55 protein-coding genes (1 of these 55 only partly in view) are annotated in these 56,526 nt (G+C 66.9%); 30 read left to right on the top strand and 25 right to left on the bottom strand.

Annotated features, from left to right (window positions below; translation table 11 throughout):
• Positions 1 to 835 carry the 3' portion of an O-antigen ligase family protein gene (locus tag HLH34_RS16790; protein WP_240162168.1) on the top strand. Its footprint begins 437 nt before the window's first position, so 835 of the gene's 1,272 nt are visible here — the last part of the coding sequence; its start codon lies beyond the left edge, outside the window; the stop codon is at positions 833 to 835.
• Between the two features lie 36 nt (positions 836 to 871).
• Here HLH34_RS16790 and HLH34_RS16785 read toward each other — a convergent pair whose 3' ends face one another.
• Complete coding sequence (locus HLH34_RS16785) at positions 872 to 1,270, bottom strand: cytidine deaminase (RefSeq protein WP_183120713.1); 399 nt, start codon at positions 1,268 to 1,270, stop codon at positions 872 to 874.
• Between the two features lie 305 nt (positions 1,271 to 1,575).
• Between HLH34_RS16785 and HLH34_RS16780 the strand changes: the two genes are divergently transcribed.
• From HLH34_RS16780 to HLH34_RS16765, 4 genes are all read left to right on the top strand, one after another.
• Positions 1,576 to 2,268: a class I SAM-dependent methyltransferase gene (locus tag HLH34_RS16780; RefSeq protein WP_220792227.1), complete on the top strand. Its 693-nt coding sequence runs from the start codon at positions 1,576 to 1,578 to the stop codon at positions 2,266 to 2,268.
• A 17-nt stretch (positions 2,269 to 2,285) separates the two neighbouring features.
• Positions 2,286 to 2,705: a GtrA family protein gene (locus HLH34_RS16775; RefSeq protein WP_183120711.1), complete on the top strand. Its 420-nt coding sequence runs from the start codon at positions 2,286 to 2,288 to the stop codon at positions 2,703 to 2,705.
• Positions 2,706 to 2,938: 233 nt separating this feature from the next.
• Positions 2,939 to 4,297, top strand: coding sequence for a diaminopimelate decarboxylase (gene lysA / locus HLH34_RS16770; RefSeq protein ID WP_183120710.1), 1,359 nt, complete (start codon positions 2,939 to 2,941; stop codon positions 4,295 to 4,297).
• A 7-nt stretch (positions 4,298 to 4,304) separates the two neighbouring features.
• Entirely contained in the window at positions 4,305 to 7,082 is a 2,778-nt protein-coding gene (locus HLH34_RS16765; protein WP_183120709.1) for a DUF4175 domain-containing protein, read from the top strand.
• Between the two features lie 92 nt (positions 7,083 to 7,174).
• Here the strand turns inward: HLH34_RS16765 and HLH34_RS16760 are convergent, their stop codons facing one another.
• Together HLH34_RS16760 and argH are read right to left on the bottom strand one after the other, a co-directional pair.
• The gene (locus HLH34_RS16760) at positions 7,175 to 7,330 is read right to left on the bottom strand and encodes a lipoprotein (protein WP_183120708.1); all 156 of its coding nucleotides are present in this window, start codon (positions 7,328 to 7,330) and stop codon (positions 7,175 to 7,177) included.
• Positions 7,327 to 8,778 (bottom strand): argininosuccinate lyase, encoded by a 1,452-nt coding sequence (argH, locus tag HLH34_RS16755; RefSeq protein ID WP_183120707.1) that lies wholly within the window; start codon positions 8,776 to 8,778, stop codon positions 7,327 to 7,329. Before argH ends, HLH34_RS16760 begins: the two co-directional genes overlap by 4 nt.
• 3 nt (positions 8,779 to 8,781) lie before the next feature.
• Here argH and HLH34_RS16750 point away from each other — a divergent pair, with 3 nt between their 5' ends.
• The 10 genes from HLH34_RS16750 to HLH34_RS16705 all read left to right on the top strand — a co-directional run bounded on the left by HLH34_RS16750 (position 8,782) and on the right by HLH34_RS16705 (position 18,274).
• Positions 8,782 to 9,378 (top strand): TlpA family protein disulfide reductase, encoded by a 597-nt coding sequence (locus HLH34_RS16750; RefSeq protein WP_183120706.1) that lies wholly within the window; start codon positions 8,782 to 8,784, stop codon positions 9,376 to 9,378.
• A 93-nt stretch (positions 9,379 to 9,471) separates the two neighbouring features.
• Complete coding sequence (locus HLH34_RS16745) at positions 9,472 to 10,272, top strand: N-formylglutamate amidohydrolase (RefSeq protein ID WP_240162169.1); 801 nt, start codon at positions 9,472 to 9,474, stop codon at positions 10,270 to 10,272.
• On the top strand, positions 10,269 to 11,123 hold the full coding sequence (locus HLH34_RS16740) for a shikimate dehydrogenase (protein WP_183120704.1): 855 nt from the start codon (positions 10,269 to 10,271) through the stop codon (positions 11,121 to 11,123). The genes HLH34_RS16745 and HLH34_RS16740 overlap by 4 nt, the downstream gene beginning before the upstream one ends.
• A 1-nt stretch (position 11,124) precedes the next feature.
• On the top strand, positions 11,125 to 11,754 hold the full coding sequence (gene coaE, locus HLH34_RS16735) for a dephospho-CoA kinase (RefSeq protein WP_183120703.1): 630 nt from the start codon (positions 11,125 to 11,127) through the stop codon (positions 11,752 to 11,754).
• Positions 11,751 to 12,431, top strand: coding sequence for a DNA polymerase III subunit epsilon (gene dnaQ / locus HLH34_RS16730; RefSeq protein ID WP_183120702.1), 681 nt, complete (start codon positions 11,751 to 11,753; stop codon positions 12,429 to 12,431). The genes coaE and dnaQ overlap by 4 nt, the downstream gene beginning before the upstream one ends.
• Positions 12,432 to 12,580: 149 nt before the next feature.
• The gene (locus HLH34_RS16725; protein ID WP_183120701.1) at positions 12,581 to 14,899 is read left to right on the top strand and encodes an adenylate/guanylate cyclase domain-containing protein; all 2,319 of its coding nucleotides are present in this window, start codon (positions 12,581 to 12,583) and stop codon (positions 14,897 to 14,899) included.
• A complete protein-coding gene (locus tag HLH34_RS16720) occupies positions 14,899 to 15,777 on the top strand; it encodes an MlaE family ABC transporter permease (RefSeq protein WP_183120700.1) in 879 nt (292 codons plus the stop codon). Before HLH34_RS16725 ends, HLH34_RS16720 begins: the two co-directional genes overlap by 1 nt.
• Positions 15,778 to 15,780: 3 nt before the next feature.
• Positions 15,781 to 16,476: a P-loop NTPase family protein gene (locus tag HLH34_RS16715; protein ID WP_183120699.1), complete on the top strand. Its 696-nt coding sequence runs from the start codon at positions 15,781 to 15,783 to the stop codon at positions 16,474 to 16,476.
• Positions 16,476 to 17,432, top strand: coding sequence for an MlaD family protein (locus HLH34_RS16710; RefSeq protein WP_183120729.1), 957 nt, complete (start codon positions 16,476 to 16,478; stop codon positions 17,430 to 17,432). The genes HLH34_RS16715 and HLH34_RS16710 overlap by 1 nt, the downstream gene beginning before the upstream one ends.
• Positions 17,429 to 18,274, top strand: a complete 846-nt coding sequence (locus HLH34_RS16705) for a hypothetical protein (protein WP_183120698.1) — start codon at positions 17,429 to 17,431, stop codon at positions 18,272 to 18,274. The genes HLH34_RS16710 and HLH34_RS16705 overlap by 4 nt, the downstream gene beginning before the upstream one ends.
• Positions 18,275 to 18,281: 7 nt before the next feature.
• On the opposite strand, the gene HLH34_RS16700 is transcribed toward HLH34_RS16705, so the two are convergent.
• The 7 genes from HLH34_RS16700 to sucC all read right to left on the bottom strand — a co-directional run bounded on the left by HLH34_RS16700 (position 18,282) and on the right by sucC (position 25,036).
• Positions 18,282 to 19,751: a SulP family inorganic anion transporter gene (locus tag HLH34_RS16700; protein ID WP_183120697.1), complete on the bottom strand. Its 1,470-nt coding sequence runs from the start codon at positions 19,749 to 19,751 to the stop codon at positions 18,282 to 18,284.
• 67 nt (positions 19,752 to 19,818) lie between these two features.
• The gene (locus HLH34_RS16695; RefSeq protein WP_183120696.1) at positions 19,819 to 20,346 is read right to left on the bottom strand and encodes a 6-pyruvoyl trahydropterin synthase family protein; all 528 of its coding nucleotides are present in this window, start codon (positions 20,344 to 20,346) and stop codon (positions 19,819 to 19,821) included.
• Positions 20,339 to 21,091 (bottom strand): 7-cyano-7-deazaguanine synthase QueC, encoded by a 753-nt coding sequence (gene queC / locus HLH34_RS16690; RefSeq protein ID WP_183120728.1) that lies wholly within the window; start codon positions 21,089 to 21,091, stop codon positions 20,339 to 20,341. Before queC ends, HLH34_RS16695 begins: the two co-directional genes overlap by 8 nt.
• 19 nt (positions 21,092 to 21,110) lie before the next feature.
• Positions 21,111 to 21,746, bottom strand: coding sequence for a 7-carboxy-7-deazaguanine synthase (queE, locus tag HLH34_RS16685; protein WP_183120695.1), 636 nt, complete (start codon positions 21,744 to 21,746; stop codon positions 21,111 to 21,113).
• Between the two features lie 73 nt (positions 21,747 to 21,819).
• Complete coding sequence (gene bioB, locus HLH34_RS16680; RefSeq protein ID WP_183120727.1) at positions 21,820 to 22,827, bottom strand: biotin synthase BioB; 1,008 nt, start codon at positions 22,825 to 22,827, stop codon at positions 21,820 to 21,822.
• A gap of 125 nt (positions 22,828 to 22,952) precedes the next feature.
• Positions 22,953 to 23,834 (bottom strand): succinate--CoA ligase subunit alpha, encoded by an 882-nt coding sequence (sucD, locus tag HLH34_RS16675; protein WP_183120694.1) that lies wholly within the window; start codon positions 23,832 to 23,834, stop codon positions 22,953 to 22,955.
• Positions 23,834 to 25,036: an ADP-forming succinate--CoA ligase subunit beta gene (sucC, locus tag HLH34_RS16670; RefSeq protein WP_183120693.1), complete on the bottom strand. Its 1,203-nt coding sequence runs from the start codon at positions 25,034 to 25,036 to the stop codon at positions 23,834 to 23,836. The genes sucD and sucC overlap by 1 nt, the downstream gene beginning before the upstream one ends.
• A 230-nt stretch (positions 25,037 to 25,266) precedes the next feature.
• Here sucC and HLH34_RS16665 point away from each other — a divergent pair, with 230 nt between their 5' ends.
• From HLH34_RS16665 to mltG, 11 genes are all read left to right on the top strand, one after another.
• Positions 25,267 to 26,091 carry an acyl-ACP desaturase gene (locus HLH34_RS16665; RefSeq protein ID WP_183120726.1) on the top strand — a complete coding sequence of 275 codons (825 nt, stop codon included), beginning with the start codon at positions 25,267 to 25,269 and terminating at the stop codon, positions 26,089 to 26,091.
• A 65-nt stretch (positions 26,092 to 26,156) separates the two neighbouring features.
• Positions 26,157 to 26,777, top strand: coding sequence for a Dabb family protein (locus HLH34_RS16660; RefSeq protein ID WP_373318552.1), 621 nt, complete (start codon positions 26,157 to 26,159; stop codon positions 26,775 to 26,777).
• 47 nt (positions 26,778 to 26,824) lie between these two features.
• Positions 26,825 to 28,909, top strand: a complete 2,085-nt coding sequence (locus tag HLH34_RS16655; RefSeq protein WP_373318553.1) for a M13 family metallopeptidase — start codon at positions 26,825 to 26,827, stop codon at positions 28,907 to 28,909.
• Between the two features lie 118 nt (positions 28,910 to 29,027).
• Positions 29,028 to 29,786, top strand: a complete 759-nt coding sequence (locus tag HLH34_RS16650) for a glycine betaine ABC transporter substrate-binding protein (RefSeq protein ID WP_183120692.1) — start codon at positions 29,028 to 29,030, stop codon at positions 29,784 to 29,786.
• Positions 29,787 to 29,808: 22 nt separating this feature from the next.
• Entirely contained in the window at positions 29,809 to 31,062 is a 1,254-nt protein-coding gene (locus HLH34_RS16645; protein WP_183120691.1) for a class I SAM-dependent methyltransferase, read from the top strand.
• Positions 31,062 to 31,604 carry a YdcF family protein gene (locus HLH34_RS16640; protein WP_183120690.1) on the top strand — a complete coding sequence of 181 codons (543 nt, stop codon included), beginning with the start codon at positions 31,062 to 31,064 and terminating at the stop codon, positions 31,602 to 31,604. The genes HLH34_RS16645 and HLH34_RS16640 overlap by 1 nt, the downstream gene beginning before the upstream one ends.
• Before the next feature lie 66 nt (positions 31,605 to 31,670).
• Entirely contained in the window at positions 31,671 to 32,642 is a 972-nt protein-coding gene (gene fabD / locus HLH34_RS16635) for an ACP S-malonyltransferase (protein WP_183120689.1), read from the top strand.
• A 29-nt stretch (positions 32,643 to 32,671) separates the two neighbouring features.
• The gene (fabG, locus tag HLH34_RS16630; protein WP_183120688.1) at positions 32,672 to 33,421 is read left to right on the top strand and encodes a 3-oxoacyl-[acyl-carrier-protein] reductase; all 750 of its coding nucleotides are present in this window, start codon (positions 32,672 to 32,674) and stop codon (positions 33,419 to 33,421) included.
• 268 nt (positions 33,422 to 33,689) lie between these two features.
• A complete protein-coding gene (locus HLH34_RS16625; protein WP_012227163.1) occupies positions 33,690 to 33,929 on the top strand; it encodes an acyl carrier protein in 240 nt (79 codons plus the stop codon).
• 49 nt (positions 33,930 to 33,978) lie between these two features.
• On the top strand, positions 33,979 to 35,265 hold the full coding sequence (fabF, locus tag HLH34_RS16620; protein WP_183120687.1) for a beta-ketoacyl-ACP synthase II: 1,287 nt from the start codon (positions 33,979 to 33,981) through the stop codon (positions 35,263 to 35,265).
• A gap of 37 nt (positions 35,266 to 35,302) precedes the next feature.
• A complete protein-coding gene (gene mltG / locus HLH34_RS16615; RefSeq protein ID WP_183120686.1) occupies positions 35,303 to 36,283 on the top strand; it encodes an endolytic transglycosylase MltG in 981 nt (326 codons plus the stop codon).
• Here the strand turns inward: mltG and HLH34_RS16610 are convergent, their stop codons facing one another.
• From HLH34_RS16610 to HLH34_RS16590, 5 genes are all read right to left on the bottom strand, one after another.
• On the bottom strand, positions 36,284 to 37,357 hold the full coding sequence (locus tag HLH34_RS16610) for an acyltransferase family protein (protein WP_183120685.1): 1,074 nt from the start codon (positions 37,355 to 37,357) through the stop codon (positions 36,284 to 36,286).
• A 482-nt stretch (positions 37,358 to 37,839) separates the two neighbouring features.
• Positions 37,840 to 38,682: a lipid-binding SYLF domain-containing protein gene (locus tag HLH34_RS16605; protein ID WP_183120684.1), complete on the bottom strand. Its 843-nt coding sequence runs from the start codon at positions 38,680 to 38,682 to the stop codon at positions 37,840 to 37,842.
• Between the two features lie 145 nt (positions 38,683 to 38,827).
• Positions 38,828 to 39,616, bottom strand: a complete 789-nt coding sequence (locus tag HLH34_RS16600) for an inositol monophosphatase family protein (protein WP_183120683.1) — start codon at positions 39,614 to 39,616, stop codon at positions 38,828 to 38,830.
• Positions 39,617 to 39,713: 97 nt separating this feature from the next.
• A complete protein-coding gene (locus HLH34_RS16595) occupies positions 39,714 to 40,211 on the bottom strand; it encodes an MmcB family DNA repair protein (protein WP_183120682.1) in 498 nt (165 codons plus the stop codon).
• A 190-nt stretch (positions 40,212 to 40,401) separates the two neighbouring features.
• Positions 40,402 to 41,733 carry a lipopolysaccharide biosynthesis protein gene (locus HLH34_RS16590; protein ID WP_220792226.1) on the bottom strand — a complete coding sequence of 444 codons (1,332 nt, stop codon included), beginning with the start codon at positions 41,731 to 41,733 and terminating at the stop codon, positions 40,402 to 40,404.
• Positions 41,734 to 41,775: 42 nt separating this feature from the next.
• On the opposite strand from HLH34_RS16590, the gene HLH34_RS16585 reads away from it, so the two are divergent.
• Entirely contained in the window at positions 41,776 to 42,888 is a 1,113-nt protein-coding gene (locus tag HLH34_RS16585) for a CDP-glycerol glycerophosphotransferase family protein (protein ID WP_183120681.1), read from the top strand.
• Positions 42,885 to 44,036 carry a hypothetical protein gene (locus HLH34_RS16580; protein ID WP_183120680.1) on the top strand — a complete coding sequence of 384 codons (1,152 nt, stop codon included), beginning with the start codon at positions 42,885 to 42,887 and terminating at the stop codon, positions 44,034 to 44,036. Before HLH34_RS16585 ends, HLH34_RS16580 begins: the two co-directional genes overlap by 4 nt.
• Positions 44,037 to 44,082: 46 nt before the next feature.
• On the opposite strand, the gene HLH34_RS16575 is transcribed toward HLH34_RS16580, so the two are convergent.
• From HLH34_RS16575 to HLH34_RS16555, 5 genes are read right to left on the bottom strand one after another with little or no spacing between them, the layout of a single operon-like run.
• Entirely contained in the window at positions 44,083 to 44,850 is a 768-nt protein-coding gene (locus HLH34_RS16575; protein WP_183120679.1) for a nucleotidyltransferase family protein, read from the bottom strand.
• Positions 44,847 to 45,623: a sterol desaturase family protein gene (locus HLH34_RS16570; RefSeq protein ID WP_183120678.1), complete on the bottom strand. Its 777-nt coding sequence runs from the start codon at positions 45,621 to 45,623 to the stop codon at positions 44,847 to 44,849. The genes HLH34_RS16575 and HLH34_RS16570 overlap by 4 nt, the downstream gene beginning before the upstream one ends.
• A complete protein-coding gene (locus tag HLH34_RS16565; RefSeq protein WP_183120677.1) occupies positions 45,620 to 46,732 on the bottom strand; it encodes an LptF/LptG family permease in 1,113 nt (370 codons plus the stop codon). The genes HLH34_RS16570 and HLH34_RS16565 overlap by 4 nt, the downstream gene beginning before the upstream one ends.
• Positions 46,729 to 47,943, bottom strand: coding sequence for an LptF/LptG family permease (locus tag HLH34_RS16560; RefSeq protein WP_373318554.1), 1,215 nt, complete (start codon positions 47,941 to 47,943; stop codon positions 46,729 to 46,731). Before HLH34_RS16560 ends, HLH34_RS16565 begins: the two co-directional genes overlap by 4 nt.
• A gap of 16 nt (positions 47,944 to 47,959) precedes the next feature.
• Positions 47,960 to 48,865: a metallophosphoesterase family protein gene (locus HLH34_RS16555; protein ID WP_183120675.1), complete on the bottom strand. Its 906-nt coding sequence runs from the start codon at positions 48,863 to 48,865 to the stop codon at positions 47,960 to 47,962.
• Positions 48,866 to 49,057: 192 nt separating this feature from the next.
• On the opposite strand from HLH34_RS16555, the gene HLH34_RS16550 reads away from it, so the two are divergent.
• Complete coding sequence (locus tag HLH34_RS16550; RefSeq protein WP_183120674.1) at positions 49,058 to 50,032, top strand: diacylglycerol kinase family protein; 975 nt, start codon at positions 49,058 to 49,060, stop codon at positions 50,030 to 50,032.
• A complete protein-coding gene (locus HLH34_RS16545; RefSeq protein ID WP_183120673.1) occupies positions 50,029 to 51,009 on the top strand; it encodes a hypothetical protein in 981 nt (326 codons plus the stop codon). Before HLH34_RS16550 ends, HLH34_RS16545 begins: the two co-directional genes overlap by 4 nt.
• Here HLH34_RS16545 and spt read toward each other — a convergent pair.
• The 5 genes from spt to HLH34_RS16520 all read right to left on the bottom strand — a co-directional run bounded on the left by spt (position 50,978) and on the right by HLH34_RS16520 (position 56,207).
• The gene (gene spt, locus HLH34_RS16540; protein ID WP_183120672.1) at positions 50,978 to 52,195 is read right to left on the bottom strand and encodes a serine palmitoyltransferase; all 1,218 of its coding nucleotides are present in this window, start codon (positions 52,193 to 52,195) and stop codon (positions 50,978 to 50,980) included. The genes HLH34_RS16545 and spt overlap by 32 nt on opposite strands.
• Before the next feature lie 3 nt (positions 52,196 to 52,198).
• Complete coding sequence (locus HLH34_RS16535) at positions 52,199 to 52,450, bottom strand: acyl carrier protein (RefSeq protein WP_182960847.1); 252 nt, start codon at positions 52,448 to 52,450, stop codon at positions 52,199 to 52,201.
• A gap of 191 nt (positions 52,451 to 52,641) precedes the next feature.
• A complete protein-coding gene (locus HLH34_RS16530) occupies positions 52,642 to 54,378 on the bottom strand; it encodes a fatty acyl-AMP ligase (protein ID WP_183120722.1) in 1,737 nt (578 codons plus the stop codon).
• A gap of 50 nt (positions 54,379 to 54,428) precedes the next feature.
• Positions 54,429 to 55,562 carry a sensor domain-containing protein gene (locus HLH34_RS16525; protein ID WP_183120671.1) on the bottom strand — a complete coding sequence of 378 codons (1,134 nt, stop codon included), beginning with the start codon at positions 55,560 to 55,562 and terminating at the stop codon, positions 54,429 to 54,431.
• A gap of 282 nt (positions 55,563 to 55,844) precedes the next feature.
• Complete coding sequence (locus HLH34_RS16520) at positions 55,845 to 56,207, bottom strand: hypothetical protein (protein ID WP_183120670.1); 363 nt, start codon at positions 56,205 to 56,207, stop codon at positions 55,845 to 55,847.
• Between the last annotated feature and the right edge of the window lie 319 nt (positions 56,208 to 56,526).

The following is a 56,526-nucleotide window of genomic DNA, read 5'->3' as shown; positions in this document are numbered from 1 at the left end:
GCTGACCGGCCCGTTCTACAAGCCCCGTGCCGGTGCCGCGCTGCTGATGGTCGTCTTTCCCGGCATCATGCCCCATGTCGTCCGGCGGCTGGAGGCTCCGGAGTGGCGACGCAAGCTGTGGGGCGTCGCCGTCATCGTGTTCCTTGTCCTGACGATGATCCTGATCGGGCAGAGGATGCCCAGTCTGCTGTTCGGCCTGGGGCTGGTGATCATGGCGCTGGTCGTCCGCTGGACCAGATGGCCCGTCTTCGCGGCGGCCCTGGCCGGGGTGGCAGGACTATGCCTGCTGCCGGTCCTCTCTCCGCCAGCCTATGCGAAGCTGGTGGTGCGCTTCCTGGCGCAGATCACGAATTTTCCCGACAGCGCCTATGGACAGATCTATCTGCGGGCGGCGGTCATGGTCCGGCATCATCCCTGGCTGGGCCTGGGGTTCGACGGGTTTCGCGATTTCTGCGCCGATCCGGCTTATGTCCATGGCCTGGCCCCGTTCGGCTGGCGGCTGGACGCTCGAAACGCCGCCATGGGGTGCAATATTCATCCGCATAACTTCTATCTGGAAGCCGCAACGACCGCGGGACTGACCGGGCTGGCCTGCTTTGTCGTGCTGGTCGTGATGTGGCTGTGGCGCATGATGCGGGCACTGGCGCCCGCGGATGCGCCACAGCAGGCCATGCTGTTTGTGACCTGCTGCATCCTGCTGTGGCCGCTGGCTTCCAGCAGCGCATTGTTCACGGTGCGGACGGCGGGATGGGTGTTCCTGATGGTGGGCTGGGGACTGGCGGCGTCACGTGACATCGATGGCGAACGCCGCCTCGGCCGCCCGTTCCGCGGCTAGCGTGAAAGGGGGGCGTCGATTGCGCGGGCCCTGTGATCACGCCAAATCGTCGGGACCGAACGCATCGGGCAGCAGGTCGGACAATGTACGGACCAGAAGGACCTGTCCCGTCGCGCCCACCATGCGGACCCTGAGGTCGGGGGCGCCGAATTCCCGGATCTTCTGGCGACAGCCGCCGCAGGGGGCACAGGGTTTTTCACCGCCGCCGCTGATGACGATATCCACGATCCGGCGCTGTCCTGCCGCGACCATGGCCGAGATCGCCCCGCCTTCGGCGCAGACGCCTTCGGGGTAGGCGGCGTTCTCGGCATTGCAGCCGGCGAAGATTCGCCCGTCGGCGCTGCGCAGCGCCGCACCCACGTGAAAGCGGGAATAGGGGGCGTAGGCATTGGCGCGGACCGCCACGGCGGCGTCGATCAGCGGGTCGTCCGTCATTGTCGTCTCTCCTGAGCTGTTCGTCCCGATGTACTGGACGGGCGAATGAAATGACAGGTTCAACAACCGCCGCATCCTTCAGTCGTTTAGCTACCTCCCGCCCGCAAAAGCCGAGGACAATTTTCCACGCTGCCGATCAAGGCCCCGCTATGATAGCCTCGCACAACCAGACCCGCTTCGGGGATGCCCGGCGCGGTTTCCTCTTTGCTGATGCGTAAAGACTGATCCTCGTTTTTTACAAGAACCCCTCAATACGGCTCAAAATGAGAGATTCGTAGATTATGGACGCAGGCATGTACACATCCATGGCTTCCATGGAAGAAAATCATTGGTGGTATGTTGGTCGGCGTAGGATTATTTCTTCTTTTCTGAATAAAATAGCAGAAAAAAAGAAACTGAAAATTATAGAGCTTGGGTCGGGGACGGGCGGAAACCTGATGATGCTGTCTGCCTACGGCGATGTCGTCGGGATGGAGCCCAATGGTTTCGGCCGGCAGCTCGCCATCAGCCGTGGCTTCGACGTCTGCGACGGCATGCTGCCGGATCTTCCGTTCAGGTCGGGGGAGGCGGATCTGGTCGTCATGTTCGATGTGCTGGAACATCTGGACGATGACGCAGGCTGTTTGCGTGCGGCGGCGAATCTGCTGAAGCCCGATGGCCATCTGTTCCTGACCGTTCCGGCCTATAGCTGGATGTGGTCCAATCATGATGTCAAAAACCATCATAAACGCAGATATAACAAGGAACAATTGCTGGATCTGGCGAGAAGGATCGGCTTCAGGGTCGAGCGCTGTTCCTATTTCAACACGCTGCTTTTCCCGATGGCTGCCGCCGTGCGTATCATCAAGAATATGACGGGGGCCACAAGCGACGACGGCACGATGCCCGCGCCCGCGACGAATAAAATTTTGCTGAAAATTTTCTCCTTCGAGAAAAAAATCCTCTCTCATGGCAATCTTCCGTTCGGTCTTTCGATTGCCATGATTTTGCACAAATAATGAGATAGACTGAGTTCATGAATAACGTACATGTCAGGCCGGATCTGTATCTCAGGCTCGGCGAGCTTGCCAGATTCCTGTTTGTAGGCGCAGGCAATACCCTCTTTTCTCTCCTCCTGATCTTTATGCTGATTTCCTATGCGGGAGCGGATTACCGTGTCGCCAATTTCCTTGGCTACGTGGTCGGCTACGTCATCAGCTTCAGCCTCAATCGGCTATGGACCTTCCGGCATACGGGATGCTGGAAGAAAGGTTTTCTGCGATGGAGTCTCGTCGCCCTGATTGCCTATCTGGTCAATCTGAGCGTGGTGGTCTTCACCCATACTGAAATGGGGATCGGGATCTATACTGCCCAGCTTATTGGTATTGCAGTATACACCATGACGTCCTTTCTGGGGGGGCGCTTTTTTGTCTTCGCGATGGAGCCCTCGGTATGAACGGTGCCGTTATGCGGCGGCCAGGAATTACGTCATCGTCAGGTAAAACCCGCCGTCGATCCCCAAGGCCGGGCTGAGGCCCTTCGCCGGTTTCGGAACCTTGTTCCGGGCGCCGGAAGCGGCAAGACGACGCCAATCGCTCCAGAAGCATCGAATTATTCTAATGATTCAAGATGTTCCCGGATGGACACTAAGACCTTGGAAGCGGGGTCGCGAGCCGGTATCCTGAGGGGATGGCTGACTCAACTTCTCCGCTCGCGGGGCCGGATCCGACCGTCGGAGACCTGCTGGCCGCCCGTCCGCACCTGTCGATGCATGCGCTCGACGGCCTGGTGCTCGAGGACGTTCCCCTCAACGCCATCGCGGATGCCGTTGGCACTCCCACGTGGGTGATGGGGGCGGCGACCCTGCGCGCGCGCTACCGTCGCCTGGCGGGTGCCATGCGCGATGCCGGCCTGACGCCCTCCATCTATTTCGCCGTGAAGGCGAACGACCATCTGGCGATCCTGCGCATCCTGGCGGCCGAAGGAGCCGGCGCCGACGTCGTCAGCGGCGGGGAACTGCGCCGTGCGCGCGCGGCCGGGATTCCGGCGTCGCGCATCGTGTTCTCCGGCGTGGGCAAGACGGCGGACGAACTGCGCCTGGCCCTGGCCGAGGGCATTGCCCATGTCGCGGTCGAAAGCGCCGAGGAGCTTGAGATCCTGTCCGCGCTGGCGGTGTCGGCGGGGCGGACCGCGCGGATCACCCTGCGCGTCAATCCCGATGTCGATGCCGGGACGCACGAAAAGATCACCACCGGTCTGTCGACCAACAAGTTCGGCATTCCCTACGCCCACGCGGCGGATTTGTATGCCCGGGCCGTGGATTTGCCCGGCCTGCTGCCGTTGGGCTTCTCGTTGCATATCGGCAGCCAGATCGTCGCCATGGCGCCCTATCGCGCCGCGTTCGCCCGGGTCGCCGGACTGGTCCGCGCGGTACGGGCGCGTGGTCTGCCTGTGGAACTGGTGGATTGTGGTGGTGGCCTGGGCATCTGCCAGCGCGACGAGATCGAGGGGGCGCCTGCGGCCCTGGCCGGGGCCATTCGGGCGGAACTGGGCGAGTTGGACGTTCGCCTGGCGATCGAGCCGGGGCGCTGGCTGGTCGGGCCGACCGGCGTCCTGCTGTCGCAGGTGATCCTGCGCAAGGCGGGGTTTGACGGCCGGCCGCCGTTCCTGATCCTGGACGCGGCGATGAACGATTTGATGCGGCCCAGCCTGTACGATGCCTGGCACGGCATCCTGCCGCTGTCCGCCCGTGACGCGGTGCGGCCGACCGAAAGCGTGAATGTCGTCGGGCCTGTCTGCGAAAGCGCGGATTCGTTCGGCCAGGGGCGCACCCTGCCACGTCTGGACGACGGGGCCAGGGTGGCGCTGCTGGATACCGGGGCCTACGGCATGGTCATGAGTTCGACCTACAACGCGCGTCCGATGGCGGCGCAGGTCCTGGTGGACGGCGGCCGCTGGACCATTATCCGCGACCGGCAGCCGGTCGAGGCCCTGTGGGCGGCCGACCGGATTCCCGACTGGGTCGGGCCGGCCCCGGCCGGCGACTGAGCGATTCATGGCGGGCGGGACCGCTCATCCGCAGGAAAGGCCGGCACCGTCCGAGGCGGCGCTGACCGCGTTTCCCGCCCGGCTGGCGGCCGCGCGGCACCGTGCGCGCAACGTCCTGTGGATCGAAGGGGTGTGGCCGGTCGTCCTGCCCGTGATCGGTCTGCTGGCGGCCTATATGATTGCCGGCCTGCTGCGCCTGCCGCAGCGTCTTCCCGACATCGTGCATGCCGTGCTGCTGGTCGCGCTGGCCGGTGGGTCTGTCGGCTGGGTCTGGTGGCGGGGTCGCCAGGTGCCGGCTCCGACGGTGGAGGGGGGTGACCGGCGCATCGAACATGCGTCGGGCCTGGCGCATCGTCCGCTGCAGACGCTGGGGGACCGGCCGGCGGAAGACAATGCGGGGCAGCAGGCCCTGTGGCGCCTGCATGTCCAGCGCACCGGACAGGGGATCGGAACCCTGCTTACCGGCTGGCCGCGCCTGTCGCTGACGGCGCATGATCCGTTGCGGATCGGCTTCGTGCTGGCGCCGGTCCTGCTGCTGGCGCTGCTGTGGGCGGGCGGGGACGCGCCCGGGCGGCTGGCGTCCGCGTTCTGGCCGGGCCTGGACGACCCCGGAGCGCCCCGGCCGCATATCCAGGCGTGGATCACCATGCCGGCCTACGCCCCCGGCGCGCCTGTTTTCCTGGACGACCGGGCGGGGCAGGCGACGGTGCCGCAGGGCGCGGTCCTGAGCATCAGCATCACCGACCTGCGCGGCCGGCCGGACCTGCGTGCCTCCGCCACCGGCGGCGGGGCGGCCGTGGGGCCGGACCGGTTTCGGCCGCTCGGTTCGGGAAGCTGGTCGGTCGATGTCCCGCTGCTGGGCAGCGCGTCGCTGACCCTGCGCGGGCGGGGGCGGTCGCTCAGCCGGTGGAATGTCACGGTCCTACCCGATGCCGCGCCGTCCGTGGCGTGGGGGGCAGGGGCCGGCGGTGCCCGGGGGGAATGGCGGACGCGCCTGCCTTATGCCGCCCGCCAGGCCTACGGCATTGCGTCGCTGCGCGCGGAACTGCGCCTGGTCCATGGCGGGGACGGCGTTCCGGCCCGGGTCCTGAATGTCCCGATACCGGTTGACGGCCACCCGAAGGAGGTGACCGGGACGGCGACGCCCGACTTGTCGGCCGACCCCTGGGCGGGCGAGGAGGTCGTCGGGCGGCTGGTGGCGACCAGCGCCAGCGGCCGTGTCGGTCAAAGCCCCGAAGCGCGGTTTCGCCTGGGGGCCAGACTGTTCCGCAGCCCGGTGGCCAAGGCGGTGCTCGATGTCCGCAGGCGCGTCGCCATCGGGCGGGAGAGTCGGTTCGACGGGGCTGCCGACCTGACGGCGCTGGGCGAGACACCCGGGCCGTTCCAGACGAATGCCGGCATGGTGCTGAACCTGGCCAGTGCCGCCGCGCAACTGGACAGTCACGACATGCCGGACCGGGACGCGGTGGACGGGGCGGTGGGGCAATTGTGGTACCTCGCCCTCGATATTGAGGATAACCGGCAGGGCGATCGCGCCGGCGCGCAGGCGTCGCTGGATGTGCGCGCGGCGCAGGAGGCCGTGGCCGCGCAGTTGAACCATATGCGGCAACTGGGCGACCAGGGGCAGTCGGCAGGCGAGCAGGCCGAGTTGCAACGGCGAATGGAGACGTTGCGCCAGGCCATCATGCGCCGGATGCAGGCGCTGGCGCAGCAGGCGTTGAAGGCGCACACCGCCATCCCCAACCTGCCGGGCCTGACCCAGGATGGCGACCGCGCCCTGTCGCGCATGATGCAGCAGATGCAGGACGATGCCCGGAACGGACGTTCCGCCGACGCCATGCAGAAACTGCAGCAGATGGAGGACATGCTGGAGCGGATGCGTAACGCGACGCCGCAGGACATGGCCAATCTGGCGCGGCAGATGCAGGCCCGGCAGCAGGCAAAGGAACAGGGCGACGCGCTGCAGGACCTGATCCGGCGTCAGTCCGGCTTGCTGGATCGCACACAGTCGCGCCTGGATCGTGGCCGCCGCCAGCAGGAACAGCAGGACGCGGCGCGCCGGGCGGTGCGGGGCGAAGGGGCCGATGGCGATCTGTCGACGATGCCGACGGCGGAACTGCTGCGCCAGCTTGGCCTGAACCCGCCGCCCGATGCGGCGGATGGGTCCACCGCCCCGGCTGGGCAGGATACGCCGCCGGCCTCGGCCGGGCAGGCGGAGCAGGGGCCGCCGGGGCCGGAAGACGCCGACGGCCAGCATGCTGACCGGGCGGTGCAGCACGCGCTGGGGCGTGCGCTCGGGGAACTGGGTCAGGAATTCAAGGGGCTGACGGGCAAGACGCCCTCGGGCTTCGCCGATGCCGAAGGCGCGATGAAGGCGGCCCGCACCGCCCTGAGCGACGGGCATGACGGTGCCGCCGCCGACGCCCAGCGCAAGGCGCTGGCCGACCTGCAGAAGACCGGCCAGCAGATGCGCCAGTCCATGAAAGGGTCGGGCGGCGGGGCCGGCAGCTTCTTCCCCGGCTTCGCGACCGGCTCGGGATCGGGCGGGGCAGGGACGCCGGAGGATGACGCGGAGTCCGAAGAGAGCGGGAAAGGCGATCAGGACCCGCTGGGCCGCAAGACCGGCGAGGGCAAGGACGGCCTGGACGCCGACACCCATGTGCCCGACACGATCTCGCGCGAGCGGGCGCGCGAGATCGAGCAGGAGCTACGTCGCCGCGATTCCGACAGGACCCGTCCGCGCGAGGAGCTGGACTATCTGGACCGGCTGCTCAAGCCGTTCTGATTTTGCATCTCATCAGGGCAGGCGAAGGCAAGGGCCGAGGCCCTTGCCGGGTTCGGGCAGAGCCCGACCTTATGCCGCCGCCCCGGCCGGCGTCAGTCCGGTGCCGGATAGGTGCGGGGGTAGGTCATCTTCGAGGCCGGGCCGGGGGCTTCGGGCGGGCCTTTCTTGCCGCAGGCGGCAAGGCTGGTGGCCAGGGCTGCCAGCAGCAGCAGGGCGCCCAGACCGGTCCTGGCGCGGATCGGTGTCATACCGCGCCCTCCAGTTCCGTCAGCCAGCGCGTCGCCTGTGCGCGGACATTGCCGGGGGCGGTGCCGCCCTCGCTGATGCGCGACGCGATCGAGGCCTCGACCGTCAGGACCGAGAAGATGTCCTGGGTGATGCCGGGTTCCTCGGCCTGCATGTCCTCAAGCGACAGTTGCGCCAGATCGACGCCCCGGCTTTCGGCCAGGCCGACCAGCCGCCCGGTCACATGATGGGCGGTGCGGAACGGAAGTTTCAGCACCCTGACCAGCCAGTCGGCCAGGTCGGTCGCGGTCGAATAGCCCGATCCGGCATAGGCGCGCATCCGGTCGGTATTGGCCGCGAGGTCGCGGACCATGCCGTCGCACGCCGCCAGCGACAGGGCGGCGGCGTCGGTCGCGGCGAAGACCGGTTCCTTGTCCTCCTGCATGTCCTTGGCATAGGCCAGCGGCAGGCCCTTCATGACGGTCAGCAGCCCCACCAGCGCGCCGCTGACGCGGCCGATCTTGGCGCGGACCAGTTCGGCGGCGTCCGGGTTGCGCTTCTGCGGCATGATGGACGAGCCGGTCGTGAAGGCATCGGACAGGCGCACGAAGGCGAACGGGGCCGAGCACCAGATCACGATTTCCTCGGACAGGCGCGACAGGTGCATGCCCATGATCGACAGCGCCGACAGATATTCCAAAGCGAAATCGCGATCGGACACCGCGTCCAGCGAATTGGCGGTCGGCCGGTCGAACCCCAGGGTCGCGGCGGTCATCCGCCGGTCGATCGGGAAGGACGTGCCCGCCAGCGCCGCCGACCCCAGGGGGCATTCGTTCAGGCGGCGGCGGGTGTCGGCCAGGCGGCCGCGATCGCGGCCCAGCATCTCGACATAGGCCATCAGATGATGGCCGAAGGTCACGGGTTGGGCGGTCTGCAGGTGCGTGAAGCCGGGCATGGGGTCGGCGGCATGCTCCTGCGCGCGGCGGCACAGGGCGCGCATCAGGGCCGCGACCTGCGCGTCCAGCCCGTCGATGGCGTCGCGGACCCACAGGCGGAAATCGGTCGCGACCTGGTCGTTGCGCGACCGGGCGGTATGCAGGCGCTTGCCGGCCTCGCCGATTCGCTCGGACAGGCGCGCCTCGATATTCATGTGGATGTCTTCCAGCGCGGTGCTGAAGACGAAACGTCCGGCCTCGATCTCCTGCCCGATTTCGGTCAGGCCCTGACGGATTTCGGCCTCGTCCTGCGCCGAGATGATGCCGGTCCGGGCCAGCATGGCGGCATGGGCCAGCGACCCCGCGATATCCTGCCGCCACAATGCCTTGTCGAACCCGATCGAGGCATTTATTTCCTGCATGATCGCCGACGGCCCGCCCGCGAACCGTCCGCCCCACTGGGCATTGGCCTGCGCCGCGTCGTTGCCCGCGCTGTTTTCGCCGTTCCCTGCGCTGCTTTTTTCGTTCACAGACATTCCATGCCCCAGACCCTGTCGACATCCGTTGATCGCCGCGCCCTGCTCGCGAACGGCGGCACCCTACTGGCCGCATGGCTCGGGTGCAATTCCATCCTCGCACCGTCCGGCGCGCGGGCGGCGGACGAACCGGCGCCCGTCTCGCTGTCGGGCCTGAAGGGGCATGCGCCGACCCCGCTTCCGGCCATCGACTTCACGGACGAAGGCGGTGCGGCGCGGCATCTGGCCGACTGGCGCGGACGGATCGTGATCCTGAACCTATGGGCCACCTGGTGCCAGCCCTGCGTGGCCGAAATGCCGGCCCTGTCGCGTCTGGCCGCGCGATTGTCGGCGACGGGCGACATCGCGGTGCTGCCGGTGTCCGTCGATCGGGGCGGGGCGGCGACGGTGCGTCGGTTCTACAAGGCGCGCGCCATCGCGGGGCTTCCGGTTCTGTGCGACCCGCAGATGCAGATCCCCACCGCACTGCGCGAGGAGGGGGTGCCGCTGAGCCTGCTGGTCGATCGCCAGGGGCGCGAGGTGCTGCGCATCGTCGGACCGGTCCGCTGGGACGAGGCCGGGGCCGAGGATCGGATTCGCCGCCTGGCCAGCGGCGCGTAGGCGCCGGACGGCTTTCGCGCGAACGGCTTTCGCGCGACAGGCGGGCAGGTTAAAGCCAGTAGCAGGATGCAATGCACGTTGAGGATTGAAGCGATGCCACAGGATGACGCGCCGCGTGGCGGCGGCCTGGCGTCGGGGACGCTGCTGGGCGCCCGCGACCCGGCGCCGGTCGGCGTCCATGGGCGATCGGGCGCGTCGCCGTTCCTGCTGCTCAGCGACCATGCGGGCCGTGCGGTTCCGTCATGCCTGGGGGACCTGGGTGTGCCGGCGTCCGACTGGGACCGGCATATCGCCTGGGACATCGGCATGGCGGGCATGGGCCGTCTGCTGGCCGAGCGGCTGGATACGATCCTGATCGAGCAGGTCTATTCGCGGCTGGTAATCGACTGCAATCGGGCGCCGGGTCATCCGACCTCGGTCGTGCGGGTCAGCGACGGGACCGACGTGCCTGCCAATCTGGAACTGGACGCGGCCGACATTGCCCGGCGCGAGGACGAGATCTTCCGTCCCTATCACGCGCGCATCGCCGACGAACTGGCGGCGCGGCACGGGCAATCCACGGTGGTCGTGGCCCTGCACAGCTTCACGCCGGAGATGGGTGGCATGCCCCGGCCGTGGCATGCCGGGGTGCTGCATAACCGCGCGCCGCGCTTCGGCCTGATCGTCAGATCGTTGCTGGAGCAGGAAGGCGGCCTGCTGGTCGGCGACAACGAGCCCTATGCCCTGACCGACGGCAGCGACTACACGATTCCCGTCCATGCCGAGCGCAACGGCCTGGCCTATGTGGAGCTGGAAATCCGGCAGGATCTGGTGGCGGATGCGCGCGGCCAGCGCGAATGGGCGGACCGCCTGGCCCGGGTGCTGCCCCAGGCCTGGGCGCGTCATACCGTATGAGCGCGCGTCCTACCCTGACCGGCCGCACGATGCTGGCCGGTGTCATCGGCTGGCCGGTCGCGCACTCCCGTTCGCCCCTGCTGCATAATTTCTGGCTGGCGCGGCATGGCATCGACGGGGCGTACGTGCCCCTGCCGGTTCGGCCCGGCCTGTTCGAGACCGCAATCCGGGGCCTGCAGGCCGCCGGATTCCGTGGCGCCAACGTGACCATCCCGCACAAGGAGGCGGCGTTCGCCATCGCCGACACCCTGCACCGGTCGGCCCAGCGGTCGGGGTCGGTCAACACGCTGGTGTTCGCCGCCGATGGACGGATCGAGGCGCATTCGACCGACGGCGACGGGTTCGTCGCCAATCTGGAAGCGCACGGCGTCGACGTGACGCGGGGGCCCGTCCTGCTGCTGGGGGCGGGAGGGGCCGCGCGGGCCATCGCGGCCAGCCTGCTGGACCGGGGTGTGCCGGTCGCCGTCACCAACAGGACCCGCGGCCGGGCCGAGGCCCTGGCCGGGATGCTGGACGGCATCACGATCGTCGACTGGGCGCGGTGGGAAGACAGCCTGCTGGATTACGCCGCGCTGGTGAACACGACGTCGCTGGGCATGCATGGCGGGCCGGACGACCTGTTCGCGCCCAGCCTGGCGCGGGCGCCGGACGGCATGGCCGTCTGCGACATCGTCTATGTCCCGCGCATGACGCCGCTGCTGCGCGCCGCGCGGGACTGTGGATTGCCGACGGTGGACGGGCTGGGCATGCTGCTGCACCAGGCGCGGCTGGGCTTTCGGGAATGGTTCGGCGTCGATCCGGTGGTGGATGCCGAACTCCAGGCGCTGCTCGACGCCGATCTGGCGGGCTGACATGCGGGTCCTGGGCCTGACCGGCGGGATCGGGATGGGAAAATCGACCGTGGCGCGCCTGCTGCGGGGGGCTGGGTTTCCGGTGTTCGACGCCGATGCCGTGGTCCATGCGCTGCAGGCGCCGGGCGGGCGGGCGCTGCCGGCCATTGCCCGTCTGGTGCCCGGCTCCGTCTCGAATGGCGTGCTGGATCGTGCGGCCCTGCGCCGGGCGGTGATCGGCGACCCGGCCCTGATGGCGGGGCTGGAAGGGATCATCCACCCGCTGGTCCGCCAGGAACGCGCGCGCTTCCTGGCCCGGGCGCGGCGGTCGGGCCATCGCTGGGCGGTGCTGGACGTGCCGCTGCTGTTTGAAACGGGCGGCGATCGGGCGTGCGACCGGGTGGTGGTCGTTTCGGCGCCCGTGGACGTGCAGACCTATCGTGTCCGCCGCCGGCGCAAGATGGCGCCCGAGCAGGTCAAGGCGGTCATCGCGCGGCAGATGCCGGACCGCGAGAAGCGGCGGCGCGCCGACGATGTCATCCTGACCGGCCTGTCGCGTGGCGACACGACGCGGCGGGTCAGGCGCCTGATCGCGCGGTTGCGCCGGACGGATGACGCGCGAACATGCAAACGCGAGGGGAATAGCGGATGAAACGGGCGATCCTGTTCGATACCGAGACCACCGGCCTGGACCCTGCACGGGGCGACCGGGTGATCGAGATCGCGGCCCTGGAGTTGGTCGGCGACCTGCCGACCGGCCAGCATTACCATGTGCTGGTCCATCCCGAGCGTGACATCCCCGAGGAGGCGTCGCGGGTGCATGGCATCACGCTGGCGGATCTGGAGGGCAAGCCGAAATTCGTGGACATCGCCGACGCCTTCCTGGAGTTCATCGGGGAAGACGAACTGATCGCCCATAATGCGCGGTTCGATTTCGGCTTCCTGAATGCCGAACTGAAGCGCGTGCAGCGGCCGCCGCTGTCGCTGGACCGCATGGTCGACACGCTGGACATCGCGCGCGAACGCTATCCGGGCCTGCCGAACAGTCTGGATGCGCTGTGCCGGCGCTTTTCCATCGATCTGTCGGCCCGCACCACCCATAATGCCCTGCTGGATTGCCGCCTGCTGGCCGAAGTCTATCTGGAACTGATGGGCGGCCGCCAGCGCGGGCTGGGGCTGGCGGTGCAGGATGGGGGCACCGCCCAGGTATCCTATACCTACGACTATGCCGCCCAGCGGTCGCCGCGCCCGATCGTGCCGACAGCCGGCGAACTGTCGGCGCACGCGCGCTTCCTGGAAAAGATCAAGGAACCGATCTGGACAGGTTGAGGGGGTGAGAGGCCGCGCTGCCGCAGCGCGTGGGCAACGTGCGCCGGGTAGTCGGCAGACCCGCTTTTTAAACAGCCTTCCAAGGTTGGCACCCCGGACAGGCGCGGCCTATGGTGGGGCGGTATCTCTACCAGATCGGGAAGATATCATTGGCCGCTGACGAGATTGTGGATCCCGCCGCCGCCCATTCGGATCGGGTCAGGCGCTTCCTGCTCCACATCGGGGTTCCGGTCCTGGGCGTTGTCCTGGTGATCGCGGTCATCGCGGGGATCGGCTTTCATTCCTACCGCACGATTCGCAGCGGCGCGCTGGGGCTGACCCATGACCTGCTGACCAGCCAGCAGAATTATATCGCGCAGGAAGTGGGCGATTACCTGGCCCCCGCGTCGTCCGGGGCCGTCATCGCCCGCGACATGCTGGAACACGGGCCGGAGACCGCCGTCCGCAAGATCTTCAACGCCTATGGCGGCAGCATGTTGCGGCACGTGCCGCAGATCCATTCCTTCTATCTGGCGGACACCGAGGGCCATTTCAGCCTGATCGAACGCGATCCCAACGGCAAGGGGCTGGAGACCACCGAACTGACCGGCGAAGGGGCGGCGGCGCAGTTCACGCACCAGTTCTTCGACGCGCAGAGCAAGCCGTTGCGGACCGAAAGCAACACGGCGGCGAATTACGATCCGCGCACGCGCCCCTGGTATACGGGTGCGATGCAGTCGGGCCAGCTGTTCTGGACCGCGCCCTACCTGATCGCGCAGACCGGGCAGATGATCATCACCGCATCGATCGCCTATCAGGGGTTGAATGGTCGCAAATATGTCTTCGCGATCAACCTGTCGATGAACGAACTGACCAATTTCCTCGATTCGCTGAAGATCGGGCAGAGCGGCCATGCCCTGATCGTGGACCAGGACGGGCATTTGCTGGCCGGCCGCCGCATGGCCGACATCGCGAAGGCCGCAGGGTGGGACCCGTCGAAGATGACGATCGACCCCCAGACCTATCCGGTCCTGGCCGGGGCCTTCGACGCCTATCGGGTCGAGGGCTACGGCCCCCATACAGTCCGCAGCCGCAAGCGCAATTTCGTCACCATCGCCGCGGCGCTGCCGGCGACGGCGCAGAAATGGGTGCTGCTGCTGGTCGCGCCGGAAAGCGATTTCGCCGGTTTCGCGATGGTGGATGGCCGACAGAATCTTATGTTCTCTCTGCTGATCGTGCTGCTGGCGATGCTGCTGGGCGCGCTGCTGTTCCGCCAGGGCCGCCGGACCGACCATGTGACGCGGGAATTGGAACGTTTCCAGGCCGTTTCCGGATATGAAAGCCAGGTCCTGCAGCGGGTCGCGGCCTATCCCGAGCTGTTCGACCCGACGGACGAGGCCCTGATCCTGACGCGCAGCCTGGCCGAACTGGCGTCGGCACGGCGGGCGGCGGTCTGGCGGATCATGCATGACGGGGCGACCTTGCTGTGCGTCGACAGCTACGATTCGCGGCATGACGCCCATTCCGGCGGGTTCGAACTGTCGCGCAACGACCTCACCGCCTTTTTCGATGCGGTGGCACACGGCGACGCCATCAGCGTGGACGATGCCGGAAACGATCCGCGCACGGCCAATTTCTACCGCCTGTTCATGCGCACCTTCGGCAGCCGGGGCCTGTTCCTGGCGCCGGTGGTGGGGGCGTCGGGGCCGGTCGGCGTGATAACGCTGGAGGACGCGCCGCGCGTGGGGCAGGTGCCGCATTTCGTGACGATGATGGCGAGCGTGGTGGCGGCACGCTTCGCCGCCCAGCATTATAGCGCGGTGGCGGCGGCGGCCGACGAACTGGCGAACGAACCCCGGCCCGAGGAAGCGGACCATGCGTTCGGGGACGGGTTCCTGGTCCCGCCGGGGTCGCTGGACGGGGCGGGCGCCGTGCCGGAGGGGCTGTTTCCGGCGGTGGCCGTCATGGTCATCACGTTCTCGGACATGATCACGTCGTCGCATCGGGAGCCTGCGACCGTCCTGGCGCTGGTGGAAGGGCTGGCCACGCAGTTGCAGGGTGTGGCGCGTCAATGCGGACTGTACTCGATCAAGATGCTGGGGCACCGGCTGGTCTGCGTCGCGGGATGTTCCCGCACGCCCGACCCCGGTGCGGCCGAGCGCATGGCCAACGCCGCGCTGGCCATGCGCGAGGCCTCGCTGTCCATCCTGGCCAAGGCGGACCTGGAGCCGGTCTTCCGCATGGGAATCGACGTGGGGCCGGTATTCGGCGGATTGCTGGGTCAGGACCCGAAGGTCTTCAACCTGTGGGGCGATGCCATCGGCATGGCCGAGATGATGGCGCAGGGGGCGCCGGACGTCGGCACCATCCAGGTGACCGAGGAGGTCTACCTGATCCTGCGGCAGCGTTTCCTGTTCCGTGAACGGGGGCGGTTCTTCGTGCCGCAGGCGGGGATGACCCGCACCTATGTCCTGGCAGGACGGCGGTGATGACGGATGGAGCCGCCACGCAGCCCGGACAGGCGGCCCCCGACGGAACGCCGGACGGGTCGATCCGGCGCCGGATCCTGGCCTGGTGCGGCCGGGCCAGGACGCCGCTGGCGTGGATCGGGCGCATCACGCGCCATCAGGTCCGTTTCGCGCTGGTCCTGATCGGCGCCGGATGGGGGGTGCTGCGCGAAAGCGTGCGTCCCAATTCGTGGCGTCGGACCGTCCGCTACGAATTCCGGCTCAGCCTGCGCCAGGTGGTGGCGGGCGGGTTTCTCAGCACCGTCTTCACCGCTACGCTGGCCGGCCTGACGGTGGTGTCGCAGGCCGCCTACTGGCTGGGGTTCGCCGGCATGGCGCAGATGACGGGGTCGATCCTGGTATCGGTGCTGGTGCGTGAAATCGCCCCGGTCCTGGTCGGCATCATCCTGCTGGGCCGCAGCGGCATGCTGTCGCTGACCGAAATCGGCCTGCTGACCCTGGGGGGGCAGATCCGCGCCATGCAGGCGCAGGGCATCGATCCGTTCCTGGTGCTGGTGATGCCCCGGACCTTCGCCTTCACGTTGGGCGGTTTCACGCTGGGGATCATCTTCGCCCTGATTTCCCTGCTGATGGGCTTCATCGTGACGCATGCGACCGGCGTGATGAACATGTCGGTCTGGACGTTCTTTTCCGATGTCCTGACGGCGATGTCGGCATGGGATTTTCTGGTCATTCCCCTGAAGTTCATCCTGGTCGGATTCTTCGTCGGGCTGGGGTCGTGCATGACCGGGCTGCTGGTCAGCCAGGACGACACGGTTGCCACGATCATGCCGCGCGGCTTCGCGCGCGGGATTATGCTGGTGATGACCGTCAATATCCTGTTCAGCCTGGAGTTCTGAGCGATGGCGACGAGCGGCCCGATGCTGGAGCTTCGCGCGGCCCTGCCGTCGTTCGACGAAAGCGGCCTGGCGCCGGTGCCCTTCGACCTGCGGCTGATGCCCGGCGACTCGGCCGTCATCGAATGCCGCGACCCGCGCCGGGCGACGCTGTTTGCCGACCTGTGCTGCGGCATGGTGCCGCTGGCCGCGGGATCGGTGCGCTTCATGGGGCTGGACTGGCAGGGCCTGGGCGACCGGCAATTGAACGCGCTGCGGGGGCGCATCGGGCGGATCGCCCGGCAGGGCATGTGGGTGGATCTGTTCGGCACGCATCTCAACATCATGCTGCCGCAACTGCATCACACCACGCGCCCGACCGACGAGGTGATCGATGCCGCCATGGCGCTGGGGCAAGCCTTCGGCTTTCCCGGCCTGCCGGTCTCGGTCCCGGGCCGGCTGTCCGCCGCCGACCTGGCGCGCGCCGCCTGCGTCCGGGCCTTCCTGGGCCGGCCGGAGCTGCTGCTGCTGGAAGATGTGTCCGACACCCTGCCGCCCGATGCGATGCTGCCGTTCCTCGAAGCCGTGACGGCTGCGCGGGACCGGGGGGCAGCAGTGGTGTGGTTCGCACGGAATGCCTCGATCTGGTACGAATACCGCAAGGCGGTGAATGTCCATCTGCGCCTTCTCGACGAAGGCCTTTTCGTCATGCGGGGGGTATGATGGCCCAGGATCAGAAAACCGACCTGGCACGGCAGCTCGTGCGGGTGCGCTATGCCGACGAATGGGTCGGGGTGCTCGTGCTGCTGTCGTTGGTGATCTGCTTCGCCGCGATCATCGAGGCAGGCGTCCTGCGGGACTGGCTGACGCCGGAGGGCCGGCTGCGGATCGTCCTGCCAGACGTCGGGGTCAGCGGCCTGTCCATCGGTGACGATATCGAGGTGCTGGGCATTCATGCCGGCAATATCCGCCGCATCCGGATCAATCCGTCGGGCGGCATGTACGCGGTGGCCGAAATCGATCCGGAGATCGAACCCTATATCCGGCGCGACAGCACCGCCGTCATTCGCAAGCGCTTCGTCGTGGCCGGCGCGAACTATATCGATATCAGCCGTGGCACCGGGCAGGAGATGGACTGGCATTACGCCGTCGTCACCGCGCACAACGCGCCCAACCCGGCGGACATGGTCACGCAGACCTTCGCCGATATCCGCAGCCGGATCCTGCCCGTGCTGGACAGCGCGCAGCACATGATGTCGCAACTGGACAGCACCATCACCGACCTGCACGCCGGCAAGGGCACCGTGGGCCGCCTGATGACCAACGACGAGCTTATCCGCCAGGCGGAAAAGACGGTCGCGGCGCTGAACGACGCCATCGCCCAGCTGGCCCCGGTGGAACGCCAGATGTCGGCGTTGATGGCCAAGGCCGACGCCAGCATGGCCAACGTCCGGGCCGCGACCGGCGACCTGCGCAAGGCCAGCCCGCGCCTTCCGGCGATCACCCGCAATCTGCAGGAAACGTCGGCCGAATTACCGGTGCTGCTGACGCAGGCGCAGGTGACGGCGGCCAGCCTGCAGAAGCTGACCGATCAGTTGCGCGGCCTGTGGCTGCTGGGTGGCAGCAGCGCTTCGGCGCCCACGTCACGACGCCTGCCGGCCGGAAAGATCCAGCCATGAAGGGGGTGTGCCTGACGATCGCGGCGCTGTCCGTGGTTCTTGCCGGGTGCGGTGGCGGCGGTGTCGCGCCGCCGCGGGACGACACCCTGAACCAGTCGATGGATGCGGCCCGCCAGGCCGCCGAACTGGACCGGCTGTCGGTGGCCGAGGGCCAGTACCGGCAGGCCGGGACCCGCGCCCTGGCGCGCGACGATGCCGGGGCGATCGGGGATGCCGGATATAATCTGGCCGTGGTGCAACTGGCGCAGGACAGGCCGGCCGATGCGCTGTCCACCGTGGCGGCCACGCGCGCGGCGCTGGCGGTCCGGGAGCGAAACGGCGGCGACGCGGAACTGGACCTGGTGCAGGCGGCGGCGCTGCATCGCCTGTCGCGCGATGCCGAGGCCGCCCCCCTGGCAGCCGGCGCGATGGATGTCGCCGACCCCGGTGTGGCCGAGCAGGCCAGCCTGCTGACCGGGCTGATTGCCGATGCGCGGGGCGACCGTGCGACCCTGTCCGTTACCGCCCGGCATCTGGCGCACACGCGCCCGGTCCCTGACAAATGGCAGGCGGACGAGGACGAACTGCGCGCCCGCCTGCTGCTGACGGCCGATCCCGGGCAGGCGCGCCAACTGGCGCAGCACGCGGCCGGCCTGCGACGGCGGATTGTGGATTATCGCGGCATGGCGCGGGCGCTGACGCTCGCGGCGCGGGCGGCGGGCCTGGCCGGGGATGCCGGCGGCGCGGCGGCGCTGTCGCTTCGGGCCGCACAGAGCGCGCGGGCACTGGGCACCCCCGCGACGGCCGGCGTCCTGCCGGCGGTGGGGTCGGATCCGTTCGCCGAGCCGCCACCCAGAACATAGACCCCAGCTATGATGAGGTCGCCGGGACCTCCAGCGCCGAATGGCGGTCGATCAGGGTGGCGCTGGCGGCGTTGAGGCCGATCAGTTCGACTGCGATTCCGTGCCGTTCAAGACGGGCGACGACCTCTTCCAGCGCGCCGACGGCGGTGATGTCCCAGAAATGCGCCTGCCGCAGGTCGATCTGCACATGGCGGGCGCTGTCGCGCGTGTCGAACTGGTCGGTGAACAGGTCGGACGAGGCGAAGAAGATCTGCCCGGCCACGCGATAGGTGCGCGTATCGCGGGCCGCGTCGTACATGCTGTCGACCGTCACCATCCGCGACACCTTGAACGCGAAGAACAGGCCGCTGAGCAGTACGCCCACCAGCACCCCGGCCGCCAGGTCGTGGGTCGCGACCACGACCGCCACCGTCGCCAGCATGACCAGGCTGGCGGTCGCGGGATGGGTGCCCAGGTCGCGCAGCGACGACCATGAGAACGTGCTGGCCGACACCATGATCATGATGGCCACCAGGGCCGCGACCGGCACCCGTGCCACCCACGGCCGCAACGCCACCATCAGCAGCAGAAGGAACGCCCCGGCGACGAAGGTCGACAGCCGCCCGCGCCCGCCATAGCGCAGGTTGCCGACCGTCTGGCCGATCATGCCGCACCCGGCGATGCCGCCGAACAGGCCGACGGCGATGTTGGCGACGCCCAGCCCCACGCATTCCGTACGCTTGCTGCTGTGGGTTTCGGTCATGTCGTCGACGACGCTGGCGGTCATCATCGATTCCAGCAGGCCGACCATCGCCATGGCCGCCGCATAGGGCAGGATGATGTCCAGGGTCGCAAGTGTCGGCGGCACCTGGGGCCAGACCAGATGCGGCAAGCTGTCGGGCAGGCGCCCCAGGTCGGCGACGGTGTGCAGCGGCGCGTGCCAGACCGACGCCACCACGGTCAGCACCACGATGCAGATCAGCGGCGAGGGAATGGCGCTGAACAGGCGCGGCACGCCGTAGATGATCGCAAGACCCAGCGCGATCGCGGCATAGGTATGCCAGGTGACATGCATCATGTGGGGCAACTGCGCCGAAAAGATCAGGATCGCCAGCGCGTTGACGAACCCCGTGCGTACCGAACGCGAGACATAGCGCATCAGCAGATGCAGCCGCAGTGCCCCGGCCAGCATCTGCAACGCCCCGGCCAGCAGGGTCGCGGCCAGCAGGTACTGCACGCCATGCGCTCGGACCAGGGCCGCCGCCACCAGCGCCACCGATCCCGCGGCCCCCGAGATCATGCCCGGGCGTCCGCCGGCAAAGGCGATGACGACACTGATGACGAACGAGGCATACAGCCCGACCTCGGGGTCGACGCCGGCGACGAAGGAAAAGGCGATGACCTCGGGGATCAGGGCGAAGGTGCCGACCATGCCGGCCAGGATGTCGCGGGTCACGTTGCCGAACCATTCGGTCCGGTAGCGGGCAAGGCCGGTCATGCGGGGTCCTTGTGTCAGGCGGGATGTGGTGTGGGCGTGATGTAGTGTGGCGGGGCGGTGACCCCGGTCAGGAATCCGAGATGCTGTCGTCCGCGCGCCGCCACCAGCAGCGTTCCGGCGGGCGGGGCGTGGGCAGCATGTCCAGCGGGTCGCCGGCAAAGTGCACGGTGTTGGTCGGCGTTTCCTGCAACGTGATTTCGGCGCAGCGCAGCACGCCGCCGTCGTCATCCAGCAGCGCGTTCAGCTTGGCCATCATCAGGCAGGCCATCAGTTCGGTCGTGGGGTCGCCGGGGGTGACGACGATGCGGCGCGCGCGTTCGGGTTCGTGCGTGCGGAACCACCCCAGCAGGGGGTCGTCCTCGGACAACTGCAGCGCATGGTCCAGGCGGTCATCGACGAAGCGATGCCACCGGCCCTTCGCCCGCTGGAACGACACGACCATGTTGCCCGCGCCATCCAGCGGGCGCGGGGTGGTGGGACGCAGCCCGACGGTGACGAATTCGTTGTGGCCATGGGGCAGGGCGCAGCTCTCGCTCGCCCCGTGGATCAGCCGGTGGCCCATCGAGAACCGACGGGTGAAGACCAGGTCAAGCATGCGCCGCTGTCCCGGCCAGACGATCCCGGGCATAGCGTTCCCAGCCCGCGCGGCGCAGGTCGCACGCGGGGCACGCGCCGCAGCCATGGCCCCACGGATGGAGCGTATCGCGCACGCCCAGGTAGCAGCTGTGGCTTTCGCGATTGATCAGCTCGACCAGTTCGGTGCCGCCCAGCCCTTCGGCCAGCCGCCAGGTTTCGGCCTTGTCGATCCACATCAGGGGTGTGTGCAGGACATAGCGGCTGGCCATGCCGAGATTCAGCGCGACCTGGAGCGCCTTGATCGTGTCGTCGCGGCAGTCGGGGTAGCCGGAATAATCGGTTTCGCACATGCCGCCGATGATGTGGCGCGCTCCCCGCCGGGCGGCCAGGGCGGCGGCGAAGGTCAGGAAGATCAGGTTGCGGCCGGGGACGAAGGTGCTGGGTAGCCCGTTTTCGTTCATCGTGATCGCGGCGTCGCGCGTCAGCGCGGTGTCCGACACCGCGCCCAGCGCATCCAGGGCCAGCGTATGGTCCTCGCCCAGCCGTTCGGCCCACAGCGGGTTCAGCGCCGCCATGCCGTCGCGCAGCCTGGCCCGACAGGTCAGTTCGACGGCGTGGCGCTGGCCGTAATCGAAGCCCAGCGTCTCCACCCGGCCGAAACGCGACAGCGCCCAGGCCAGGCAGGTGGCGGAATCCTGGCCGCCGGAAAACAGCACGATGGCCGTCTCGCGCAGCGGGTCGGCCGGGGCCAGGGATGTGGCCATGCCAGGCGAGGCGGTCATGTCAGGGAATCCCGATCAGCTTGTGGGTCTGCAGCGACAGGCGCCAGCGCGGGTGCGCGCGGCAATAGGCGACGGCGGCGGCCGTATTCGCGACCTGGTCCGGGCCGTCCATCGGTTGTAGCCAGAATTGCGTGAAATCCAGCCCCGCCATGTCTTCGGGCGGCAGGTCGGGCTGGGGATAGACCAGTTTCAGCTCATGGCCGCGGCGCTGCACCAGCGTTGCCCCGGCCTTGGGGCTGACGCAGATCCAGTCGATGCCGTCGGGCGCGGGCAGCGTGCCGTTGGTCTCGATCGCGATCTCGAACCCGCGGGCGTGCACCGCCTCGATCAGGGCGGCGTCCAGTTGCAGCAGCGGCTCGCCGCCCGTGAAGACGACGAAGGCGCGCGACCGGTCGGGGGCCGGCCAGGTGGTGGCGATGGCATCGGCCAGCAGTGCGGCGCTGGCGAAGCGTCCGCCGCCCTCGCCGTCGGTGCCGATGAAATCCGTATCGCAGAAGCGACAGACCGCCGCAGCGCGATCGGCCTCCCGCCCCGACCAGAGATTGCATCCGGCAAAGCGGCAGAACACGGCGGCACGGCCGGCGTGCGCGCCCTCGCCCTGGAGGGTCGCGAACATCTCCTTGATCGCATACGACATGAGGGGTGATGTCGGGCAGAGCGCGGCCGGACGCAAGCCCTAAATGGCCGCGCCGGCCGGTCGGTGCCCCTGCCTAGTGCTGGCTGAGGCTTGTGTGCATGCCCAGCCGGGCCAGCAGGCGGGCGTCGCGGCTGGCTTCCGGGTTGGGGGTGGTCAGCAGCTTCTCGCCATAGAAGATCGAATTGGCGCCGGCCAGGAAGCACAGCGTCTGGGCCTCGTCCGTCATGTCCTCGCGGCCGGCCGCCAGGCGCACGCGGCTGGCGGGCATGGTGATACGGGCGGCGGCGATGATGCGCACGAAGTCGATCGGATCGACCGGCTCGGCCTGGGCCAGGGGCGTGCCCGCGACGCGGACCAGCAGGTTGATCGGCACGCTTTCGGGGTGTTTGGGCAGGCTGGCCAGGCTGGCGATCAGGCCGGCACGGTCGCTGTCGTCCTCGCCCATGCCGACGATGCCGCCGCAGCAGACATTGATCCCGGCGTCGCGCACATGCGCCAGCGTGTCCAGCCGGTCCTGGTAGGTGCGGGTGGATATGATGGCGCCGTAGTGCTCGGGCGAGGTGTCGAGATTGTGGTTGTAGTAATCCAGCCCCGCGTCGCGCAGGCGGCCTGCCTGCCGGTCGTCCAGCATGCCCAGCGTCACGCAGGTTTCCAGGCCCAGGCCCTTCACGCCCTCGATCATGGCGCAGACCGTATCCAGGTCATGCTCCTTGGGCGACCGCCAGGCGGCCCCCATGCAGAAGCGCGCGGCGCCGGCGTCGCGCGCGGCGCGGGCTTCCTTCAGCACGGCCTCGACCGCCATCAGGCGGCTGGCCTTCACGCCGCCATCCTCGTGCATCGCACTCTGCGGGCAGTAGGCGCAATCCTCGGGGCAGCCGCCGGTCTTGATCGACAGCAGGGTGGAAATCTGGATTTCGGTCGGGTCGAAGCGGGCGCGGTGCACGCTTTGCGCCTGGAACATCAGTTCGGGGAAGGGCAGGGCGATCAGGGCCGCGACCTCGTCGCGCGTCCAGTCGGTGCGCGGCTGGGGCAGGGACGCCGCGTGATGCGGCGATGTGGCCGGGATGACACCATCGGGCATCGGGCAGGTTTCCTCGAACTCGGCGAATAGGGAAACACGGCTGTGCCACAGAAGGGGGCCGGATGTCACCCATCCTGGGCCGTCCCCTTGCGCCCCGATTGCGGGCGCAAGGGGGCGGCGGCGCATCAGGCGCGGCCGGACAGCACGTCGACCAGGGTGCGGCCCAGCGTCGCCGGGCTGGCCGAGACATGGATGCCCGCCGCGCGCAGGGCGTCGATCTTGGCCGCCGCGGTCTCGTGCCCGCCGGTGATGACGGCCCCGGCATGGCCCATGCGCCGGCCCGGCGGGGCGGTGGCGCCGGCGATGAAGCCCACCACCGGCTTGGTCGTCCCGCTGTCGCGGATCAGGGCGGCGGCCTCGATTTCCGATGTGCCGCCGATCTCGCCGATCATGATGATCGAATCGGTATCCGGATCGGCAATGAAGCGTTCCAGGACATCGGTGAAATCGAGTCCCTTGACCGGATCGCCGCCGATGCCGACGCAGGTGCTCTGCCCCAGGCCGATCGCGGTGGTCTGGGCCACCGCCTCGTAGGTCAGGGTGCCCGAACGCGAGACGATGCCGACATGGCCGCGCCGGTGGATCGCGCCCGGCATGATGCCGATCTTGCATTCGTCCGGCGTGATGATGCCCGGGCAATTGGGCCCGATCAGGATGCTGTCCGACCCGGCCAGGACCTGATGCACGCGCACCATGTCCAGCACCGGGATGCCCTCGGTGATGCAGACGATCAGCGGGATTTCCGCCGCGATGGCCTCCAGGATGGCGTCGGCGGCCCCGGCGGGCGGCACGTAGATGACCGTCGCGTCGGCGCCCGTGGCCTCGCGCGCCTGCGCGACGGTGTCGAACACCGGCAGGCCGAGGTGGATCTCGCCGCCCCGGCCGGGGGTGACGCCGCCCACCAGGCGGGTGCCGTAGGCCAGGGCCTGTTCGGAATGGAAGGTGCCCTGCGCCCCGGTGAAGCCCTGGGTGATGAGTTTCGTGGCGTGGTTGACCAGGATGGACATCAGGCGGCTCCTTCTTCGCGCACGGCGGCGACGATCTTGCGCGCCGCGTCGGCCAGGTCGTCGGCCGGGATGATGCGCAGGCCCGATTTCGACAGGATGTCCTGCCCCAGTTCGACATTGGTGCCGGCCAGCCGGACGACCAGCGGCACATGCAGGCCCGTCTCGCGCGACGCGGCGATGATGGCCTCGGCAATGATGTCGCAGCGCATGATGCCGCCGAAGATATTGACCAGGATGCCCCGGACCTTGCGGTCGGACAGCACGATGCGGAAGGCTGCGGCCACGCGTTCCTGCGTCGCGCCGCCGCCGACATCGAGGAAATTGGCCGGTTCCTCGCCCTCCATCTTGATGATGTCCATGGTCGCCATGGCCAGGCCCGCGCCGTTGACCATGCAGCCGATGGTGCCGTCCAGCCCGACATAGGCCAGGCCGTGGCGCGCGGCCTCGCGCTCGCGGGGGTCTTCCTCGTTCTCGTCGCGCAGTTCTTCCAGTTCCGGGTGGCGGAACAGCGCGTTGTCGTCGAAGCTCATCTTGGCGTCCAGCGCCAGCAGGCCGCCCGCCGGCGTCACGACCAGCGGGTTGATCTCGACGACCGAGGCGTCCAGCGCGACGAAGGCGTCGTAGGCCGCGCGCAGCACCGTGGTGAAGGCGCGGATGGAGCGCCCGTGCAGGTCCAGCCGGGCCGCCAGGTTGCGGCCCTGGTAGTCGGCCAGCCCGACGGACGGGTCGATCGATTCCTTCAGGATTCGCTCGGGCGTCGCCTCGGCCACGTCCTCGATCGCCATGCCGCCGTCCTGCGACGCCACGATGACGATTCGCCCCGTGGTGCGGTCCACCAGCAGGGACAGGTACAGCTCGCGCCCGATGTCGCAGCCGGCCTCGATATACAGGCGGCGCACGACGCGGCCGGCCGGGCCGGTCTGGCGGGTGACCAGCGTGTGGTCCAGCATGGCCACGGCAGCCTGCTCGACCTCGTCGGGCGTGCGGGCCAGGCGGACGCCGCCCTTGCCCCCGGGGTCGTGGGCGAAATGCCCGGCGCCCCGGCCGCCCGCGTGGATCTGCGCCTTCACGACGACCAGCGGGCCGGCCATCGTGCGCGCGGCCGACACGGCCTCGTCCGGCGAGCGGACGACGCGGCCCTCGGGGATGGGCATGCCGAACCCGCGTAACAGGGTTTTCGCCTGATATTCATGGATGTTCATACGGTTTGGTCCGCGTTCGTTATTGTCATGATTGTCATGCCGTGGGGGCGCCAGGGGGCGTGCGCGTCCGTCCGGGGTTTGCCTGCATGGCATAATGCGGCCGTTTATGCCATCTCGGATGCTGAAAAGGATTTGTGCAGGCCGCGCATATGCGGCGGTAATGCCCGATCCGGGCCGGGGATGATATCCGGCCGCCTGTGACCGCAACGGACGCAAGAGAACTGGGGACGATGAAGCACTGGCGCATTGAACAGATGGATTGGGATAGTTTCGACCCGTCGCGGGTGGACCCCGACATCATACCGGTGGTCAAGGCGGCTTCGGTCGTCGAACGGAATGGCGTCGATTATGCCGTCTACCTGAACAATGTGTTCTCGGACGATCCGGCCTTCGGCGCGGCGGCCGACAACTGGGCGGTAGAGGAAGTGCAGCACGGCGACGCACTGGGACGCTGGGCGATGCTGGCGGACCCGTCCTGGAATTATCCCGAGGCGTTTGAACGCTATCGCGCGGCCTACAGCCTGGACCTGGAGGTCGACAGTTCGGTCCGCGGGTCGCGCACCGGCGAACTGATCGCGCGCTGCATGGTCGAGACCGGGACGTCGTCCTTCTACACCGCGCTGGCCGATGCGACGGACGAGCCGCTGCTGAAGGCGATCTGCAAGCAGATCGCGGCCGACGAATACCGTCATTTCAAGCTGTTCTACGATCACATGCACCGCTACCTGAAGCGGGAACGCCTGGGGGTATGGGAGCGCACGCGCATCGCGCTGGGCCGCGTCACCGAAAGCGAGGACGACGAACTGGCGTCGGCGTACCATACCACCAACGATCCGGTGGGCATGCCCTACGACCACGGGCGCTGCATCGCCGCCTACATGTCGCGGGCGATGGGTGTCTACCAGCCGAAACACACCGCGCGGGTGACCGGCATGATCCTCAAGACGATCGGCATTGCGCCGCATGGCTGGGTCCATGCGCTGATCGGCCGGGTCGTCTACCTGCTGATCCGCCAGCGCCGAAAGAAGTTCATACGCCAGGCGGCCATCGCCTGACGCCGTCGCCATGCCTGGCGGGGTGAATGTTCCGCGCGGGGAAACAGGAAGGGAAGGACACCACGATGACCGATCGGATTTGGACGGCCATGGCCGGATTGGGGTTTCTTGCCGTGACCGGCGCCGCCACGGTTACGCCGGCGCTGGCCGATCCTTATTCCCTGCCGATCGCGAGTTCCCCCGCCGGGGTTGCCCCGCCCGACGCGGCGGCGGTCGCGGTCCAGCAGGTGCTGGCGCAGGTCGGCGCGGCGAATTTCACCGCCCCGGATTTCCGTCCGGGCGTGGTCAGGCACATGGTGCTGTTCCGATTCCTGAAATCCGCGACCCCGTTCCAGAGGGCCGAGGTCGTGCGGCGATTCCTGGAACTGGCGACCGATTCGCGCCGCCCCGACGGGCGGCCGCTGGTGGTTTCGATCGAAACCGGGGTGCAGAACAGCGGCGAGGGACAGGACGAGGGGTATGAAATCGCCTTCCTCGTGACCTTCCGTTCGGAAGGGGATCGTAATTATTATGTCGGCCGCCCGGTGGTGAACCAGCCGGGCCTGTTCGACCCCGCGCACGACGCCTTCAAGGTCTTCGCGGCGCCTTATCTGGCAGGGGCAATGGTGTTCGACTACCGGGTTGCCGCCGAGGCATCCCCGGTGCCGGCTGGTGCCAAGGCGGGCAAGGCCGGTCGCCGGAAATAAGCCGGGAGGCGCGGGGTGCGCCGGCCGGCCGAACGTAAAAAGGGACCATGATGGCGGAATTCAAAGGAAGCCGGCGCGGAAGACGGACCCGCGCGGCCTGGCTGTGCGGTGTGGCGATGCTGATGTCGGGCGGGGCGACGGTGGCGCATGCGACCGACGATGCGCCGACCTACGGGGCATGGGGGTTCGACGTCGCCGGGCGGGACGCAGCGATTCGCCCGGGCAATGATTTCTTCGGCTATGCCAACGGTCGTGCTGTTCACGATATTGTGATTCCGCCGGACATGACGTCCTACGGGCCGTTCAACGCCCTGAGCGAACTGTCGCGCAAGCGGGTGCAGACCATCCTGCAGGACCTGTCCGCGCACCCCGCCGCACAACCCACCACGATCGAGCAGAAGCTGGGCACCTTCTATGCGACCTTCATGGATGAAGGCGGCATCGAAGCCCGGGGCCAGAAGCCGCTGGCCGCCGGCCTGGACGCCATACGCGCGGTGACCGACCGCACGGCGTTCGCGACCCTGCTGGGCCGGGCGCAGACGGGGTTCCAGTATTCGCTGTTCGGCTTCGGGATCCAGCCGGACGCCAAGGACCCGACGGTCTATGCCCTGACCCTGGATCAGGGCGGGATCGGCATGCCGGACCGCGATTACTACCTCAAGCCCGACATGGCGGCGAAGAAGACCGCCTACCAAGCCTATGTCGCCAAGATCCTGGACATGATCCACTGGCCGGACGCGGCGCGCATGGCGCCCGCGATCGTGACATTCGAAACCCGGCTGGCCGGCGTCCACTGGGCGCGGGCGGACCTGCGCGACCCGGACAAGGTCTATAATCCGATCACGGTGCCGGACCTGCAGAAGCGCGCGCCCGGGTTCGACTGGACGGCTTACCTGACGGCTGCCGCACTGCCCGAGCCCCTCACGCGCACGGGCACGCTGATCGTCGGCGAGCCCGACGCCATCGCCGGCGAAGCGCGGATCGCGTCCGAGACCGATCTGGCGACCCTGCGGGCCTGGCTGGCCTTCCATCTGGTGGACAACGCCGCGCGCTACCTCCCGCATGCCATCGTCGATGCGTCGTTCGATTTCAACGACCGGATCCTGGCCGGCCAGCCGCAGCTTCCCGTCCGGTGGAAGCGCGGGGCGTCGGCGACCGGCAGCGCGATGGGCATGGCGCTGGGCCGGGTGTATGTCGCGCGCTATTTCCCGCCGGCCTATCGCGACACGATGCATACCCTGACCGACGAGCTGAAGGCCGCCTTCCGGGTGCGCCTGCAGCATAACGAATGGATGGGGCCGCAGACCCGTGACGCGGCGGTCCAGAAGCTGGACCATTTCACCGTCCAGATCGGCTATCCCAACCGCTGGCGCGACTATTCGGGGCTGGAGATCCGCCAGGGCGACGCCTACGGCAACGCGGAACGGGCCATGGCGTTCGAATGGCGCTACTGGCTGGGCCATCTGGGCCATCCGGTGGACCGCGACGAGTGGGACATGACGCCGCAGACGGTCAATGCCTACAACAACCCGCTGTTCAACGAGGTCGTGTTCCCCGCCGCGATCCTGCAGCCGCCGTTCTTCAACCCGAAGGCCGATCCGGCGATCAATTACGGCGCCATCGGCGGCGTGATCGGTCACGAGATGACCCATTCCTTCGACGACGAGGGGCGGAAATTCGATTATCTCGGTCGCCTGAAGGAATGGTGGACCAAGGATGACGAGGCGCGGTTCCTGAAGCTGGCCGCCCGTTTCGGCGCACAGTACGATGCGTTCCAGGTGCTGCCGGGCGTCCATGTGAACGGCAAGCTGACGATGGGCGAGAACATCGCCGATCTCGGCGGCCTGACCTTGGCGCTGGACGCCTACCATGCCTCGCTGCATGGCAAGCCGTCGCCGGTGCTGGGCGGGCTGACCGGCGACCAGCGCGTGTTCCTGGGCTGGGCGCAGGTCTGGCGGCAGAAGCTGCGCGAGGACAGCGTGCGCCAGCGCATCGTGACCGATCCGCATTCGCCGCCGCAGGCGCGGGTGAACATGCCGATGCACAATATCGATGCCTGGTACCGGGCATGGAACATCCGCCCGGGCGACATGCTCTACCTGAAGCCGGAAGATCGGGTGAAGATCTGGTAGGCGATCACGTCCAGCGTCCAGCGGGCGGGGGGTATGCCGGCCGGTCTTTTTGCCGTGCCGGCCCTTGCGCAAACGGGACCTACCTGCTGGAACGCTCCCGAGAACGGGGGAGAGTGATATGACGACGGTGACGCTGGGCCATCCGGATTCCATCCTGCACGAAGCCGCGGCGGCGGCGGTGGTGCGTGTGCTGGAAGCCTACGAGCTGGAGGTCGATTACGTCACCGGAAACCGGGCGGAACTGTCCGCCCGGATGGCGGCCGGCGACATCGACCTGTTCGTGTCGGCCTGGCTGTCGGACGTCGATGCCGACTGGGACGCCCCGGCCCTGGGGATGGAGGCCTTCGGCCTGCTGTACAAGCCGTCCTTCGGCTGGGCGCTGCCGACCGGGGCCGCCGGGCACATCACCTCGATCGCCGACCTGTCGGGCGACGACGGCGGCGTCGGCCGCAACATCGTGACCCCGGCCTCGGTGCTGGAACGGGTGCGGCACTGCGTGGCGATGTATGGGCTGACCGAATGCGGCTTCACGATCGAGGCCCGCCCGGACGAGGAGGCGTTCCAGCACGCCGTCCGCGCCATCGAGGCCGACGAGGCCGCCATCCTGCCGCTGTGGCAGCCGCATTTCCTGCATCATGGCGGGCGGCTGCGCCTGCTGGACGACCCTCGGGCCGCGCAGGGCAACGACCAGCAGGCCCGGATGCTGCTGCGGCGGGCGGCGCGGGACGAACTGGATTCCGACCTGCTGGACGAACTGGACGAACTGACCCTGGGCAACAAGGTGGTCAGTGCGCTGGATTACGCCATGCGGTGCGAGGGCATGAGCGCGGACGAGGCCGCCGAGGCCTGGCAGCGCGGCAAGCTGCTGCCGCGCTGATGGCCGGCGGGGCGGGGACGGCATGACGGCCGAACACGACAGCCGCGATGCCGGGCTGGCCGCCCAGTACGAGCATTATCCCTATCCCGGGCGCGATCCGGCGGACGAGGCCCGGCGGCTGCTGATCGGCAGCCCCAGCCACCTGCGGGAAATCGACTATTGGGTGTTCGGCGCCACCCGTCCGCGGTCGCAGCCCCTGCGCGCGCTGGTGGCTGGGTGCGGCACCGGCGACGGCGCCATCATGCTGGCGACCCATCTGTCCCGCGCGGGCCGGCCCGGCGACGTCGTCTGCCTGGACCGTTCGGCCCGGGCGCTGGCTATCGCCCGGTCGCGCGCGGCGGCGCGCGGGCTGGACAACATGCGTTTCGTGCAGGGGGCGCTGGACGATCTGCCCGGCCTTGCCCCCGGGCCGTTCGATTACATCGATTGCTGCGGCGTGCTGCACCATCTGCCCGATCCCGACGCGGCGCTGGCGGGCCTGGTGGGGGTGCTGGCCCCCGGCGGGGGAATGGGCCTGATGGTCTATGCGCCGTACGGCCGTACCGGCGTCTACATGCTGCAGGAGGCGCTGGCCCGGCTGGCCCCGTATGACGAACCGCCGCCCGCACGGCTGGACGTGGCCCGGCGGGTGATGCGCCATCTGCCGCAGACCGCGTGGCTGCGGCAGAACGGCAATTTCGGGGACCATCTGACGGGCGGCGACGCGGGGTTGTACGACCTGCTGCTGAACCCGCGCGACCGGGCTTATGACGTGCCGGGCCTGTTCGCGCTGCTGGACGGCGCCGGATTGCGCGCGACCTGCCTGATGGAGCCGATGCGCTACGACCCCGCGCTGCTGCTGCCCGACCCCAGGCTGCGGGCGCGTATCGCTCATCTGCCCCAGCGCGAGCGCGCGGCGGTGGCCGAGGCCCTGGCCGGCAACATGGCGACGCATGTGGCTTATGTGCGCCGGGCGACCGACGACGTGTCGTTCGCCGATCCGATGGACCCGTGCTCGGTCCCCGTCATGCGGGAAATTCCGGGTGTCGAACTGGCGCGGCAGATCCAGCCCGACGACCGGTTGCCCTTCGCGTTCGGCACGCTGTCGGTCGCAGTGCCCGTTCCCCCGCAGACACGCGGCCTGCTGCCGCTGATCGACGGTGAACGGACGGTGGGCGATCTGGCGGCGATCCTGGACGGGCGGGGCGTATCCGCCGAACGGTTCGCGACGGTCTGGCGCAGGATGTTCGACACGTTGGCCGGGCTGAACCGGGTATTGCTGCGCGCGCCGGCGTGATGTCCGGCCCGCCCTCGCCCGAGGTCCGAGCGATCGTGATCTTCGGGGCGCGCGTTCGCCCCGACGGCACGCCGACCGCCACCCTGCGCCGGCGGGTCGAGGCCGCACTTGCCTACGCGCGGTCGATGCCGTCGGCCGTGTTCGTGCCGACCGGCGGCAGTCCGGACGGACGGCCCGCCGAGGCCGCGATCATGGCCCGGCTGCTGCGCGAGGCCGGCATTCCCGACGCGGCGATCATGATCGAGGACACGGCGCTGGACACGTTGGAGTCGGTCCTGGCCTGTTCGGCGCTGTTGCGGGGGTGCGGGTATCGTGGTTGCGTCGCGGTGGCCAGCAGCGCCTACCATCTGCCGCGCTGCCTGATCCTGATGCGGCTGGCGGGGTGGCAGGTGGCACGGGTGCCGCCGGCGCGCGTGCCTGCCGCGCGCCGCTGGTCGCGCCGCTGGTTCTGGCGCCTGCGCGAGGTCCCGGCCGTACCGTGGGATGTGCTGCTGCTGGCGCGGCGCCGGCTGTCGCGCCGGCCGGGTGCCGCCGGCGATTGACAGGTCCGGGCTCCTGCCGCCATGTCCCCTGTCCAGAAGAAAACATATCCGGATCACGAGGACGCCATGCCTGTTCACGCCTTCATATTCCCCGGCCAGGGAAGCCAGTCCGTCGGGATGGGACGTGAACTCGCCGAAGCCTTCGCCCCTGCGCGCGAAGTCTTCGAGGAAGTCGACGACGCGCTGGGCCAGCGCCTGTCGGCGCTGATGTTCGACGGCCCGATGGACGAGTTGACGCGGACCGAGAACACGCAGCCCGCCCTGATGGCGGTGTCGCTGGCGGTGCTGCGGGTGCTGGAAAAGGAAGGCGGCCTCGAGTTGAAGCGGACGGCGGCGCTGGTCGCCGGGCATTCGCTGGGCGAATATTCCGCCCTGGCGGCGGCGGGGGCGCTGGGTGTCGCCCAGACCGCGCGCCTGCTGCGCGTGCGGGGCGAGGCGATGCAGAAGGCGGTCCCGCCCGGTGTGGGCGGCATGGCGGCGCTGATCGGCGTCGATCTGGACCAGGCGCGCGAGATCTGCGCCGAGGCCGCGACCCTGCGGGTCGAGGGCCAGGCGGATGTGACCGAGACGATCGAGGTCGCCAACGACAATGGGGGCGGCCAGGTCGTGATTTCCGGGCGGATCGCGGCGGTGGAACGCGCGGTCGGCATCGCCAAGGGGCGGGGCGTGAAGCGTGCGGTCCTGCTGCCGGTGTCGGCGCCGTTTCACTGTTCGCTGATGGCGCCCGCCGCCGATGCGATGGCCGAGGCGCTGGACCGGGCCGATGTGGCTGTGCCGGTGGTGCCGGTGGTGGCGAATGTATCCGCCGCCAAGGTGACCGACCCGCAGGCGATTCGCGACCTGCTGGTGCGGCAGGTCACCGGTACCGTGCGCTGGCGCGAAAGCGTGGAGGCGATGGCGGCCATGGGGGTCGACAGCTTCGTCGAGTTGGGCGCCGGCAAGGTCCTGTCCGGGCTGGTCCGGCGGATCGACGGTGCTGTCGCGACGCGCTCGGTCGGCACGCCTGCCGATATCGAGGCGTTCCTGGCCGCGCTGTGACAGAAGTGATGACGAGCAAGGACGGACAGATGTTCAGGTTGGATGGCAAGATCGCGCTGGTGACCGGCGCGTCGGGGGGAATCGGTGCCGCGATCGCGCGGACCCTGCATGGGCAGGGGGCGACCGTGGTCCTGTCCGGCACGCGCCAGGCGGTGCTGGACGGCCTGGCGGCGCAGATCGCGCCGGACGGGGCGCGGGTGCATGTGTGCCCGGCCGACCTGTCGGACCCGGCCGCCGCCGACGCGCTGGTCGCCGCGGCCGAGGCCGCGGCCGGCGCCCCGCTGGATATTCTGGTCAACAATGCCGGGCTGACGCGCGACGGGCTGGCGATCCGCATGAAGGACGACGACTGGAACCGTGTGATGGAGGTCGATCTGGCGGCCCCCTTCCGCCTGTGCCGCGCCGCCCTGAAGGGCATGCTGCGCCGCCGTTCGGGCCGGATCGTCAGCATCGCGTCGATCGTTGGCATTACCGGCAACGCCGGGCAGGCCAATTATTCCGCCGCCAAGGCCGGCATGATCGGCATGAGCAAGTCCCTGGCGCAGGAAGCGGGCTCGCGCGGGGTAACGGTCAATGTCGTGGCGCCGGGCTTCATTCAGACGGCCATGACCGACGTCCTGGCCGAGGCTCAGCGCGAAAAGCTGCTGGGCGGCATTCCGCTGGGGCGGATGGGCCAGCCCGATGACATCGCCGCCGCCGTGACCTATCTGGTATCCGACGAGGCGGGGTGGATCACCGGCACGACCCTGAACGTCAATGGCGGGATGGCGATGCCCTGAGGCACGGCTGCACCGAATCCGCTGGACGCCGGCCGGGATATGGCGGAAAACGGTGCGATTTTTCCGGATTCGTCCGTGGCCGGGGCAAGGGATTATGCCGGAAATGCGATCCCTGCCTTGGCGATGACCTGAAAACCATGCTAATCGCCCGCTGCTTCGTCCGAAGCGGGCTGGACGTGTTCCGCCGGTTCCGGTTTGCGGGACGTCAGACAGGACGAATGAATTTCGAACCGCCCGTTTCTTTGGGGCACACAGGAAGCGAAGACAGATGAGCGAAATCGCCGACAAGGTTAAGAAGATCGTGGTCGAACACCTCGGTGTCGAGGAAAGCAAGGTCACTCCGGAAGCCTCCTTCATCGACGATCTGGGGGCGGACAGCCTGGACACGGTCGAACTGGTGATGGCGTTCGAAGAGGCGTTCAGCGTCGAGATCCCGGAAGATGCGGCCGAGAAGATCGCCACCGTGAAGGACGCGATCGACTACATCGAGAAGCAGAAAGCCGCCTGAAGTCGGTTTTGCCGGAAAAACGGTTTTCGTGATCAGGGAGCGGAGCGGGTTGATACAGTCTGCCGGAGTGGCGTCGGAACGTCGACGCGTTGTTGTCACCGGTATGGGCATTGTCAGCCCGCTCGGGCTGGGGCTCGAACATAATTGGTCGCGTCTCGTGGCCGGGGAAAACGGCTTCGGCCGGATTTCCTCGTTCGATCCGTCAGACCTGCCCGCCCATGTCGCGGGTGAGGTTCCCGCCGGACCGACAGGTACCGGCGGCCTGACCCTGTCCGACTGGGTGCCGGTCAAGGACCAGAAGAAGATGGATCGCTTCATCCATCTTGGCATGGTGGCGGCGACCGAAGCGGTCGAGGATTCCGGATGGAAGCCGCAGACCGAGGAAGAGCGTTGCCGGACCGGCGTCATGATCGGCTCGGGCATCGGTGGCCTGCAGACGATCTACGACGCCTCGATCACGGTGCATGAGGGGCGTGCGCGCCGCCTGTCGCCGTTTTTCATTCCGTCGGCGCTGATCAACCTGGTTTCGGGTCACGTTTCGATCAAATACGGTTTCAAGGGGCCGAACCATTCGGTCGTGACCGCCTGCGCCACTGGCGTGCATGCGATCGGCGATGCCTCGCGCCTGATCATGCTGGGCGATGCCGACGTGATGGTTGCCGGCGGCGCCGAGGCCGCGGTCTGTGCGCTGGGCATTGCCGGCTTCAGTTCGGCACGCGCGCTGTCCACGGCCTTCAACGATACCCCCGAAAAGGCGTCCCGTCCCTGGGACCGCGACCGTGACGGCTTCGTCATGGGCGAGGGGGCCGGGATCGTCGTGCTCGAGGAATACGAGCACGCCAAGGCGCGCGGCGCCAAGATCTATGGCGAAGTCGTCGGCTACGGCATGTCCGGCGACGCCTATCACATCACCGCCCCCGCCGAGGGGCACGAGGGCGCCTATCGGGCGATGCAGGCGGCGGTTCGCAGCGCCGGCATCGACGTCGCCGACATCGGCTACGTCAACGCCCACGGCACCTCGACCATGGCGGACGATCTGGAACTGGAAGCCGTGGAGCGCCTGTTCGGCGATGCCGCGGGCAAGGTAGCCATGTCGTCGACCAAATCCGCCATCGGGCATCTTCTGGGCGCGGCCGGCGCAGTGGAGGCGATCTTCTCGATCCTCGCCATCCGCGACAATGTCGCGCCGCCGACGCTGAACCTGGACAACCCGTCCCGCGACAGTGCGATCGACCGCGTGGCGCATGAGGCCCAGCGCCGCAAGATCGACATCGCCCTGTCGAACAGCTTCGGCTTCGGCGGAACCAACGCCAGCATCATCCTGCGCCGCGTCTGACCGGCCATCGGCCTTGCCTTGGCTGATGGTCCGCTAGATGGGCAGGATACTGAAATGGCTTGCGGCCCTGCTGATGCTGCTGGGCCTCGTTGCCGGTGGCCTGGCGGGTTGGGGATGGTGGCTGTATCGCACCTCCGGCCCGTTACCGGTGGCCCGTGCGGTGGTCGTGCCGCGTGGGGGCCTGGGCAGCACCATTTCCACCCTTCAGCACGCACGGGTGCTGGAGGGTGGGGACGTCGTGGCCCTGGTCTTCCGCATGGCGGTCCGCCTGACGCGCAAGGACGGGGTTCTGCATGCGGCGGAACTGGAATTCCCTGCCCATGCGTCGATCCGTGATACCCTGTTCGTCCTGCGCCACGGCCGGCCCGTCCTGCATCGCATCACGGTGCCCGAAGGGCTGTCGGCGATGCAGGTTGCCGACATCATCGAGCGCGCGCCGGTTCTGACCGGATCCATCGCCGTGCCGCCGGAAGGCGCTATCCTGCCGCAGACCTACGATTACGAATGGGGCACGCCGCGTGCGGTGCTGCTGTCGCGGATGCAGGCGGCGATGGCGACGGCGCTGGATACGGTCTGGCGCGGGCGTGACCCTGTGCCCGAAATTCCCGACCGGCGTGCGCTGCTGATCCTGGCGTCGATGGTGGAGCACGAAACCGCCATCCCGTCCGAACGGCCGATGGTGGCACGGGTCTTCATCAACCGGCTGAAACAGGGCATGCGCCTGCAATCCGATCCGACGGTGGTCTACGGACTCAACCAGGGGGCGGGGCCGCTGGGCCATGCGCTGACGCGAATGGATCTGGACACCCCGAGCCCCTACAACACCTACACGCTGCCGGGCCTGCCCGCGGGTCCCATCTGCGCGCCGGGGCAGGCGGCGCTGGAGGCGGTGGCTCATCCCGCATCCGGCAATGCGCTGTATTTCGTTGCGAACGGCGCGGGCGGCCATCTGTTCGCATCCAGTCTGGAGGAGCACAATCGCAATGTCGGCGCCTATCGGGGCCACCGGACGCCGTGATCACGGCTGATCGGGTACCGAGCGCAGGATCTGGGCCGGGCGTCGCGTCATCCATCTGATGAAGCGATCGAGATACCCGCGCAGCGTCACGTCCAGATCGTTCAGAACCCAGGCGAGCAGGATCAGCCCGGCCAGCAAGATCATGCACGCCCAGTGCGGCACCGCCTGTACCGGAACGTGCAGGACGTTGTGGATGAAGGAACTGGTCAGTTGGAGCAACGGCTCGTGCACCGCGTAGAGGGCGTAGGATATGCCCCCCACGCCACCGAACAGGGCCACGCTGCCTTCGGTGGGCTGCGTCGACGCGCCGAGCAGGATGATCGATGGAAAAAGCAGGAATACCTCCAGCAGGTCGATGACGGTGCGCGGAAGCAGGGTCGTGTCGATCGTCAGGCCGATCGCCAGGATGATCAGCGGTATCGGCGCGGCGATCTTCAATGATCGCAGCCTGACGCGCCACAACAGGATACCCAGAAAGAACGAGAAGGTGACGCGGGACACGGCGATCGGCGCGCCCCTCCACGACAACCCGCCGTTCAGGGAGCCGATGGCGAAGGCCGAGGCGATCAGGCCCAGGGCAGAGAGGGCCACCAGGACAAGGAGCGCCCGATTGGTCAGCCTGCGCCAGCCGACCGCCATGGCCATGTTGACCGCCAGTTCGTAGAAAAGCGACCAGGCTGGTAGGTTGAGCGGATAAAGTTCGCCTTTCGGGCCGCTCCACGGGATGTACAGCAACGCCAGGGGATAAGGCGTGAGGGCCGAGGGCGGCGAATAATGGATGAGCACTCGCGACGCCGTCGTGGCGGCGCCGATCGTCAGGCCCAGCGCATAAAGCGGCCACAGGCGCAGCACGCGCTTTCGCATGAAGTCGGACACCGGCATCCCGGCGTCCAGCCGCGCTGAATAGGCCTCGGCCATTACAAAACCGCTGAGACCGAAAAACAGGTCCACCGCGAGATAGGCCCCGGCGGGGTACCAGGCCAGCGGAAAGATCATTCCCATATGGATCAGAACGACCGCAATCGCGGCCAGGCCGCGCAACCCATCCAGTGTATGGAATGCCTGTCGTGCCATGAGATCGGATTCCCTTCGCGGTTCGGAATGAAAATTCACGCATACTGACTGCGTTGGCTGCCGGAATTGACCGGCCGTCACATCGCGTCTGGAAAGGCGGAGCGATTGAACCCACATTTGCAGAGTAAGGGCGTCATGGACGCCGGGCATGCGACCCAAATCGCGTGCGATCGGATCGGTCCAATCCGAACGTGCCCTGTTGCCGCCCCAACGTGAGCACATCGCGCAAGTTTCATTGCAGATGCGTTGCAGGGCGATGATCGTGCGCCATTCCGGCCCGCCTGGGTGGCTCGGGCGGGGGGGACAAGCATCTTTATTGTAAGGTGGGCGGCCGCCGGGTGGCATGATGGAGCGTCACCCGATCAGGCCCCTTCACCTGATCGGACAGCGCGCCAGAACGGGCTCGTCATGATCCAAGCGGAATATTCTCACGGCTTGGATCATGGCGGCGATCCCGTTCGGGATATTGTTCGGGTAGGGCCTTAACGCGGCGGAGCGAGCGGCTGGCTGCTGATGGCGCCCGAGGCGGGCGAGGGGGGGACCTGCGCGGGTTCGCCGTCCTGATAGCCGGGCTGCGCGTAGGCCGGTGCGGCGGGCGCGCTGTTGGCGGGACCGGACGCCGTCGCCCGGGCCTGCACTTCGGTCAGGGCGCTGCGCAGCGGGTCGGCGCCGGGGTTATTGACCCGCATCGAGATCACGATGTCTTCCGGCCCGACGATCTGGTTGTAATAGGACCGGTTGGCGCCGCTGTTGACCGACAGTTTCGATCCGCCAAGTGCTGCGCCGGCGAAAAGGCCCTTGGATTTCTGGAGGGCCATGATGTCGGTGTTGCGCTGGCCGGTCGTGCCGCTTTCGATGCCCGACCCCATGGTCGCGAACGACGCCGCCGCGTTGGCGCCGAGCTGGAACTGGTTGTCGAGCAGCGCCTGCAGGCCGCGATCGGTCATGACGAAGAACATGACCTGGGAATCCTGCATGCCCAGCTGGATACCGACATTGGCAGAACTGAGGCTGAAGAATGCCGGATCGGACCACGATCCGCGCGCATCGCGCGACAGCAGGACGCATCCTCCGCCGGACCCGCCAAAGCCGATCGACATGCGGAAGATCGACGGGCAGACCATCACTGCGCGGGCCCGCGTCATGTACTGGGAGATCTTGCTGTCCGACCGCGCGCCGGAAAACATGTCGCGCACGGTCAGGGTCGCGCGGTCCACCAGCGCCTGCTGCTTTTCACCGGCGGCAAGGGCCGGTGCCGCCGGTAGCAGCAGGGTTGCCGCCAGCAGTGCCGGCTTCAACCGGAATCGGCCGTCTTGCAAAAGCATGCTCCCTTATCTCCTGGCCTGGGACAGCGGCACGGATCTCACAAAAGCTCCGGGCGGCTGTCTCTCGTATCCCGGTCTGAAATCCATGCATGGATTTCAGACCGGGAGTGTTGATGAAATTTTGTGTCGTAACAATGGCCGTGGGTCAGCCCAGAGGGACGTCGAGCGCCGCGGCCAGATCGTCCGCGATTCGGGGCGCGGCGGCAAGGATGGTGATGCCGCGTTCCAGCCCGCCGTCGCGCACGAACGGCGAGGTCCTGGCCCCGGCCTCGTCCAGGATGACCAGGGCCGCCGCGACGTCCCAGATATTGATGACCATTTCCAGATATCCGTCCAGACGGCCGCATGCCACATCGGCCAGCGCCAGTGCGCCCGATCCGCCGGATCGGGGCATCGCGCCCAGCCGCAGCATCGTCGCCACCTTGTCTTCGAATACGCCGGCGGGGACGCGGCTGCTCCAGCCCATCTCGATCATCGCCGAGCGCGTGTCGTCGACCGGCGAGGCGTGGATCGGCCGGCCGTTGAGGAACGCGCCCCGACCGCGCACGGCCGTGTAGGTCTCGTTCAGGGCCGGGGCCTGGATAATGCCGGCGACCGGCAGATCGTCTTCCAGAAGACCCAGCGATACGCACCAGCGGTTGCGGCCGCGCGCGAAGTTCGACGTGCCGTCGATCGGGTCCACGACCCAGCGCAGGCGGCCCGTGCGGGTTCGTCCTTCTTCCTCGCCCTGGAAGCCGTCCTCGGGGAACAGGGCGCCGATCCGGGTGGAAATCAGGGCCTCTACCGCGCCGTCGGCCTCGGTCAGCCAGTCCTGCGCGCTTTTCTGGGTGCCCGATGGCCCGCCCGAGGCGGGACGCATGGACATGGCGAGGTCGGCGGCGTCCCGTACGATGGAACGGGCGGCTTCGAACCGGCACAGGATGGCGTCTGACATCGGGGGGGCCTTTCTGGATGGCGGGCACTGTCGGTGGGTGATGGCGTACATTGTGCCCCGTGTCATGCGATGGGGCGCACAGGCGCGGGTGGCCGGTCTATTCGATACGCCGGGCGGCGCGCAGGGATGCCGTGATCGCCGGGTCGTCCAGTCGGCCCAGCCGTTCGGCGGCCTGCGTCGCGAACAGATGGGTCAGCTTTCGCCGCCGGGCGGAGGCCAGGGGAAATGTGGGCGCATCCCGCGTGATGGCCGATTCGGCGATGATCGTGTAGCCGGCGGGCCGCATATCCGTGGCGACGACCATCAGGCCCGCGCTGTCGGGCAGAAGGGCGAGCGGAAAATCCCGGTCCACGGCGAAGAAGAACTGGTCGCACCAGTTGCGATAACGGTGCCATTTGGAATCGGTCAGGAAATCCCGGGGACCGGACTTGATCTCGATGCAGACGAATCCGTTGTCCGGGCGCAGCGCCATGATGTCCGCCCGCCGTCCGTCTGGCAGCGGCAGTTCGTTCAGGGACGACCACCCCATCTGGCCGCATAGATGCAGGATGGCGCGCCGGATGGCGATCTGGTTTTCCGCGAGGTCGGAGGGCATATCCCGATCGTGCCACGATCCGGTGCCCGCGTCATGGTGCGGTTCTTCATCATGGCGGGATGGCTATGGGCGAGGGCACAAGAGTGGCGTTTGGACCCTGCGGGGCAAGCCATGGAAAAGCCGGCGCCGCGTGATCCTGACGCAGTTTCATCGCCGACCCCGTCACGCCGGTCTTAGGGCAGGCGGCATCTCAAACGATCTCGGTAACTGGCGCATTACCCGCGCGGGTCACGGCCCTCCAGGCCGTTATGGCCAGCAGCACAAGACCGAACAGTGATGAAACCAGTATACCGAATGCGACGCCCATGGTGCCGAAATGCGGCATCAACAGTGCGAGCATGCCGAACAGCGCCAGCGTACGGACGCAGCGAACCTGAAACGCCCGGCCGGCATGCCCCGTCGCGACAAGTGCCGGTTCGAAGTTGACGCCAATTAAATCCAGAGATGCGGCGATGCCAAGAACGAGCAAAAGCGGAAAAGCCCCCATGAAGTCCCGTCCGGCCACGAGTTGCAATGTGAACCGGCCAAACGCAAACAAGGACAGAACGATGACCAGCGTGGCGCCTATTGCCAACCCGGTCGATCGACGCAGCAGCCTTTTTATACTGTCTAAATCCTGGCCGGCATGGGATCGCGCGAACTCCGGCAAGACAGCACGCGCAAACATTTCGGAAACACGAACGAGTGCCTGACTGAGCTGGTACGCCAAACGATAATGCCCGGCATCGGCAGCGCCCGTGGCGATGCCAATCAACAATACGATCATATTGTTGCAACCGGTACCGACAGCCGAATTAAGATTGGTCAGCCAGGCGAAGCGCCAGATACCCGGATTCTCGCTTGCTGCGGACCAGCTTTTTCGAAGATCTGCAACGACGAAAGATCGCGGCATAACTTTTATGGCGCAAACCCAGTAGACAATCGAGGTGACGATGTCCGCGATCGCCCAGGCAAGAAGAAAACCCGTAACCGTACGATCCCATAAGACCGCGGCCAGCGCGCCGAGGAAGCGCATGATCGGCGTTACCGCGTCCGCCATCGCGCCAAGACCGAAGCGATCGCGCAATCGCAACAGACCGACTGCGGTAGATCGAATAGAAAGCAACATGACGAAGCAGAATGCCAGCGCTGCGTGAGACAGGCTATTCGACCATCCGAGGAGGGGCTTCAAGAGTGTTACGCCGCCCCATGCGATAAAGCATCCCGCGACGGCACCGGCGAGGTCGAGTCCGATACAAAAGCCAACCAGACGCGCCAGCGGGCCTTCTTCCTCCGTCAAGACGTGATGCACACCATAGCGAACGACGATCTGCCAGGTCTGGAAGCTAACGATCGCAGCGATAGCCTGCGCAGTGCCGAAAACGAGAGTGAATTCACCAAATCCTTCGCTCTTCAGTACACGTACTGCCAATCCCAAATAGACAAGGCTTAGTATTGCACCGACGCCTTTACCTGCCAAAAGCCAAGAGACATTAGCCAGAGCCCGCCGAAGTGAGCCCTGTTTACTCGCTGAGGATATCAACGGTTCTTGCTCATTATACGCTTTTGGCTTATGGATTGGGGTATGGCGGAGATTGCATTCCTGTACATAGCTGAATCATATCAGTGCTATCATGCCGCGGCAATTGCCCTGGAGTTGGCGAAATGCGGCGTAAATGTTACAAGCTTTTACAACGACCCCGAGACGCCCTATCAGCTTGAGCGCATTCGTCGAGCCGTTGACGGACCGGAAATGGAATATCGCCGCCTCCGCCGGTCTGTGCCGACGGCCGCGATGCAGTCGATCCGTACTCTTGGCATGTTCAAAAACATGGTCCTGCGCGACAACGCGGCAATACTCGACCAATACGACGCGATCGTGACGGTCGAGGATACAGTGGCCTCGGCAAGACGGCTGGGCATATCCCGTCCGAAACTTATCTATATCCCGCATGGCTGCGGGGATCGTGCTCGCGGGTTTACCAAAGAAGCCAAGGAATTCGATTATATTTTGCTGCCGGGCCAGAAATCGGCTCAGCGAATGCTCGATGCCGGCCTGGTAAGAGCTGATAATCACATGGTGATCGGCTCGGTTAAGCTGGAGACCTGTGCGGCATTGTCGCATGTTTACGGCCCCCTTTTTTCCACGACGCGTCCCACCGTGCTCTATAACGCCCATAAGGCGCGAGGCCTGTCGTCATGGCCGCGATTCATCGAACCCATGCTTCGACAATTTGCCGGTCAATCCGAATTTAATCTGATTGTCGCGCCACATACGAAAATGTTTCGTCGTCGCAGGCAGGCGGTTCGAGATCGGTGGAATGCACGCAGCAACTCCACGATTTTAATAGACACGGGATCCGATCGTTGTGTTGACATGACTTATACGGCCGCAGCCGATATTTATGTCGGTGACGTCAGTAGTCAGGTTTACGAATTTCTCGTAACACCCAAGCCTTGCGTGTTCCTGAACGCGCATAGGGTCGACTGGCGAAACAACCCTGATTTCCAACATTGGCATTTAGGCGATGTTGTGGAAAATCCCGGTGATCTCATGGCCGCGCTCCAGAATTCCATAACGCGACATGCTCTCTATCGCGCGCGGCAGGAGGAGATGGCAGGCAAATCACTAGGGGATCGATCCCCAGGCGCGGCGCGACGTGGTGCGAATATAATTCGGGATATTCTGCGGAAATGAAGGTCGGTTTTCTGTTCAATCATGATGCTTTGCATCAAATTTCCCATACAGCGCCGATCATAGCCGAATTGGTTGCGGCCGGTGTCGACGTGTCCGTTTTCACGTCCAGTCCAGAGCAGGAAAAAAGAGTACGGCATCTCATTCCGAGCGACATGCCTGTGCATTTTGTTCGGCTGACGACGTCCAGATTGGTGGAGGTGGTGAACGCCATCGCCCTCGGCGTCATTCCGTTTCGGCGGCTGGCGATCCTGCGCCAGAATGTGCCGGTCTTTGCCAGCCTCGACGCGCTGGTGGTTCCGGAAACGACATCCACGCTGCTTAAACGCCGGTATGCATTGAATAACCTGAAGTTGATTTACCTGCCTCACGGGGCGGGCGACCGGTCAGTGGGATTCCGCGCCGTCACACGTTTGTTCGATTTTGTCTTGTTGCCCGGCAACAAGGTGCGTGACCGGATGTTGCGCGGCGAATTGATCACGTCGGATAATCATGCGGTTATTGGATATCCTAAATTTGATACCATAGCGTTTGATCAGGTTCCGCGTATTTTTGACAATGATCGTCCAACTGTATTGTACAACCCTCATTTTGATCCATTATTGTCGTCATGGGGGAAGATGGGAGAGGAGGTGCTTGATTACTTTTCGCAGCAAGACACCTTCAACCTTATTTTTGCGCCCCATGTCATGTTGTTTCAAAGGCGACTACACGCATCGCTTGAACATCGACGCATGAGGCTTCGAAAGGCGATACCGCGCCGTTTCACTGACCTGCCCCATATCCGCATTGATACCGGCAGCACGATGTCGACCGATATGTCGTACACCCGCGCTGCCGATATTTATCTGGGTGACGTCAGCAGCCAAGTCTATGAATGGATATATAACCCGCGGCCTTGTATTTTTATCAACTCACACAACGCATCCTGGCAAGGCAACCCCAGTTATGCGCATTGGTCACTTGGTGAAGTGATCAACAAGGTCTCTGACCTGCCGGGCGCACTGGAACGTGCTTCGGCAGACTCCGGCAGATTTGCCGATCTCCAGGCGAAGGCGTTCAAGGAAACATTCTGCATGTCCGGTACGCAGTCATCGAGAAGGGCAGCCGAAGCGATCAAACGATTTTTAACGATGCCTTCAGCCGCCTGACCGTCGAGCGGAGCAGCCGCCCCCTTCCCGGGAATTGACCATCAGGTCAGGCCGCCGCGAGCAGCGACTGCACCAGATCGAGATCAGCCGGCTTGTCCACGTCCACCGCCGCGCGTCCGTCGGGCAGAGGGACCAGCCGGGCGGACGCGCCGGCCAGATGTTCGATCCGTGCGCACAGGGCCTGGCGCGTCAGCCGCCCCGTCAGATAGCGCAACAGGACTCCCAACCCCAGCAGGCGGGCCATGCGGATGGGCCGCTTACGTTCCTGTTCCAGGCGTTGCCACAGCCGGACGAGGCCCACGGCCGCCGGGGTGCGGAACAGGAACAGGTTGCAGCCCGAAAACGCCCCGTCGGCCAGGCGGATCATCGTGCGCTTGGTGCCCGGCACGTCGCGGTGGATGTCCTGCTCCATCGCGATGGCGGCCGCGACGTCGCAGCTGTCGCCGGTGGCGGACAGGAACGATTCGATCCATTCCGGGCGCAGCAGCGCATGGTCGGCCGTCGTGACCAGCAATGGCGTGCCTAGTGTGCCGATCGCCTCCAGCACGCTGCCGCTGGGGCCGCGCGCCGGCGGCAGAATGGTGACGGGACGATCCAGAAGGCCGGTCAGGACCTCGGGGTCCTCGATGCTGACGGCGATGCGGCCGATCTTCGGCACGGCCGACAGCGCGTCGACAACCCGCGCGATCATCGGTCGGCCGGCGACGGGCAGGATCGCCTTGTGCGATACGCCGGCGGCCTGGGCCATCGGGTCGCGTGTCCCCGCGCGCGTGCCCGCCAGGATCAGGACGTTCAGCGTGCCGTCCGGCGTCATGCGGCGTCTCTGTGGGGCGCGCCGGCCGGCCGGTCCCGGGGGGGCGTGCCGGTCTGCTCCATCACCCAGGGATAGCGGTTAGCCTCCGCCACATCGTACCCCAGGTTGAAGACGCTGGGGCTGCGGGGACGGGCGCGTGCATCGACGTAATAGCTGCCGAAGATCCGGTCGACGACGAAGCTGGTGATGCCGTAATTGCCGTCCTCGTCATGGAAATGGTGGAGGACGTGGCGCTGCTTCATCTTCTGGATCCAGCGCATCCGGGGCTTGTAGTTCAGATGCTGGATGCAATGGAAGAATTCATAGATGCAGGTGATCGTAAGCCCCGTCCCGAAGGCGGCCGCGCTGCCCCCCAGGTGGCCGATCAGGTAGCCGATGGGAATGGTGATGATCGCGATGGTCGGGATCGTGTTCAGCGGAGATCCGAACAGGACATCCAGCAGGTGCGGGTCCTGATGATGATCGAAATGGATGCGCTTCCACAGGCCGGCCGTCCATTTCATCCGGTACAAGAAACGCCCGTGCAGGATGAAGCGATGTATCGCGTACCATGCCATGGGATAGACCGCGACGACCGCGCCGCCAGCCAGCAAAGTGGGCCCGATTCCGGGGAAATGCCGGGCCAGGAGCGTGAAGCTGCCGATGGCGAGGACGATGTAGAGGATGATGGTCGGGTAGGTCAGATAGGCGATCCAGAGTTGCCGGAGGTTCATCTTCCCCAGATCGAAGCTGCGTCCCGTTCGGAGATTCGCGTTGCGCAGGGTGCCGCTCATGATTTTTCTTCTATCCTCAACATCAGGGCAGCGATTCCGAATGCGAAAATCGCGAGGCCCGGAAGGGTCGCGGCCAGGGCCGGCAGGGTGCCGGCATTGCCCAAGGCCCGCATCAGTCCCTGGAATACGATAAACAGCAGGCCCCCGCCCAGGCACCAGACCGGAAGAGAGCTTCGCGCGCCGGTGCGAGGGGGGATATAAACCACCGGCATCGCCAATAACAGCATTACGATGAATGTCACCGGCAATAGCGCGCGCTGCAGCAATGCGGTGCGAAAATAGCTGGGGGGCAGGCTGGCGGGCGCGCGGTCCCGCAGGATCGTGATCATCGTCGAGGCGGTCAGGGGCGGGGTATCCATGGACAGCCGCACCAGATCCGCCGGACGAAGCCCGGACGGCCATCCCGCGTCGGCGAGGGTGGCGGTGAAGGCGCCCGGGGCCACTGCCGCTTGGGATATCGTCAGTTGCCGCCCGTCGCCGCCGCTCCATGTGCCGTCGACGAAATGTGCGTCCGCGAGATGGACTACCCGATTCAGCCGTCCCCCCGGATCGCGCCGATACAGGTCCAGCTTGCCGGCGTCCCGACCGCCCCGGGCGATATACCCCACGTCGATCAGCGTGGTGCCGGAGCGAAACCAGAATGCGTGCCCGGTTTCGGGGTGTGGGTCGGTGGCGTTCCACCAGCGCGCCAGCGCCAGCTCGGCACGAGGGGTCACCTGGTCGTCGATGGCGACGCCGACCAGCGCCAGCCCCAGGATGCCGGGCAGCAGAAGCCGGACCAGGGCGGGGGTCGACAGCCCGGCCGCGCGCAGGATGGCGATTTCGTTCGCCGTCGTCATTTGCACCAGCATGACCAGCGCCCCGATCAGGACCGCGAGCGGAAAGACGCTGCCCAGCAGGAGGGGGCTTCGCAGTGCCAGGAAATACAGGATGCCCCCGACACCGAGGTGCCGGTCCAGGATGGGGGTCAACTGCTCCAGCAGCGCCAGGATTTCCATCAGCGCGACCAGAATCAGGCTGGTCGCCGTCACGCGTGTGATCAGTTCGCGCGACAGGTAGCGCAGCAGCACTCCGCGACCCGATCCGATCGGCAGATGGGCTCCTTTCATCGACCTGTGTCCATCGTCGAACCGACCGCGACAGGTCCGCGTTGTGCCAGTCGTTTCAGGGACCATCCAGCGCCGGACATCCCATTGCGTCGGGCCAGCAGTACGACGCAGGCAATGCAGAAGAGGGCGAACGGTCCCCAGATCACCAGCCAGGGCGACATGGCGCGACTGGCCACCAGGCTCAGGCCCAGCTGAAGCGCATGGTCGAAGCCCACGAGGCTGATTGCCGCGACAGGCAGGCCCACATTCCGCCGTTGCCGCTTGGCCACCCCGGCCAGGGCGCATGCCAGGACCGGAATGAACGGGATGGCCATGGCCCGGGCCAGGCGGAAATGCAGTTCGGCCACCAGATGGGAGCGTTGGATGGTGGGATCGCGATGGCGAATGGCCCGGCGCAGTTCGGGCACCGTCAGTTCGCGCTCGTCGTTCCCGCGGTGGCGGAAGGTGCCGCCCCGGCCCTCGCTTTGGAGGATGCGGGTCGTCGTATCGAACGTCGCCAGGGTGGGATGGTCGTCATGGCGGTCGGTGACGATCACGCCGTGCGCAAGGTCCAGGCGAACGGACGACCGGTCGTCCGCGATCTGCAGCGTCCCGCTTTCGGCGGTGATGTCGCGTTCCATATCCTGCGTCCTGTCGCGGATGAAGACGTGGAACAGCCGTGTTCCTACCCCGTCGACCCGGTCGGCCGTCAGCATCAGGGTGCCGGAGGGTGTCGCGAACATCCGTCCCTGCAGATGCGGCGCCCAGCCCGCATGGCTGGCCAGGTACATGCCCTGGCGGAAATTGTAGCGGGCATAGGGCTGGATGAACCCGTACAGCAGGAAGCTGACCAGGCCGAGCACGACCCCCATGGCGATGAACGGCCGCGCGATCCGCGCCAGGGACACGCCGCTGGCCATCAAGGCGTCGATCTCGTTGTTCTGGCTCATCTTGCGGACGACCGAAAACACGCTGACGCAGATCGCCGCGGGAAGCGCCAGGCCAAGGTAGTGCGGCACCAGGTCCGCCAGCAAATTGACAAAGGTGCGCAGCGTGCCGCCGTCCGCCGCCAGCACATTGAACAGGACAAGCAGCCGTTCCAGCAGCAGCGCCGTCATCACGACGCCGAGCGAAAGGGCGAACGGGGGCAGGGTCTGCGCGATCAGATAATGGTCCATCGTTCCCGCGGAAATGCTCCGGACGAACGACGGAAGGGAAGGTACGCGCCTCATGTTGGCCCACACATACTCAAATTGGCGACGGGATGCGATAGGAGGCGAAGATCATGGCCGGAAGCGCCAGCACCGGCATGTCGGGACGGAAAATCCGCCGCCGGATTTCGATATGGAAGCCCCGTTCCGTGGTCGCGATCCGGATCTGCTGCCATGCCGCCGCGCGCTCGGGGCGGTCGGACCGCATCGAGGCCGACGCTATCCCCAGGACGGGTACGGGCGCCAGGGGGCCGGGCAGGGAGGAGAGGCCTGACATATGGGAATGCCCGTGCAGCACCAGTTCCGCCCCGGCGCGGGCGATGGCGTCCCTGAACAGTGCAGCGTCCAGCAGCGCCTTCCGGGGGGGCACGATGCCGGCGACCGGCGGGTGATGGATCATGACGACCCGGCACAGGCCCTGCCGGCCGATGTCGTGCAGGATGGCGGCCAGACGGTCGGCCTGGGGCCGTCCGATCTGCCCGGCCGCGACAAAGCACGGCATCGGCCGCGCGGAATTGACGCCGATCAGCGCCACCGGGCCGACCTGGCGCACAAAGGGAAAATCATCCGGCGCCGGGGCCATCCATGGCGCCCAGAGCCCGAGCGTGTTTGGCCAGCGGTCCCGCACCAGCATGTCATGGTTGCCGGGGATCACGATCGTCTGCGCGGGCATGTCGCGCCGCAGCCAGTCGGCCGCCTGCCGGCATTCCGCAGGCAGGCCCAGGTTGGTCAGGTCGCCGGTCAGGGCCACGACGTCCGGGGCGGTGGCGCGCAGGTCCGCCACCACCCTGTCCAGAATGGCGCCGACATGCAGGAAACGGCGCTTGCGTCGCCATGACAGGTGGCTCAACGCACGCTTGTTCAGCATTGCCGTCGGCGGCAGACACAATTTGTCATGCGCAATGTGCGGGTCCGACAGGTGGGCGAGCGTGATCTCGGTCATGGGGCCTCCGCTGTGGTGCGGTCCGGGCGGACGGCGGGCCGTGACTCAACGCGCCGACGCCAGTGCCCGCACATGCCGCCTTCCACCCGCGCTGTCGAGAGGGAGCGCCCGGTTTTCCCGCCTTGCAATACCATCGGGAACGCGGCTTATGGCCGGACGGATGGACGATGACCAGAAAAGGACCGATACCGCGTGACCGAACGTTTTGCCTTGATTCACAATCCGCGCAGCCGGCGGAATGGCAAGGATGACGGGACGTTCCGCAATAGCGCGGCCCGCCTTCTTGGTCCGCTGTTCGTTCGTCCCTCCGGCCGCGAACATGTGCAGGACGCGGTGGCGGAGTTGGCCCGGCGCGAGGTCGGGACGATCGCGATCGATGGCGGGGACGGCACCGTCAGCGAAGTCATGTCCGCCATATATCGTCATTACCCCGCCGATGCGCTGCCGGCCTTGGCTGTGCTGCCGTCGGGCAACACCAATCTGATCGCAAGCGATGTCGGGTTCGGGCTGCGCGGGGTCGCGGCGCTCGACCGGCTGGGCGCCCTGGCCCGCGACGGCGGGTTGCGGCGGACGACCGTTCGGCGCGAGGCGTTGGCGGTCCGCTGGTCCGACCCGGATCGCCCGGCGGCGCTGGGTATGTTCCATGGGGCGGCTGCCTTCACGCGAGGTGTCGGGATCGCGCATCGGCCTGCCATCGACCGGTTTTCCCATGACATCGCGGTCGGGGTGGCGATCGCGTCGTCGATCGGGCGCCTGGCGTTGCGTTCCACGCGGCGGAAATGGCTGGGCGGCAACAGAATCACGCTGGCTGTCGGGGAGGAGGCCCCGCGGACGGAGGATTGTTTCCTGTTCCTCGCCACCACCCTGCATTGCCTGCCGCGCCGGGTGTGGCCGTTCGCCCCCCGGACGGGGAACGAGGGAATGTCCTATCTGAATGTCCAGGCCTATCCCCCACGACTGGCAGCCGCGACATGGAACCTGCTCCGCGGCCGGTCGCCCGAGTGGCTGGACGGATGCCCGGCCTACGAGCGCGGCCAGACCGACCGGCTGGCGCTGAGGATCGACGAGGATTTCGTCCTGGATGGCGAGATCCTGAATTCCGGTCCCGACGGGCGGACATTCCTGTCGGCCGGACCGGCCTTCGATTTCATCCGGGGGGTGGCGTGAACGCCCCCGGTCGGTTTGACGGTTCGGCCGCCGGACGGGTGGCCCGGCTGCTGGCCGGCGAGTTGGTCCGACCGGTCAGCCCGTCCGTCACCACATTCGCGGCCCGACTGGTGGGGCAGGCGCCGGTCATGGGGGTGCTGTTCTACGGGTCGGCGTTGCGGCAGGCCGATCCCGAGGGGATCCTGGATTTCTATATCGTGGTGGAGCGCCAGTCCGACTGGCCCCGCGGCCGGAGCGCACAAGTGGCGAATGCCCTGCTGCCACCCAATGTCGAATATCACGAACAGGTCGTGAATGGCGCCACCATCCGGGCGAAGGTCGCGATCATCACCATCGCGCAGTTTCGCGCCATGACCGGCCGGCGCACTGTCGACACCACGCTATGGGCCAGGTTCTGCCAGCCGCTGCGCCTGGTCTGGGTGCGTGATGCGGCGGCCGCCGATGACATCCTGCGCTGCCTAGTGCGTGCGGTCGCGGTGGCGGCCTGGTGGGCGGCGTGCCTGGGGCCGGCGGAAGGAACCGCGGAACGGTACTGGGAATCGCTACTGGAACGAACTTACGGCGCGGAACTGCGGGTCGAATCCGGGACGCGGCCTCGTAGCCTGCTGGGTGGGCAGGAGGATCGCTACCGGGATCTGCTGACCGCGGCCTGGACGGCCTCGGGCCTGTCCTTCAGCCGGCAGGGGGCGATCCTGCGTCCGGATGTCAGTGCCGGCGTCCGCGCCCGAGCGCTCCGGCGCTGGCGGCTGCGCGATACGCTGGGGCGCCCGCTGAACATCGCCCGCCTGGCCAAGGCGGCCTTCACCTTCACCGGCGGGGCGCGTTACGTGGCCTGGAAGATCAGGCGCCATACGGGGATCGAGCTTGCGCTGACACCCTTTAGCGAGCGCCATCCTCTGATCTGTCTGCCGTGGCTGCTGTGGACCCTGCGGCGGGCCGGCCTGTTCAGGAAGCGGTCACGGCCGCCGGGCGCATAAGGCCGAACTCGCGGGCCACGGTCGCGAAGATCTCTATCGCGCGGTCGATTTGTGCCGGGGTGTGCGTCGCCATGACCGAGGTCCGCAGCAGCGGATGCTGGTCCGGTGTCGCGGGCGGCAGGCTGAGATTGACGTAGACGCCCAGGTCCAGAAGTCGGTTCCAGAACCGCACGGCCTGGTCCACCTCGTCCAGGATGACCGAGACGACCGGGCTGGCCTGCGGACCCGTGCGCAGACCGGCCGCATTCAGCCCCGCATGCAGGCGGCGCGCATTGTCCATCAGGGTGTGCCGCAGTTCGGGGCGGCGTCCCATCTCGTCCAGCGCCGCCATCGTCGCCGCGATGATTTCGGGCGGCAGCGAGGCTGTGAACATGTAGGGGCGCGAGCACAGCCGGATCAGGTCCAGCCCGTCATGGTCCGAAACGCAATAGCCGCCCACCGTGCCCAGGCTTTTGGAGAAGGTGCCCACTACGAAATCGACGTCGCCCTCGACGCCGTCGGCCTCGGCCACGCCGCGTCCGTGCGTGCCCATCACGCCGAAGGAATGGGCCTCGTCGGCCAGCAGCCAGGCCCCTGCTTCCCGCTTCACGGCCGCGAATTCCGCCATGGGGACGACATCGCCCATCATCGAATAGATGCCTTCGACGACGATCAGCTTGGCCCCCGGGGTGCCATCCAGGCGGCGCAGGCGCTTGCGCAGGTCCTCGGGGTCGTTATGGCGGAACCGGATGACCTGCGCGTGGCCCAGGCGGCTGCCGTCATAGATGCTGGCGTGGCTGTCGGCATCCAGCAGCAGGTAATCGTCCTTGCCGGCCAGGGCCGAGATCATGCCCAGGTTGGCCTGGTATCCCGTGGAAAACACCATGCAGTGACGGCGCTGGAAATAGGTGGCGATCCGTTCTTCCAACTGGCGGTGCAGGCCCTGCGTGCCGTTGGCGATCCGCGATCCGGTGGTACCGACGCCGTGGGTCCGCGCGGCGGCGATCGCGGCCTCGATCGCGGCTTCCGACTGGCTGAGGCCCAGATAGTTGTTGGTGCCGAACAGCAGCGTCTCGCGCCCCTCGATCAGGCCGACGGTCGAGGACAGCGGACGGTCGATGACGACGGCGAACGGATTGCGGCCGCCATCCGCCGTCACGGCCGCCAGCGACCGGGCCAGACCGTCATATTTGCTGAAGATCGACATGGATCAGGAGGCCTGCTTCAGGGACACGATGCAGGCGGCCAGGTCGTCGATGGTCCGGATGTCGGCAAGACGGTCGAGGGGGACGGATACGTCGAGCGAATCCTCGATTTCCATGACGAAATTCATCACGGCGAGTGAATCGAAGGCCAGGTCCTCGACGATCTTGCTGCTGCCGTTGATGTCGCGGGGAACCTTGGGGTTCGCCAGCAGCGTCTGGACGATCAGGGCAGAGACGTCTGCAACCGTTTCACTCATGTATTTGCATCCTTCTGCGGGCCGTCCCCCCGGGAGGCAAGGCCCGGGGCGCCCGCATATCACATCTGGCGGCCTCGTCCCGGCGCAGGCAGGGTATCGCCGCCCGTCCGGGAAAGAAGGACGCCTTATGATCGAAATCCGGTCTCTTGACCAGTATGGATCGCGGGCGGGCAGGCGCGCCGCCCGTCGGGTCAGGCGACCGAGGCAGTCTCGGCAGGGGTATCGAACGCCCCCGACAGAAGCATCGCCTTGGCCCGGGCGCGCGTCAGCTTGCCGGACGATGTCTGCGGAAGCGTATGCGGCGGCACCAGGATGACCGAGACGTCCACCCCGTGCTGCCGGCGGAACAGGTTCGCGGCCTCGTTGCGCAGCAATTCGCGGGCCTCGGGCGACGAGGCACGGCACTGGATCAGCGCCACGACCTTCTCGCCCTTTTCCTGGTCGACCGAAAAGACGGCGACGTCGCGGCTGCGCAGGGTGCCGATTTCCGTTTCGGCCGACCATTCCAGGTCCTGCGGCCAGATATTGCGGCCGTTGATGATGATCAGATCCTTGGCGCGCCCGGTGACGACCACCTGTCCGTCGAGCATGTAGCCCAGGTCGCCGGTGTTCAGCCATCCGTCCCGGTCCAGCACCCGCAGGGTGTCCTGGGGCTGGTTGAAATAGCCGCGCATCAGGCTGGGTCCGCGCACGAAGATCGTACCGACCTTGCGGTCGGGTAGCGCATTTCCCGACGGGTCGCGGACCACCAGATCGTGTTCGGCAAGGACCTTCCCGCACCGGACGAAGGTCCGCAAGGCATGGGAGGGATTGTTCGACGGCCGCGCGATGCCCTGGGTTTCCAGGAAACGCAGATCGACGGTATCGGTCTGGATGCCGGAACCCAGCGGGACGAAGCTGATGGCCAGCGTGGCTTCGGCCATGCCGTAGCTGGCGGTGAACGCATGGCTGTCGAAGCCCGAGGCGGCGAAACGCTCGGCGAATTCCTCGAGGATATGGTGGCGGATCATGTCGCCGCCGATGCCCGCGATCCGCCAGCTGGACAGGTCGAGCGAGATGGACGAGGCGCGGCGGGCGCACAATTCGTAGCCGAAGGATGGGCTGTAGGAAATCGTGCCCCGATTGCGGCTGATCAGGTCCAGCCAGACATGCGGACGCCGGGCGAATTCCCGGGTGGGCAGCATGTCCACGCTCAACTGGCAGGTCACCGGTGTCAGGAAGAATCCGACCAGCCCCATGTCGTGATAGAGCGGCAGCCAGGACACGCAGCGATCGCCGGTCTCGCGGACCTTCAGCCCGTCCCGCGCGATGGCGCGGGCATTGGCCATGCCGGAGCGCTGGGTGACGGCGACCCCCATCGGAAAGCGGGTGCTGCCGGACGAAAACTGGAGATAGGACAGGTCGTCGGGCGATACGACGGGCAGGTCGACATCGCCGATGGGCAGGCCCAGCAGGTCGGCCGGGCTGCCGGAGAAGCGCAGGTCGAATTCCGCGACGATCTCGTCGGTCCAGGATGCGATGATGTCGGGGATGACGACGGCCGTGGCGCCGGCGCTCTCGATCATGCCGCGCAGGGTGGCGACATATCCCTCGCGCCCGCCGAATGCGACCGGAAGGGGCAGGGGGGCCGGAACCAGGCCGGCATACTGGCAGCCGAAGAACATGCGGGCGAAATCGCCGTCGCTTTCCGCGACGATGGCAACCCGGTCACCCGGCCGCAGGCCGCGGGCCAGCAGGCGGCGGGCCACGTCGCGCGCCTGCGCGCGCAGCGTGCGGTAGGGCAGGGCCTCCAGAAGCTGGCCGCGTCCGGAATAGATGTTGAACCCGGCCTCCCCAAGGGCGGCATAGTCCAGCGCGTCCGGAAACGTTGCAAAATCACCCAGGCGACGCGCCTGGCCAGAATCTGTTGGAGACGGATGGCGTGTCATGTCCGGTAACGAATCTTCCACCTGGAGCGTGTCGAGTGCGGGAAAGGCGGTCATTGGCCGGCCTTCCGGAGAAATTCTACGATGGCGTCCGCGCCGGCAGGCGCCGAGGGGCCGGTGTCCGAGAGGCCGAAGGTGTCGCGTATATACGATTTTTGCCGTTCAAGGAAATCTGCCTGCATCGTGTATGCCCTGTCGATAGACTGCCCGAGTGAGGTGGTGGATGTGGCGACGTTGCCAAGCGTCCAGAATTGGTAGTTCGGATCGTCGCGCCAGTTCGTGTGATGTGCGTCCAGGAACAGGCACGGCCGCGGCGTAATCAGGAATTCGGCGACCTGGCTGCTGACGTCGCCCAGATAGACGTCGGCCCCCATGGTGTAAGTCATGTCGATGCTCCGCGTGCTGCCGGGGTCGATCCGCATATGGGACATACCCGCATAGGCGCGGACGAGCTCGACGGCCTCGGTGCGCCGTCCGTCGAACAGCCTGTAATGGGGGGCGAAAACAAGATTGTACTGATCCTGAGTTGCAAAATAATCCAACACCTTTAACCCGAACCTATGCCATGAGGATAGCTTCCGGCTGAAATGCGGATTATACAGAACTGTTGGCCGTTCATTCGGGAACAGGGGCGGCGCCTGTTGGTGCAGAAGGCGGACCATGTCGAACTTGGCGTAAATGCCCGTGACGTAATGGCCAGGACGCAAGCCCCCCCGCGCCAAAAGGCGGCTTTCCAATTTTCGTCCCCCGGTCAGGATAAAATCGAAATTTCGCACGTCGCGCGCGAAGCCGATTGCCCTGTCCCCGGCGCCATGCCCGGTCCAGATCAGGCGCGGCGCGCGTACGCCCATCTTGCGGAGATAGAGCGACGTGCGTTCCGGCACGACAATGGCCTGAAATCCATCGAAATAATTCTTGTTATACAGCAGGGCGACCATCTTGGTCAGCACATCGTGCCCCCGACGCTCCATGTGGCGGCGCAGCAGGGCCGGTAGATGCAGCCGATCGAATGTCACCTCTGAATCCGGATAGAAGCCGGCCAGGTGACGGACATAATCCTCATGCGCCTGGGACAGGCAAGCGACATGTACCGCGATGCCCGGATGGCGACGGGCCATTTCCAGCGCGATCGGAAGCGAGTGCAGGGTCTGGTGGGGCTGGGCGATATAAGGAAAGACGATACGCATCGGTTCTCATGTGTCGGTAGGGATGAGCCGCGTCGGGGTGGCATAGGCGCGAAACGCCGGCCCCACTCATTCCAGGCCCTGCAGGCGGATAAAAACCAGCAAGATGGGCAGGAAAAAAGGCCATGTCGACGCCGCGCGAAATCATTGCCGCGGCCGGGTCATGCGTGCCGATGACCCGGCCCATAAGGGGGCCGCTCGGCCAGTAGGCCAGACACATCAGCGCGCTGCCGATCCCACCTGCCGCCAGGCTGGCGTGCAGGGCCAGGCGATACATCTCTCCGATCACATGGTCGCGCCCCAGGGGCGCCATCGCAGGATAGAGGGGGGCTGCATCAATGTTTCGGGCTTGGCGGGGCGCAGGCGACTGCCGACGATCAAGGGCGTGGCATGGCTGAACACCAGAGACAGTGTCGCATTGGCGTTGGTGACGAAGGCGAAGCGCCAGATGCCGGGAAAATCCTGCCCGATCCGCCGGCCCGGAAGGTCGAACCGGTTCAGGCTTCGCAGAACGCCGGTGATGCCGCCGATCAGGTCGAGGGCGAGGCTGAAGCGCAGCACCCGGTGGAACGGACACCGGCCGGTCGCCGTGGGCCAGCGGACGGTGCGCGTCGCATATGGGGGGAGGGAGGGGGCGGAAGCAGACAATGGCGGAAAACCTATCCTGATGGCTCCCGGAGGATGTCACACATCATATGAGGGCCAGGACCGAAAATATGAAAGACGGCCCCCTGTCCAGTTATGGCCGGTCCGCTGGGGCCGGGAGCCCCTGGCCGGGGCACCATGCCGACGATTGGCGGAATGGCGGTTTTCCTGGGGTTGGACAGGCGATGGTCGCTTTTTTTGGTTTTTATGCCTCATCGGTGTTGACGGTGGTGTGGGTGGGGTGTAGATCGCTGTTCACCGCAGGGGCGGGGCCGAAAGGCACTTGCCTGGTGGGGTTGGGTTTGCTAAGGTCTTTGGCCCG

Origin of the sequence: Gluconacetobacter azotocaptans, assembly GCF_014174355.1 — a bacterium.
GTDB classification, from domain to species: Bacteria; Pseudomonadota; Alphaproteobacteria; order Acetobacterales; family Acetobacteraceae; genus Gluconacetobacter; species Gluconacetobacter azotocaptans.
Note: the sequence above shows the minus strand (reverse complement) of the source record. Positions and strands in the feature narration are given on the sequence as shown.

Coding starts and splice junctions, on each gene's coding strand:
- HLH34_RS16785 (WP_183120713.1), bottom strand. CDS start 1,270: ATGACGGACGACCCGCTGATCGACGCCGCCGTGGCGGTCCGCGCCAAT.
- HLH34_RS16780 (WP_220792227.1), top strand. CDS start 1,576: ATGGCTTCCATGGAAGAAAATCATTGGTGGTATGTTGGTCGGCGTAGG.
- HLH34_RS16775 (WP_183120711.1), top strand. CDS start 2,286: ATGAATAACGTACATGTCAGGCCGGATCTGTATCTCAGGCTCGGCGAG.
- lysA (WP_183120710.1), top strand. CDS start 2,939: ATGGCTGACTCAACTTCTCCGCTCGCGGGGCCGGATCCGACCGTCGGA.
- HLH34_RS16765 (WP_183120709.1), top strand. CDS start 4,305: ATGGCGGGCGGGACCGCTCATCCGCAGGAAAGGCCGGCACCGTCCGAG.
- HLH34_RS16760 (WP_183120708.1), bottom strand. CDS start 7,330: ATGACACCGATCCGCGCCAGGACCGGTCTGGGCGCCCTGCTGCTGCTG.
- argH (WP_183120707.1), bottom strand. CDS start 8,778: ATGTCTGTGAACGAAAAAAGCAGCGCAGGGAACGGCGAAAACAGCGCG.
- HLH34_RS16750 (WP_183120706.1), top strand. CDS start 8,782: ATGCCCCAGACCCTGTCGACATCCGTTGATCGCCGCGCCCTGCTCGCG.
- HLH34_RS16745 (WP_240162169.1), top strand. CDS start 9,472: ATGCCACAGGATGACGCGCCGCGTGGCGGCGGCCTGGCGTCGGGGACG.
- HLH34_RS16740 (WP_183120704.1), top strand. CDS start 10,269: ATGAGCGCGCGTCCTACCCTGACCGGCCGCACGATGCTGGCCGGTGTC.
- coaE (WP_183120703.1), top strand. CDS start 11,125: ATGCGGGTCCTGGGCCTGACCGGCGGGATCGGGATGGGAAAATCGACC.
- dnaQ (WP_183120702.1), top strand. CDS start 11,751: ATGAAACGGGCGATCCTGTTCGATACCGAGACCACCGGCCTGGACCCT.
- HLH34_RS16720 (WP_183120700.1), top strand. CDS start 14,899: ATGACGGATGGAGCCGCCACGCAGCCCGGACAGGCGGCCCCCGACGGA.
- HLH34_RS16715 (WP_183120699.1), top strand. CDS start 15,781: ATGGCGACGAGCGGCCCGATGCTGGAGCTTCGCGCGGCCCTGCCGTCG.
- HLH34_RS16710 (WP_183120729.1), top strand. CDS start 16,476: ATGGCCCAGGATCAGAAAACCGACCTGGCACGGCAGCTCGTGCGGGTG.
- HLH34_RS16705 (WP_183120698.1), top strand. CDS start 17,429: ATGAAGGGGGTGTGCCTGACGATCGCGGCGCTGTCCGTGGTTCTTGCC.
- HLH34_RS16700 (WP_183120697.1), bottom strand. CDS start 19,751: ATGACCGGCCTTGCCCGCTACCGGACCGAATGGTTCGGCAACGTGACC.
- HLH34_RS16695 (WP_183120696.1), bottom strand. CDS start 20,346: ATGCTTGACCTGGTCTTCACCCGTCGGTTCTCGATGGGCCACCGGCTG.
- queC (WP_183120728.1), bottom strand. CDS start 21,091: ATGGCCACATCCCTGGCCCCGGCCGACCCGCTGCGCGAGACGGCCATC.
- queE (WP_183120695.1), bottom strand. CDS start 21,746: ATGTCGTATGCGATCAAGGAGATGTTCGCGACCCTCCAGGGCGAGGGC.
- bioB (WP_183120727.1), bottom strand. CDS start 22,827: ATGCCCGATGGTGTCATCCCGGCCACATCGCCGCATCACGCGGCGTCC.
- sucD (WP_183120694.1), bottom strand. CDS start 23,834: ATGTCCATCCTGGTCAACCACGCCACGAAACTCATCACCCAGGGCTTC.
- sucC (WP_183120693.1), bottom strand. CDS start 25,036: ATGAACATCCATGAATATCAGGCGAAAACCCTGTTACGCGGGTTCGGC.
- HLH34_RS16665 (WP_183120726.1), top strand. CDS start 25,267: ATGAAGCACTGGCGCATTGAACAGATGGATTGGGATAGTTTCGACCCG.
- HLH34_RS16660 (WP_373318552.1), top strand. CDS start 26,157: ATGACCGATCGGATTTGGACGGCCATGGCCGGATTGGGGTTTCTTGCC.
- HLH34_RS16655 (WP_373318553.1), top strand. CDS start 26,825: ATGATGGCGGAATTCAAAGGAAGCCGGCGCGGAAGACGGACCCGCGCG.
- HLH34_RS16650 (WP_183120692.1), top strand. CDS start 29,028: ATGACGACGGTGACGCTGGGCCATCCGGATTCCATCCTGCACGAAGCC.
- HLH34_RS16645 (WP_183120691.1), top strand. CDS start 29,809: ATGACGGCCGAACACGACAGCCGCGATGCCGGGCTGGCCGCCCAGTAC.
- HLH34_RS16640 (WP_183120690.1), top strand. CDS start 31,062: ATGTCCGGCCCGCCCTCGCCCGAGGTCCGAGCGATCGTGATCTTCGGG.
- fabD (WP_183120689.1), top strand. CDS start 31,671: ATGCCTGTTCACGCCTTCATATTCCCCGGCCAGGGAAGCCAGTCCGTC.
- fabG (WP_183120688.1), top strand. CDS start 32,672: ATGTTCAGGTTGGATGGCAAGATCGCGCTGGTGACCGGCGCGTCGGGG.
- HLH34_RS16625 (WP_012227163.1), top strand. CDS start 33,690: ATGAGCGAAATCGCCGACAAGGTTAAGAAGATCGTGGTCGAACACCTC.
- mltG (WP_183120686.1), top strand. CDS start 35,303: ATGGGCAGGATACTGAAATGGCTTGCGGCCCTGCTGATGCTGCTGGGC.
- HLH34_RS16610 (WP_183120685.1), bottom strand. CDS start 37,357: ATGGCACGACAGGCATTCCATACACTGGATGGGTTGCGCGGCCTGGCC.
- HLH34_RS16605 (WP_183120684.1), bottom strand. CDS start 38,682: ATGCTTTTGCAAGACGGCCGATTCCGGTTGAAGCCGGCACTGCTGGCG.
- HLH34_RS16600 (WP_183120683.1), bottom strand. CDS start 39,616: ATGTCAGACGCCATCCTGTGCCGGTTCGAAGCCGCCCGTTCCATCGTA.
- HLH34_RS16595 (WP_183120682.1), bottom strand. CDS start 40,211: ATGCCCTCCGACCTCGCGGAAAACCAGATCGCCATCCGGCGCGCCATC.
- HLH34_RS16585 (WP_183120681.1), top strand. CDS start 41,776: ATGGCGGAGATTGCATTCCTGTACATAGCTGAATCATATCAGTGCTAT.
- HLH34_RS16580 (WP_183120680.1), top strand. CDS start 42,885: ATGAAGGTCGGTTTTCTGTTCAATCATGATGCTTTGCATCAAATTTCC.
- HLH34_RS16575 (WP_183120679.1), bottom strand. CDS start 44,850: ATGACGCCGGACGGCACGCTGAACGTCCTGATCCTGGCGGGCACGCGC.
- HLH34_RS16570 (WP_183120678.1), bottom strand. CDS start 45,623: ATGAGCGGCACCCTGCGCAACGCGAATCTCCGAACGGGACGCAGCTTC.
- HLH34_RS16565 (WP_183120677.1), bottom strand. CDS start 46,732: ATGAAAGGAGCCCATCTGCCGATCGGATCGGGTCGCGGAGTGCTGCTG.
- HLH34_RS16560 (WP_373318554.1), bottom strand. CDS start 47,943: ATGAGGCGCGTACCTTCCCTTCCGTCGTTCGTCCGGAGCATTTCCGCG.
- HLH34_RS16555 (WP_183120675.1), bottom strand. CDS start 48,865: ATGACCGAGATCACGCTCGCCCACCTGTCGGACCCGCACATTGCGCAT.
- spt (WP_183120672.1), bottom strand. CDS start 52,195: ATGTCGATCTTCAGCAAATATGACGGTCTGGCCCGGTCGCTGGCGGCC.
- HLH34_RS16535 (WP_182960847.1), bottom strand. CDS start 52,450: ATGAGTGAAACGGTTGCAGACGTCTCTGCCCTGATCGTCCAGACGCTG.
- HLH34_RS16530 (WP_183120722.1), bottom strand. CDS start 54,378: ATGACACGCCATCCGTCTCCAACAGATTCTGGCCAGGCGCGTCGCCTG.
- HLH34_RS16525 (WP_183120671.1), bottom strand. CDS start 55,562: ATGCGTATCGTCTTTCCTTATATCGCCCAGCCCCACCAGACCCTGCAC.